Below are 57,671 nucleotides of genomic sequence, written 5' to 3'. Positions count from 1 at the left end.
GCGATCAGGGGTCGATTTTCCTACTCGCTGCTGTTTATAAAAAATTGGCCCCGTAGAGCTTATTTTTATTGCAGCAGCAATCAGAGGAAAGAAAGGTAAAAACGCGACCAAGGCGATGAGTGAAATGATGATGTCAAACGTGCGCTTGGCCAGCCATGGATAAGTAAAAGTCGAAGTAAAATTCATATCAATATCCTTAACGTTGAATACGCTGCCATTTGCCGTTTTCCAGCCCCAATAGGTAGCGTAGGCCGCCGACCAGATTGGCATAGTGACCAGTGATGAGATACATCATCATTTGACAAAGTTTGTGATGAAAAATAGACGGAAATAGATAGCTGAATATACCGATAGCATAGACCGCTAATTGAAGTAATAACGTCGCAGTAAAAAACCAATAATGAGAAAGTAATATGTTGGTGATTAAACATAGGATCATCAGGTATGGCGTTGCTAAGCGCAGGCCTTTCCCTGATAAAAATGCAAACGCGACTTGTTTGTAACGAGGTAAAAAGAGATCCGATAATTGAATCGCTTGTTGCATGTTACCCGCTGAGATACGGAGCCGACGTTTAAAATCGTTTGATGAGTTGGTCGGTTCAAGTTCTATCGCCACCAAGTTTTTATCGTATTCAGCGATATAGCCTTGCCTTACAATGTCCATAGGAATAACAAAATCATCGTTTATGGTGTTGTCGCTCAATGGAGTAAAAAGGTGTGTTCTGAAAAAATAGAGTGCGCCGTGGGCTCCAATTGAAGCGCCAAAGCAGGCCTCGTCAGCTTGTAAAGCATTTTGAAATTGCCAATATTGGGCTTCACCAATATTTTGTTGGTTGAGTAATTGGTAACGACTGTTTAGTACCCCAGTACGAGGGTTCTGAAAATGTTTAGCAGCAATAAGCAGAGCATCAATAGCCAGCAACGCCGAGACATCCGTCATAGCGGTAATATCTGATTTAATCGTTAGCATCTGTTCATTAATAACGGCGACTTTTCCTCGGTTTGTGGAATAATCCCGAATTTCAAAGTGTCTGTCCGCGCAAATCGCCTCTTGTATGGTTTGTTGTGCGATGGCTACAGTATCGTCGGTACAGCCATCACATATGACCAATACCTTGAGACGCTTTCTTGGGTAGTCTAATGCCGCTAAGTTGCGAAGCTTTTCTGCGATCCATTGCTGTTCATTGTAAGCAGGAACCAGAATCGTGATTGACGGATAAGCTCTATCGGCTCGAGATTTTTTGTAGCACCTTGGCTGATGTTCCTTAGCTTGTATTGGATGTTGCCGAGCATACCATTTCAGTAACAGCGGATAACCCACATGATGATAGACAATCAGTGAGCCGCAAATACACAAGATGGCGACTAAGACGATATCATTCAAAATATGCTCCTTTTGCTCAGTCGTTATAAGCTAGGTCGTTACAAGCTAAGCTGTCACAAACTAAATCGTTATAAGCCGAAACCATTTGCTGAATGCTGTTATTTTCTAAGACAAATTGACGGGGTGATGTCATTTTTTTTTGCTCAGTTAAGCGAACGATGTGTTCGGCAAGAGAGTCAGGATCATCCGCTTTCGCACATCCACCAGTGATAGGGCACAAGGTTTCTTTGCTGGCACCCACATTGGTGACAAGTGTTATGACGTCGCAGGATTGAGCTTCCAGCGGGGAAAGTGGGAACCCTTCGTAACGAGATGGTAGGCAAAATAAGTCTAGTGACTGATAAAAGCTGGGCATATCTTCGACTAAGCCGAGGAAAAAGACTCTATCGCTAATATTTAGTTGTTCTGCTTGTTGACGTAGTTTGTCTGCTTGTGAGCCGATACCGGCAATTGCAAGGCAATACGATTTGGGTAGTTTGGCGACGCTTTGTAAAAGTATGTCATGGCCTTTGACGGTTTCTAATCGACCAGCGGCACCAATTAGTATTTTATTGATTGGTAAGTTAAAGCGTGTGCGTGCTGGTTGCGGTTGTTTTGGCGTAAACTTTTGGCAATCAATCCCATTTTTAATCACAATAATGTCAGAATATTGAGTGTGTCGAGAAAGCTGTTCACGAACTAGGTCAGCATCGGCGACGACTTTCGGGCGGATAAAACGAAGCAGATTGGATTGTAGCCATGCATTTTTTCGGTTTTCAAGATGCCACGCATCGTGCTCGGTGTGAATATGAACTGGGACGTGCGAACGTTTAGCCGCGAGTCCACCGTAAAGAAGGGGGCCGATGTGATGGGTATGAACGACATCGGGTTTTAGTTGTGTGAACAGTCTCTGCAATTGAAATAAGGTTCTCGTTGAGATTGAAGCGGGCTTGTTGAGAAAGATGATCTGATTTTTGTTGTTGTTAAGGGTTGGCCATTGCTCTAGAGCATGCTGTTTTTCACCTTCTAAACTTACGATGATGATCTTCTGTTCAGTCAACGCATGGTTAAGCATATTGAGAGCAAGTGTCTCGATGCCGCCAGGACATAGGTGCTGAACAATGTGGATAATCAGTGTTGTTTCTCGTTCTCGTTTCACCATCGTAGAAACCTCAAAATCTTTGGGAATATCACTATTACTTGTGTTTCAGAGAGCATGTTTCATAGGTCGTACTGCATAGCTTGTGCCAATGATAATTGCTCATAATTACAATCGCTTAAATGATTGGTTGGTGCGTGATAAAACAAATTCTTATTTTGAATCTTATTCTGCATTGGACGAATCAAGTTTTGGAATAGTACAAATGATGGGAGCATTAACGAGATCTTCAATTTCTGCTTTGGTGCGCACTCTAGAGTCAAATAACTCAATTAATGTAGCAATACCAATACCTAACGCCGTACCCGCAATAAATCCAGCTACAACAAATAAGATAATAGGGAAGTTAGATGGAATACTCGGCGTAAAAGGAAGATCGATAATCTTCACCCGTTTATTTTGTTCAAATAAACCAAGTGAGCCTGTCAATTGTGCCATTTCATAACGTTCGGTTAATTCATCGTAGAGTTGGCGTTTTATGGTTACATCTCGCACTAACTGCGCCAGTTCTTTACTGTTATCACCAAAGGTTTGGGCCTGAACCTCTAAGTTTTTGATCATGCGGCGTAGACTTTTGGTCTCTTCATTAAGTGATTCATAGCGCCCTCTGACCATTTGTAAACTATGCAACTGCGTGACAAGTAATGGCTGAACTTCGGTGATATCAGAAAGCGTGTTGCTACTTGCAATATCCCATAACTGGTCACTGGTAATTTCTGGTTGCTCATTATTGAGCAATAACGTTCGTTCACTTTCCAATCGACGAAGCTCGCGTTTTTTTGCTTGGACAGAGCTGTGATTATCGGTGTATTTGGCTTGTAACAGTGTTAGTTCACTGCGTATTTCAATGATTTGATCTTCTATTTTACCAATCACGGGGTTAGTTTTTGATAATTGCTCATCTAGGCTACCAAGGCTTTTTTTAACCCCAGATAGTTCGGCTTCTTTTTCTGCAAGTGACTGCTTCAGCGCGGCAAGCCGCGTTAAGCTTTGGCTCTGCATTTCAGGTGTTACTGATGAGTGTTTATTATTGTATTGAGCAAGTGCGATTTCGGAAACTTCCAGCTCTGCTTGTCGTTTTGCAATATGAATGTTGAGAAACTCACTAGAGTCTTTTATTGAAGAACGCTCCGGAGCAAGTACCTGTTCAATAAAATGCTCACTGATCGATTCAAGTAACTCTTTCATACCATCGGGACGGTATGATTTAAGCTCTATTTTTAAGAAATCTTTGCCAGGTTGGGTCACGGTTAGATTGGAAGAAAGTTCTCTGATGATTGCTTCCATTGCTTCTGGATCCATCTCTTTGCTTAAAAGTCCTTGCTCAAAAGCCACTGACTTCAATACATGACGACTTTTGAGCAAGGTGCTTAATGCGTTCAAACGTTCTTTTAACATGGTCGAGACAGCGATATCTTCCAGAAATGGATTCATTTTTGCGGTTTCTTGAATCAGCATACTGGTATGAGCAACGTAAGTGGGAGGAGAGATTTTCCCCACAATATATCCACCTAAAGAGAGCGTCAGCATAGGCAATACAATAATGTATCGCTGACGCCAAGCTGCATTAAGTAGAGCTATGATCCTAACTTTTAAGTTGTTCATAGTGAGTCCAACATCCAACTGACTAATTGACTTCGAGCATTCCAGCTATGTGATCGAACTAAGTCTTTAGGTAGACGAGGCTGGTATGTCGCTAAATTCAGTGCTTCGGCCATTTCTTGTGGTGTTTCGACGACATTGACATGTTTTTCAAATGGTTTTAGAGCGGGAAAGGGCGTTGCAATAATAGGCGTGCCCGAAGCGAGGTATTCCATTAACTTTAGGGGATTACATGCTTCAATTTGTTTATTTGCTTTGAACGGCAATAAGCTAGCGTGCCAGTGTTGGCTGTACTTAGGCAGCTCGTGATGAGGTTTTGGACCAATATAATGAATGTTATTAAGTAGCGGAAGCGGATAATAAGGTAGTTCGTTAGGGCCGATAAAAACAAACTCCCAGTGAGGCATGCGTAAACAAACATGATTGATCATTTGATAATCGATCCAGCTAGATAAACTACCGTAGAAACCAGCTATCGGTTTGCCTCCTTTAGGGAGATCATCGGCACGAGGCGCCGGTTCACTAAAGAGCTCAAAGTCGACACCGTGTGGAAGAAATTGAGTTTTGCTTTTTGGGAATTTGTGACACAAATTTTTGCTCGAACTAAAAATTAAGTTCGATTTTTTGACTAAGTCATTTTCATGTTGGGAAACAACATCATGATCGACCCCCTCAAGTGCAGAAAAGTCATCGCCACAATAGTAGACGACACCCGCTTCATCGAGGCTGCCACACAGGTCAGCGACCGTAGGCAAGGAAGCCCATAAAATAGGCTTTTCAATGTTGTGTTGTTTTAGGATCGGCAATAACTGATGTAACATCATTGATTTCGCGACTTCACGGGCAAAACGAGATTTTGGTGCAGGTATGGTCCGAATATTCACCACGGTGATATTTTCATACGCGGTAGGTTGATTGCTAAGACCTTGCTTGGACTGGCCGAACAATTTAGAAAATGCCCTTTGGATATCATGTTGATTAAGCCTAGGTTGACGCAACCCAATTGAGTTGACCCAAATAACTTTTCTATCTTTAGCTAGGTGCTTAACTAAATGTTGAGTACTCGATGGTAGCCCACCAAAATCTTCTCCAAAAACAATGAGATCACGCATAGTCGCCCCCCTTATTATTGGTTACGTCGTTATGGTTAGTGGATGGTTCAAGATGGCGAATGATTTTTGCTGGGTTTCCTGCGGCGATAACGAAAGGGGGGAGGCTTTTTGTTACAACGCTTGCTGCACCAATAATAGTACCCTCACCGACAGTGACATTGGGACAGATAGTGACATTTGTTCCAACCCACACATTGCGTTCTAGAATGATATCGCCCACGTCTTGCTCATCATCACCAGCACCAATAGCTCTTTGATTCGCATCGATAGAGTGACCGGAGTAGCCGAACATGAAGACAGACCCAGCTAAGCGAACATTATTGCCAATGACAATTTTTCGACCGACCGCTAATGTGTTTTGCCATCCGATATCGACATTATTACCAATAATTAGTTGGGGGTATTCACATTGAGCTCTGCCACTGAATGTGGTTTGTCCCGATATGCGGCAGTCATTGCCGACGGTAATAGATAGCGGGCCAGAAATGAAAGGTAGGCCACCGAATAGATAGAGACCTTTACCGTAATGATTGAGCCGACCTTTAAACGCGGGGGTGAAAATTAGCACGCGGAGTAGGTTGCTCCATAACTGAGTAGTGGCGCGCGTTAGTAGATAGAAAAAGCGATTGTACCAGTGAGGAGTTGGCAAATCACAAGCCCGAATGCGTTTCAAAATGCGAAATAGCTGTTGGGAGCGTGGATTTCGGCTGTTTTTGAGATGAATTTTAAGTTGATTAATGTAATTTTCTATCATCGTACAACCTCAACTGAATATAGTATTACTCATGATCAGTACAGGTTACGTGCCAAAGTATAAATTCTTAAAAATCAATGTGATAGATTATCCCGTGTTAGGTGGCGTATTTTGCTTCTCATTTTGAGAATAGATTTGAACGATACGGGATAACGCAATACATAGTGCAGCGAGGATATATATGGGCCATGTGAACCCTTGAGTCAGAAAAGTTCCAGACACGTTAGTTCCTATTAAGCCAGCAAAAACAGCATTTCCAGCGGCCATAAGATAGGGGGAATAAAATTGAGGATTTTTGTTGAGAGTACGTAGTGTTTTTAGACTAGTGATCAGCAGAGAAACAGTCGCAATGACGAAAATAACTAAGCCAAGGAAACCAGTTTCAGCAAGTACACCAAACCATGTACTGTGTACCGCATGATTGAGCCCATCCCAATGAGGGCTGAAAAAGAAATAGTTTGCAAAAAAGTTGTCTAACCCTACGCCAGTTAATGGATTTTCAACCGCCATATTGAATGCAGCTTCCCATGCATACAATCGTCCCATTGCTGAAGCACCAAGCCCCTCTTCATCGGCCCCCCCTGACTGTCTATCGGCGATACCAGCAGCGTAAAAGAGAACCAAGGAAGCGATAGTGCCGATAAGCAATAGCAAAAATTTGGAACGGATGTACTTTTGTCCAAAAACGGCAAAAATCGCTAATGAACCGAGCAGCCCACCGCGACTTTGTGTCGCGATAACGGCCATCATGGCACACACCAAGCATACTAAGCCGAGTAAACGGGCCATCCCTATATTCTTTGTTAAAAATAAGCTAATCGCAAAAGCCAAAGGAAACATTAGAACCAAAGAAAGGTCGTTGGGATCTCCCAACACCGACTCTAAGTTTCGTCCAATGGTGACACGAGTTCCCTCGACTAAACCGATCCCATTAGCGGAGTTATAAAGAGCTACTGTAGAAATAAGTATTCCGGCTATCACAATCATGAGTGATATGCGTTTAATCGTCAGCTCACTATCAACCAGCCAGGTAATGGCGAATGTCATGATAATGATTTTCCAATAAACAGAGCTGAACTTGGCAATTGCCAGTGACGGGTTAGACGCAAAGAAGATACCAATAAAAACCAAAAACCAGAATAGAGATAGCCAAGTCAAACTTGGGTGCCAAAAGGGTTTTAACTCCTGACTAATCAGCACATGCCAGCTTAGGGCACTTAGCGCCCCCAGAGATAATAAGAATGGAAGCTTGAATGAGTAGATCATCGGAAATGCTTCGTGAATCCGGAAAAATGAGAAAATAACAAACAGGCTGACGAGCCAAAATGTTTGGTTTAGAAGAAAGAGAATTGCTAAAGGGAGCAAGCAAGGTATGAGAATTAAATACGGCTCAGGGAAAATAGTCCAAACCGCAGTTAATATGCCCGATAGAGCAAATAATCCACAAATGGTGAGTGGTCTAGTGGTCAAACTCATCGTGCTTTAATCCGTTGAAGCAGCATTGAAACGGAAATTTTGGGCAATGACACTAGCTGAAGTCTAGTTGCGACGATTGTAAGAATAACCGGTTGAAGCAATAACATGACGAAAAGATGGACAGCAGAGGTGACATTAATACTTGAAAGGACCATTGCGCATGTTAGCAATAAAAATGGTGTAATTTTTGTGTATTGATAAGGCAGGGGTAATAAAGATTGACTTAATCGCAAAATGAAACAGAAACGGATAATTTGAGCGATAAGAAGAATGATAAGAATTGCCCAAATACCACTATCTAAATAGAACCAACAAGCGAGAAAAGTACAGCTGGTTATGAAAATATTAATATAGAAAAGCGATTGTGTTTGTTTCGCATATAAAATCCCAATGTTAGCGAGTTCAACCATCTCTTTAAACAGCATAATTAGGCTTGTTATGATGACTAATTGAGTTGAAAGAAGATAGACAGTGGGGAGGCCTAGGACGATAAATAATTTTGATGCCCACACAATAGTGACCACCAAAACACATAAATAGGCAAACCCATTAATAGTGATTTCTGCGGTCTTAGAATGACCAAGTGATTTAAGCGCTTCAAACCGTTTGGGCATCCACCACATATGAAAAGGTTGGAGTAGCAGCCCGATTGCTAAAGCAAATTTTGCTGCAATGGCGTATTGTCCGAGCGTGGCTAAATCATTACCACTGGCGATAATCCATCGTTCTGCGCCACTGAGGCCAAATGCAACCAACGTAGAAAGCATTAGCGGGCATGAATAACGAACATAGCGGCTAAGCTGTTCTTGAGTACAAAATTGTATGCGAAATCCGTTATAGATATGTAACACTATAAATTGAAACAGTGTTACTGATGCGCCAATGGCAAAGACGATGGTGACATTAGGCGTATAAATGAGAGCAGGTACGATTAAGCCAAGCTGTATTAGCACCGAAACAACACTGATTTTCAAAAAAACCATCGCGTTATCCTGTAATCGTAGCCAAGCTAAGTTTATAGCCAGTGCGCTTTCATAACTAATAATCAGCGCAATGATTAAGAGTTGTTCAACAGAGAGTAACCACGAGTCTTGATGCAGCAGTAAGACGATAACACTAAAAAGAATCGCTAATCCAACAGAGATAAAAAGGGCCGAGCTATAGAGTTGTCCAGTTCGCTGATGTCTTATATTGAGGTCAGTTTCTGTGCCAATGAAACGATATAAGTTTTCGTGCATTGCAAGTCCAACTAACAAGCTGAAAAAGATGGTGGCTGTTGCGAGTAACTCTAATGTGCCCACTTGTTGCGGAGATAAAAAGTGCGCAATTAAAGGTAAAACAAGCAATGCTCCACCTTTCATCAAGAACAGGCTAATCGCATAAATAAACATGTTATTTAATGGTTTTGATCGGCATTTCATTGCGGATCTCTCACCGTCTGTTTTACATCCGTTTTATTCACATCAGCTAAAGTAACTAACAATTGGTTGAACTCCTGATACGTGACGTCGGCGCGATATGTATCAGCTAACTTAATTGCTGCCAACCCGAGTTCCTCAATAACATGAGAATTGGCAAAGACATAAAGAATGGCAGAAGCGAGTGATTGCGGGTCATTTGGCGCGTATTTAATACAATTGACTCCATGTTGAAGCTCACCATCCCAATAGGCACCATCGTTTGGAATGATGACACACATACCAGCGGCTAGTGCTTCTAAAATAGATAAACCAAAAGGTTCATGATGACTAGTGGATACATAAATATTGCTGCGTTGTCTAATTGAGTCCAATTCGGGCGGATCTTGGAACCAAAGTACATTCGCAATATTGATGGGGGCTTGGGACACGGGTAGAGCGGTGTCATCGGGTTGAATATAACAAATATTGGTTACAACCGGCATGAGTTGATTGGCGATACGCAGCGAATCTAGAAACAGGTCGAGCCCTTTCCACTTAAGTAGTGAGGCAGCCCAAAAACAGACTGGAGTTTTGGTTTGTGATCGAGAGGGCCAGGCACTTTGAGGTAGACCATTGACAAAAGAGTGATAGTGGGGGGCTTGTAGGTAGTATTCGCACATCGCTAGACAATCCTCAATACCAACCTTTCTAGTCAGATATCGTTCAAGGGAATATTGAAGACTGGCACGAGTTGATGGAAGATAAAAAACATGATCAGCTCGTGTTAGACACCATCCGATTGATCGCGAAATGGCGACATTTCCATGTATAAATTGGATAATTTTGTAGCCAAACGCTCTTTGGACTAAATATAGTGGCATATCAACACCGGGGCCTGAAGCGCCAATAGCTACTTGAATGGGATATGTTCGTAAGCAAGTTATCATCACCAACAGCGCGAAGTAGCATTGACTAAACCAGTAGTTTAATCCGTATTGTTGCTTGGAGAACCATGCAAAATCTGGAATAACTTTAATGGTGGCATTTTGCTGTTGTACTAAACGACTGGTTTTCCAGTATTCAGGGTTAACTGTCAATATGGTAAATGTGATGTTGTGATGATGACATAAAGAGAGCGCTTCACTTGTGGCGATTTTTGATCCCCCTTTAAATGAGATAGGATCAAATAATAAACCTTGTATTGAGTTCGTAGTGTTGTTCATTATTTTACTCCTAGAGTCCATTTTCGATTAACGAATCCTTTTGCGAGACCAATAAGGCAAGTCATCGAAAAGCGCACACTGGGTTTTCGAGTTAACATCTGTTTATAAATGGATTGGATTTGATCAGCATAGCGTTGAACCGTGAAATGAGATTCAATGTGGTTCCTCGCATTTATTGCTAACCTATGTCCTAGTTCGGGTCGGTCGGCGAGCGCGCGCATCATTTTGAGCATTGGTGCGTAGCCTTGATTTGGATAAAGCAGAGCGTGTTCGCCATGATTGACGATCTCAGGAATACCTCCCTCATAAGGGGCCACTATAGGAATGCTAGCTACGCTTGCTTCTGCAATAACAAGGCCGAATGCTTCTTCTCGGGCTCCACTGACAAAAACGTCACACCCTTTGAGCCAACCAATAACATTGTCTTGTTCTCCGATGAAGTGAACTCGGCTTTGTAAATGGAGGGTTTTGCAGTATTTATTCAGATTGTCTTTTTCCTCCCCGTCGCCAATCACCAATAGATGGCAATCTGGATATTCAAAGGCTAGGTGGCGTAATGCTAGCATGATTCTATCGATACCTTTTCGTGTGATCAGAGACCCTACCGTTGCAAATAGGAAAGAGTCAGGCTTTATGCCGAGTCTGCTTTTTGTATCGATAGCGGGTTGGGACTGCAATCGTTGGGTATCAATACCATTGTGGACAACGGAAAGTTTGTTTTTTTTGTAGCCGTCTTGAAGCAAAGAGCGAGATATGGCTTCACTAGCGGTAATGATATGCGGTGAAAAGTGGAGACCAAGCGTTAATCGATCACGAGCCAGATAGTCGCAATGCAAATGCGTGACGAGTGGAATGCCCGAGATTTTTGCTACCATTGTCATCCACTGATTGGGCGCACCGCTATTAACATGGATAAGGTCAATATTTAGCGTATTAACCAATTTTCTTCCGCGCAGCACTTGTTTAAACCAGTTGAGAATATTGAACCTTGGCTTTTGCCAGCCAAATAAGATGGTGAAAGGACTCAAAATAGATGGTATTTGTTGCAACGATAGTTGGGAATGTAGAGCGGGAGAATTAGTCCATACGTGAGGACGGTACTTTGAGCGATCAAGCTGGTCGATTAAATCCAATAAGCAGCGTTCACTGCCACGAACCCAATCTTTGCCAAAGTGCACAAAAAGAATATTTTGAATATTTTGCATAACTAGCCCCTGATATTTTTGTACTTACAGGGAGTAACGCAAAGTCGATGCCAGAATGAATTTATATTTAAGATGTTGATTTGTAGTTAATTAATCTGTCTATAGCGTATTTTTTTTAAATTGAGAATGATTCTGCGCTCTCATATTGCGATAAATTCGTATCAAATTAGGCATAACTGAATCAGTTGAAAAACGGGCGTTAATGGTTTTGCGAGCATTTTCACGTAACCGAGTTTGGACTGAATGAGACAATGAAAAAAAGTAATTCAACTTGTGAGCAATTTGCTGTGATGACTTAACCAAAAAACCATTGTGACCATTTTGAATTAGGCGCGATAGATCTCCTACATCGGTAGCAATAACAATGATTCCTCGTGCCATCGCTTCTAATGCGGTTAATGGTAATCCCTCATAGCGCGAGCAAATCACTAAAACACCAATGCTATTCCATGTCTCGGCCATGTCGTTTTGGTAACCGTGAAAAAAGAGATTGTTGGGTGACTGGCTAATGATTTTTCGTACCAATGGCCCATCGCCATAAATGTGAAAGTCCAATTTAGGTAAATCAATTGATAGCTGTTTAAATCGATCGGGCGCTTTTTCATGGCTAACTCTCCCAACGAAAGCGATTTGATGACCAAGTGATGGCTCTATATCGCTCGTTTCGATAAAGTTATTAAACCTAAGTGGTACAACCGGTAATTTCTTGCTGATCTTGTCACTAACAGCAATAGAGCGCTTAGATAATAATGCGCTATAGCGATCGAACCAGTCATATAATCGGACTCGCCCTTGAGGCGTTTCGCCTGCGTGATAAGTTGTAATTTGTGGTGTTGAAGTAAACAAGCACACTATTTTGGTTAGTAAGCTCGCTTTGTATCCATGAGCATGAACGGCAAGTGGTTTTTCGTTTATAAGCTGCTGATAGAAATGAGTCGCAGAAGTATTTTTGTCGTTGATATAGTAAACAGGAATAGAGAGAGCTTCGAGACGCTCAGCTAATAGCGAGGGAGTGGGGTAGCGCGTTACTAACCAAACAGAGACCGGTTGGTTAGCATTGCGTAACCCTGAAGCAAGCTGTTCTACATGGGTTTCTATGCCGCCCAGTGTAAAGCTATCAATGACTAGCCATACATCGTTATTGATGAGCTTTCTTTTCATCAACTTCAGCTTCCGTTTCCCAGGCTTGTTTCTTGCGGTAGACGGTTGATGGGCTCAATTCGAGTAGAACAGCGGCATTGAGAACATTTCCATCGCAATAATCGATCGCTTGCTGAATTGCTTCACGTTCAATTAGCCACATAGGTTGGATTTTTGGTTTGTCAGTGTACTCGTGATGTCGATGCTCTTCTTGCGAGTGAGTATGAGTATTGCGTTCTTCAACGACGGAAGCAACGGAGTCAGTTTGTAACGGTGTTGAAGTTTGAACAGGTGTTGAACGTTGAATTGGCACAATGCTGACGGTTTTTTTAGCTGTGGATTGAGTTATTTGTGCCGGTAAGTGTTCAGCATTGAGTTTTGTATCATTATTGAGGACAACAATGTTTCTAATGACATTTTGTAGTTGGCGAACATTACCCGGCCATCGATAGCGTTTCAATAATGACTCGGCATCTTTACTGATCTCTTTGAATTTCTTACCATCTTCTCGCGCATACAGTTTTAAGAAATGTGTTGCAAGAATGACAATATCGTTACCTCGTTCACGCAGTGGTGGCATTTCGATAGGAACGACATGAACACGATAGTAAAGGTCTTCTCTGAAGCGGCCTTCCTCAACCTCCAATAGCGGGTTGCGGTTAGTGGCACAAATAATCCGAACATCAACTTTAAGTTCTTTTGACGCACCTAACGGGGTGTAAGTACCGGTTTGTAAGAAACGCAGTAGTTTCTTCTGCATTTCAAGATCCATTTCACACAGCTCATCGAGGAATAGAGTTCCGCCATTCGCGAGTGTTGCTGCACCTTTTCGGTCATTGGTTGCACCAGTAAACGCCCCTTTTACATGACCAAATATCTCACTCTCCATCAGGTCTTTGGGGATTGCGCCACAATTGATCGCAACAAATGGCATGTTCTGACGGCGACTTTCTTTGTGTATAGCTTCAGCACACACTTCTTTACCCGTCCCACTTTCACCTATAATAAAAACACTAGCACTGGTAGGAGCAACGGAATCGATAATTTTGTATGCTCCCTGCATCGGGAGGCTTGAACCGATAAATCCATGAAAATGATGACGATCAAAACGATTTTCTATGTTCTCAACTAAGTGTTCTAATTTTGCTTGCTGTAGATGTAGGTTGATTGATGTTCGCAAACGGTCTGCGGTAATTGGCTTCTCAACGAAATCTTTGGCGCCTTTTTGTAACAGGTTGACAGCAATATCAACGGAACCGTGAGCCGTCGCTACAATGACAGATGTAGGAATTTGATTTTCTGTGATCCAATCTAGAATCTCTTCGCCATCCATATCTGGCAATTTTAAATCTAATATCACCAATTGGGGCATGTTGCGTTCTATGAACGCAATGGCTTCTCTTCCTGTTTCAACATGAAACATATCGTAAGCCTGATCCTTTACATATTGTTGATACAAGATTGCCAGAGATGTTGAATCTTCGATTAACAATACTTTAGTTCTCATTCGCGACATCCTTGTTATTTTCTAGCGACTGATTTGTTGTTCATTATTGGATTTAAAGGGAAGTAAATCCCTGTGTAAGACGTTGTTGAATCGCAGTTAAAGACGGTTGCGCGATATCAAGTAGCTCTTGTTTTAACTCAATAGTAGCTTGTGCTTGATTCTGTAGACATAAACCCTCAATTTTTCGAGCCAATTGGCCAAGAGGAATATTTCCTAATGCCAGCGCCGTACTCCCAAGAGTGTGGCTTTCAAACTCTAATGTTTTGTAGTCGCCCTCATCCATTGCTTGGTAAATAGCTGCTAAACGAGTGTTGGATTCTTCGAGGTAGTTATCAATTAGCATAGGAAGTATTTCGGGCCCCATATCCTTGAGCATTTGTTGTAATACTTCTTCACTAACTAGTTCGCTATGCATATCAGGTCCTTTTTATACCCTTGAGTCTTGAAATCTTGCTCGCTTCTAGGGTCTTATTGATTCGCTTGTTATAAGAATAGGTTAATTCTTTCAATTAGTTGTTGTTCTTTATGGAATAAATGTATTAATCATTGACGTCGGTCACGCAATAGCCATATTGATCTTAAGTTGAGTATTTTAGAAATAGAGCCCAATCAAGCGAGAGAATTGAGTAACGGGCTATTGAGTAAATAGTGATTGAGTTTTTTTCGCCATCGAGTAGGAACAAAGGGTATGCGTTTTAACTCACGGACCATCTCTTGACCTAAACTAGGTTGTTGATAAGTATTTAAAATAGTCCCTAGTAATTGGATCTGGTCGTTGTCAAGGTAGGCAGAGGCTTGCGCTAGTTGTGAACTGGTGTTGTGCCCAGTTCTAACCACAAGTAATGCCGCGTCACAAGAGAGAGCAACGGTATTTGCAGGAATATTGTCATTTGTCGCGTGCAGAATAGGTGAGGTATCTATCACTATTCGATCATACGTAGCTAACCACTTATTCAGATTATTTTTCAAAAAATCAGGGTCACGGTACGCTATTAAACTGCCGGTCTGGTTAGGGACAGTAACGCCAGTATAAATATGATGAGTCTTATGATGTTCTATCCAGTGAGTTAATTCATCATTAGTTTTATGCACTAAAGCGCTGTTATGAAAAGCGGGATTGTTGAGGTTAAGATCAACTAGCAATGTCGAATATCCCGCGAGTAGGAACCGTTCTGTCAATGCGGTGGCGACAGACGTTACACCGTCACCCGTATCGCATGCAGTAATACAAATAGAACGACACTGCTTCTGCTGTGTTTCCATAAATATCTGTTCTACTGGGAATAGCGTTGCTGGAATCGTCATCATAGCGCTCCAATTAAAACAATTGTCGTCGTGAGTCGGAGAATATCTTCCAAACCAACACGAGCTTTTTCCATGAAACTGTCGCGTCTATCGGGAATAAAAATGGTATCCCCAGCTCGTAACACAGGTAGTTGGTAAATGTTGGCGGTTTTACTGAACTGGATTAGATTGAATGTGCGAGCTTGCCCTTGACAACAAGACATGTTGACGACGGAAATTTTTTCGAGGTAGGCATTGTTACTAGGGCCGCCAGCTTCAGCTAATATGTCGAGAATGGTCATGTTGTCGTCGAATACATAACGGCCTGGTTTATTAATGGCTCCTAATACACGAACAGTTTCTTCTTTTGGATTATCCAGCCAAATCTTGTCTTTTTCAGGAATATAGATGGTATCGCCCATGGTGACACTTGGCAGCAGTTTCTCATCACCTGTTTCAAAATAGAGCGAAAGGTTGAGTTTACTGACGCGTGCGTAACTTTTATCGCGATGAGTGATTCGAATGTTGTGAATATCGGCATCCTTGGTAGGCCCATCAGCCGCTGAAAGTATATCGAGAAAATGCATATCTTCGGTAAAGCGATAGCGACCCGGTGCGTTGACTTGGCCAAAGACGTAGATAGAAGCATCTGAACTTTGACGGACCCATTGCGATTTGTTGTCTGATGGATCTTGAGGTAGATCGTGGATACGAATAATGGAACCAGCAGTCACCACTGGTAACTCCTGAATTGGAGCACCTTTTAGAATAAATTTATCTAAGTCGAAAGTGTGCAACTTGCCTCCGCTGGTCACCACTTCTATTTTGGATGTGTCAGCTCGTAATGTTGGGCCTCCTACATGAGCAAGTAAATCCATCAAATCCATTTCATCAGACCATTCGATACGACCCGGACGAACCACTTCGCCAATCACGCTCACTGCGCGGTCTGGAGATATTTTTAACCATGACTTTTCATTCATATCAGTTTTTTCTGGAATGAATATCGCGTCACCCGCTTGAATTGCCGGTGGGCTTTGTTTATTCAAGCCTTCGGTATATGCCGTAAGGTCAAATTTAACAATATTGCCATTTGCTTTAATTAGACGAATTTGGCGAGATTCTGCATAGCGAGTAGGGCCTCCCGCATTAGCGAGAATATCCATGAAAGAGGCGCCTTTTTTACCCTCATATGCTCCCGGATGGGCGACTTCACCCATGATGTAGACAACGTTGGCACCGGCCTTGATTTCTTCTTCTTGTTTGGGGACGAAAATCGTCGTACCTGCAGACAATTCCGGCAGTAGTTTTTCATTACCGGTATCTAAATAACGCTTAAGGTTAAACAGTGATGGGGTATTGTTACTGATGACCCGAATTTGTTCGACAGAAGCATAACGAGTCACACCACCTGCGCGCATTAACACATCAACGAGGTCAGTATTTTCTTTATAAGTAAATGAGCCCGGTGAGTTGACTTCACCAAAGACCTTAATCGCAGTGCGACTGTCTGCGCTATCACCAGAGTTCGCTTGTTTATTGGCATCAAACTGTTGTTCAACATTACCAACCAGCGGTGATGCGGGTACAAATAGGCTATCCAATGATTCCAATTTGGGTAGCAGTGTTTCGTCACCGCTATCTAAGAATGCTTTGTAGTTAAAAGGAATTCGTTCGCCTTTGCGTTTGAGTAACATGTTATTTAACTGGGCTCCTGAACGTAGGCCGCCAGCTGCATGGATTGCCATTTGAATATCGGCATTTTTTCCTAAGGTATATTCTCCAGGAGATTCGACATAACCTTGAACAGAGATAAGAATTTGCTGCTCAGCAATAAACACGGAGGCGGAGTTGAGATCGCGATATACATCATCAAGAGCATTGATAACAGCTTCTTGTAACTGCGCCTCATCATAACCAGCTACATACAAAGGGCCAACTTCCGGAAGATTGATTCGGCCGCGTTTGTCCACTTGGAATCCACGATTGAGAGATGATTCTCCGGGTAAATTAACTTGGATTAAATCACCGACTTGAACTCGCATATTCTCATCAACCGACGTTGTTTCAGCGAAGAGAGAAAAAGGAGAGAATATTAGAAAGCAAATTAAAAGAAATCTACTGATCATAATAACCTCCAACACTGTTGTTAACGGAGATCTCGTCGGTAGAAACAATTTCTATACTGACGCGTCGGTTGGTTAAACGTACACCGGGAGAATTACCCTCGTATAAAGGTAGTTCGTCACCTACAGATTGGGTCTGGATACGGTTGGTTTCTAAACCAAAAATAGTTAAGTAACGTTTGACTTGTTTTGCTCGGCCCATCGCTAAGTTTTGATTGTATTGATTATCACCTATAGCATCGGCATGACCTGTCACAGAGAGAGTTAGTGTTGGGTGTTCTCGAAGAATGTTAGCTGCCTGTGCAAGGTTCCCCATATATTTAGGGTTGACCTCTATAGAGTCGAATGCAAATTGATTATCAACATTGAGCAAATTGTATAGCTGATCAATGATGGCGAGTTGTTGTTGAAATGAATATTGATCGATAGGGGGGACACAACGTGTTTGAGATGTGACGTAATCTAACTGTAATTCCAATTCAGTTAATCGTCGACGCTGAATAACAAGATCATTGGCGGCATCCAACAGCAGGCCACCTTCCAATTCACGGGCGATACGGTTTTGCTTTTCCAATGCTTGTACCACGGCGGCAGGAAAGCACCAACGAGCCCCTTCTCTGATCAATGAATCAAGATGTAATTTGGTTAACTGCCAGTCGAAGCGTAGCCCATGCTCGGGACCAAGAGGTTCATCAGGCATGACAGGGGAAAAATCAGAATTTGGGTACTGTTCTGCAATTCCACCTGTCCCATAGTCTGGATAGTTAGTGCAAGCCATAAGAGATAGCGCAACAGTGAGCACCATTATCGTGTTTTTATCTACCCTCATGCCAACGTCCTTATTATCATTATCGTTTTAGTGTTTAATTGAATTTATCGGTATCGCTTGATCTATATGTAGAAGAGTCATTATCTCGAGTGGTTGTCCCGTTACGTTCTTAATTTTCATGTTGCGATCACGTTCAAGTAAACGTTTGTATAAGTAAACGATAGCTCCAACCCCTGAACTATCAAGGAATTGCACATGTTTGAAGTCGACTTCAACGTCATTGTGTGATGGATCTGCAATGACTTCATCCAATTGAACCTGAGCTTTTCTGCTTCCATTTGCGTCTAAATTGCCATTAAAGACGAGAACAAGATGAGTCTTTTGGCTGTCAATTCTACGTAGTTCCATCTGTGCTTCCTCAATCTAAGTGATAACTCTCTTAATAGAGCAGATAGCGTGCCAAACTGAATTTTCAAATTAATCAGCTACTTAAGTCAGCGTGGTGTGGCTATTCTCAAAATGAGAATTAGAAAATGTCAAATTGAGAGTAATGTTTTAAATTACTGTGCATGTAACACTGTTGTAACATTTATGTGCTATGCCGCTTCTCGTTTTTCATTATTCGAACCATATGTCCGTTGTTTTATAAAATTAATATAGCAAACTGGGGGAAATTGAAATATTGGGAACGCAAGGATGCAAATACGTCTGACAATTGTCGCCAGCAGTATTTTGTTTTCATTACAAATATCACAACCGGTATTCGCCACGTCGGAAGAGTATATGCCGCTGATGCATGCCAAGAATTATCAGGACGGGATCAATACGGCAGAATATTGGAAAAGTGAAAAACTAGATGGAATCCGCGCAATATGGAATGGGAAGGCATTAAAAACGCGCAGTGGAAAAAGTCTAATAGCACCGGAGTGGTTTACCGAGGCTCTGCCTAACTTTCCTGTCGAGGGAGAGTTATGGGCTGGAAGAGGGAATTTTCACATCGTTCAGCAAACTGTGTTAGATAAGACGCCCCATACTCAATCGTGGAAGAAAATATCTTTTATGTTGTTTGATATGCCTCATGCCGCAGGTGATTTTCGAAAACGTTATTTCAATATTGTGCATACGGTAAATCAAATTGATGTCGACCATATAAAATATGTGGTTCATACCCCTATAGCGTCTGAAGCGGAGTTATTTCATTACTTAGATAACGTGAGTGGTGAATCTGGTGAGGGAGTAATGCTGAGAAAGGTAACCAGTCGCTATCAAGCCGGGCGTAGCACCGATATTTTAAAGTTAAAGAAATTTCATGATGCCGAAGCTCGTGTCATTGGTTATCGAGTTGGGCGAGGGAAGTATCAAGGAATGCTAGGTTCTCTATTGGTAAAGCTAGACAATGGAATAGAGTTTTATATTGGTAGTGGATTTAGTGATGATCAGCGCAAACATCCCCCAGAAATTGGTTCGACCGTGACTTTTCGCCACAATGGGTACACAGATAATGGGGTGCCTAAATTTGCTCGGTATCTGCGTGAACGATCCAACTAGTCGAATCGCTTTATTGTTTACGCAATTGATTTCAAACGGTTAGTTTGATGTGAGTTATTAGATGTAAAAAGGTCAGCAAATGCTGACCTTTTATCACAATTCAATGCTACTTAAGCTACTTAGAACGATAGTTCCAAGTTTTTACTCTCCAATGAGTATCCGTTTATCTTTCTGAAAAACTAAATTGGACGCTTTCTGGCTGGTGGTGCATCCAACGAATGCGCAGGCCGAGCATGATTGCGGCCGCAGAAAGTCCGATGATAAAACCAATCCAGAATCCATAGGCTCCCATCGGTTCTACGACCCAATCGGTCATACCAAGAATATAACCCGATGGTAAACCAAGGATCCAGTAGGCGATAAAGGTTCGATTGAAAATCGCTGACATATCTTTGTAACCACGTAACGCACCTGCTGCGACCACTTGAATCGCATCGGTACATTGATAAACGGCTGCCAACAGTAATAGTTGAAGCGCCATTTTGATCACTTCTGGGTTGTCTGTATAAAGTAAAGCAATCTGCTCACGGAAAATAATGGTCAGTGCAGCCGTAACAAGTGAAAGGCAGAATGCCACACCAAGACCGACACGTGATGCAATCGCTGCTTCTTCGACAGAACCCTCACCCAGTCGGTGTCCAACACGAATGCTGGTGGCTGCACCGATACTCATTGGTAACATGAAAATGAGAGATGAAAAGTTTAGAGCAACTTGGTGCGAAGCCACAATCAATGAACCAAGTGGTGCGATTAATAAAGAGACGACAGCAAATAATGTCACTTCAAAAAATAGCGCAGCAGCAACAGGTAAACCCAGTTTGAATAAGCGTGATAGCGAACGCCATTCTGGCTTGTGGAAAGTACCAAATAGGTTGATATGTGCAACACGTTTTGCCGTTAGTACATAAGCCAACATCATCGCGAGCATAATCCAATATACAATTGCCGTAGCGACACCACAGCCAACACCGCCCATTTCAGGAAGTCCAAATTTGCCGTAAACAAAGATCCAGTTAAGTGGAATGTTACAAAGTAAACCGACAAAGCCGATAACCATCGCAGGTTTAGTTAAGGATAAACCGTCGGTAAAGCAACGCAATGCTTGGAATAGTAAGTATGCTGGTACGGCAAACATAACCGCATTCATATAGCCGATACTCTTATCCGCAAGGGCAGCCTCTACATCCATCCAGCCAAGAATTATCTGTGTTTGGAATAAAACAATAATAATTGGAACAGAAATTATCAGAGCCATGGCAATACCTTGATGAATTTCAAACGGAATTCTATCACGACGACCAGAACCATTAAGCTGAGCGACAATTGGGATTAACGCCATTAGCAAGCCGACGCCAAACAAAATTGAGGGCAACCAAATACTCGCCGCAATAGATACTGCGGCCATGTCGGTTGCACTTACGCCGCCAGCCATGACTGTATCGACAAATCCCATTCCCGTTTGGGCGACAGACGCAATCAACACGGGGGTTGCCAACTTAATTAGCTTGTTGGCTTCTTGTTTATAACGATGCAATTACAACACTCCGAACATAGAGAAGAGCAAATAGAGAGGATACCCAAAATTAGGCAATGTTTTGTTGTGCTGGATAATAAAGAAATGTCACACTAACTGCTATGAAAAAATAACAGAGAATGGACTATGTTTACCGGAATTGTTCAAGGTACTGCTGAAGTTGTCGATATTATAAAAAAAGAATCATTTCAAACACATGTTGTTCGTCTTGAACCTGAATGGTTAGATAACCTCAATATTGGAGCATCAATCGCACACAATGGATGCTGTCTGACGGTGACTAACATTGATAACAACCTTGTGAGCTTTGATTTGATGCAAGCGACATTGAGGCTAACTAATTTAGGACTGCTTCAGTTAGGTCAACGAGTCAACATTGAACGTGCCGCAAAGTTTGGTGATGAAATTGGTGGCCATAGCATGTCAGGCCATATTAGTTTGCAGGCGAAAATTAGCGAAGTTATTGATACACCCAATAATCGAACCATTTGGTTTGCATTACCCAATGAACATATGAAGTACGTATTAAGCAAAGGTTACATTGGCTTAGATGGCTGTTCTTTAACTATTGGCGAGGTTAGCGAAACGGGCTTTTGTGTTCATTTAATCCCAGAAACATTACAACGTACCTTGTTTGGCGAGCGCAAAGTAGGGGATAAAGTGAACGTAGAATTTGACCCTCAGACTCAAGCTATTGTTGATACTGTTGAGCGTATTATGGCGAATCGATACTAATTTAGGTAAATAGATGAGTCAGAAAAAAGAGCACTTTCGTGCTCTTTTTTTTAATATGACTTAGAGTTCGTCGTGTATTTTAAAATATCTGTTCATCATCTGCGTCGATGAAAAGCTCGATAGTCTCTCTTTGTTCATCGATCACCATATTAAGGTGAATGGCATTACAACAAGCAGGGCAGTCATCATAAAAGTTCTGATTCCCGTTCGATGCATCTAAAGTAATACCGATGGAGTGGCCGCAATGTGGACATGAGACCATCTTTTCAGTGAAATTATGCATTTCGTTTCTCCTACTTCTTAGTAAATCCTTTAAAACGACATGATCTCGTCAATGTAGCGTTGTGATTCTTCTAAGTAGTGGCCACCAAATTGATTGTAGTGGTTCAATACATGATAGAGGTTGTAAATAGGTTTACGGGCGTGATAACCGACATCGAGCGGATAAATGCTTTCATACCCTTGGAAGAACTCGGGTGGAAAACCACTGAATAATTCAGCCATGGCAATGTCACATTCTCGATCTCCCCAATAACTTGCCGGGTCATAACAGATCGCACCAAAGGTAGTATTGGCGACGTTGCCATGCCATAAATCACCATGAAGTAGTGATGGTCTAGGTTGATGATTGGCAAGTCTGTTTTGTACAAGCTGAGTAAATTCTTCTATATCAACAAGTTGAGTGCCTTTTTCTTTCAATAATTGTAGCTGCCAGCCAATTCGTTGCTCAGCAAAGAAACGAGACCATTTCCGATTCCATTGATTGGGTTGCAGAGTATTTCCGATGTAGTTGTCTTGATCGAAGCCATACTCGCGTTGTTCGCCCCATTGGTGCAGTTGAGCAAGTTGTTGACCAAACTGAAAGCTTTTCGTGACATCATCAAGCGGTTTAGTTGGGAGATAGTTTAAAATAAGGAAAGCATTGTCTTTTGTTGTGCCGAGCGTGACCAATTCCGGTACAGATACCGTCGAGGTTTCTCTTAAGCGTTTGATGTTCTCAGCTTCCATTTCAAACTGAGCAAAAAAACTGCGACGATTGATTTTTATAAAATAGCGTTGTTCACCATCGCTGATCATATAACAATCACATATTTCCCCGCCGGTAAGTTTCGTTTTTTCAACAATATTGAATGAAAACATTAAGGTTTCTGAAAGCTGTTTCGAGATTGCTTGCCACATAATCTATCCTTAAGCCTATTCACTTATGCTTGTTATTGTAGGTCAAGGTATGCAACGTGTCCGACTACGAGTGCAAAGAAATTAGATAATTCACGTAGAAGCGAAAATTAATCCGAAAATTTGTGAGCACAATCATTATCCTAAAGAGGGTATTAAGTATTTGTGTTTCTTATACACAGGCAAAAGAGTAAAGTCTTAGGCGAAGGATTCGGTGTTACTCGAGTAATCGCGTGATTTAGCTCGGGTCTCATACAATATGTGCTTTTTGTATTGTTATTACTTTTGAACACAAGCATATGAAATCTTTAACTATCACAATTTAATGGAGTCGCAGTGTGGTTGTTGAAACCGATGGTTACCTAGCCTTAATAGAGCATTTGGCATCAAACTTAGCTATTTTCGCTTCTGATGATGGTGACACTGGTGATGAGAGTGTCGAAGACGTTGTCACTGATATGATTGCTAGCAATATTATGGCAATTTTCGAACAAAACCCAGAATTGCATTCTAGTGTACGATTTAAGCTACTGAAAGAGGCTGATTCAGTAGTGGAAGATTTAGGGGAAGTTCTTGCTGGTGTATGGAAGAGAAAGGCAACTAATGAGCAGATTGCCTTTCTAGATGAGTATATCGCTTTGGTAAAAAACCTGTTTGATACTGCAGTCGCTAAATACGATTAGAAACAAACGAGTATTTTCAGTCCTCATAGGCGGGTATTTACCCGCCTAAAATGCCAAAATTTAGAGGCCCAGTAAGGGTTATCTAATCGAGAAATGATAACGCCTTTTGATGTTGATGCATGCATGAACTGGTGGTTTCCAATAAAGACTCCCACGTGGCGCACTTGCCATGATGTTTTAAAAAAAACCAAATCGCCTATCTTAGCCTCATCGTAATCGATCTCAAATCCAACATTAACTTGCTGTTTAGTTGTTCTAGGCAATGGGATATGGAGTGCTTCTTTGACAGCTGTTTGCACAAACGCCGAGCAATCCACGCCATTTAAGGCGGTTCCTCCAAGTCGATAAGGTGTGCCTTGCCATACTTTGAAAACCTGCATTAATGAGTCACGATCGACGAGAGCCTGTTGGTTGTTCTCTGCCGTTTCGTGTGTTGATGGTGAGCTTGAGCATGCGGTTAGTACGACACAGCTAAACAGTATCAAAAGGCGTAAAGCGAAGTTAGTCATGAGAGTAAAAAGCCTCTTAGCGAAAAGGTTGCGTGAGCATTTTATCAATCCATTGCTCTCGTGGTTTTTGAAATAATGGAATACCAATTTTGACACCATCGTGTCCTTCTTTAGGCTGCGCTTGATAAGTTCTAAACCAGCGATCCCAAATAGAGAGGAAAAATCCAAAGTTAGAATGGGTTTCTTTGACGATGATAGAGTGATGGACGCGATGCATATCCGGCGTCACGATGATTTTTCTCAACCATTTGTCGACGGAAATAGGCAGTCTCGCATTACTGTGATTAAACATAGCGCTGACGTTAAGAATGATCTCGAAGATTACGACTGCAATTGGAGAAACGCCAAGAATGATGACTAGTGCGATTTTAATCCACATCGAAAGAATGATTTCAATCGGATGGAATCGACTGCCGGTTGTCACATCGATATCTTGATCGGCATGATGCATTCGATGTAATCGCCATAACCACCTAGAACGGTGAAATAGAACATGCTGAAAGTAGATAGCGGCATCGAGTAGTAATACGGACACGAGAATATTAAAACTTGATGGCATAGCGATTAGATGGAATAAACCCAATTGGTTTTGCGCTGCAAATTGTGCACTTTCAAACGCCAAGACCGGCATGAAAATCATTAGGCATAAAGAATTTAACCCAACTAGGCCGAGGTTGTTCAGCCAGCGATTAAATTTGTTTTGAGTGAGTTTTTTACGTGGAGCCAACCATTCCCAAATGGCACAGAGAATAAGTGCAATGAGAAAAAAACTTAAACGAATCAGATCAGTATTTTCCATACTATTTTCCACGCTATGGCTTCCTTTGAAAATTTCACATGCCTTGTAGAGTGACGCTTACTTGAAACAGTTGCTTGCAACTGTCACGGCGCAGGGTAAAATCTGCCGTCTTTAGTATTATCAACGAATCCTTATGAGAATCCACGCTTTTCATCGCTTATACCAACAACGCTTAGCGTTATCGACAAAACCGTTTAATGCGAGAGGTTGTAAAGTCATTCGTTGCCAATATTGCCAAGTTGCCGAAGCATTTTGTTTATGCCCTCATCAACCGGACATTTCTTCCGATATCGCAGTGATGTTATTGGTTTCAGATAATGAAGTTTTTAAACCAAGTAATACGGGTCGTTTGATTGTCGATACCATTAAAGAAAGCTATGTCTATCAATGGAGTAGAACAGAGCCTGATGCTGAAATGCTTGCTCTGTTAGCCAATCCGACTTACCAACCGATTATTGTTTTTCCTGATGAGTATGTCGATGATGAGAAACGTTTGGTTGGAGAGGATGTTGGCAACATTTTACAGGGCAAAACCCCGTTGATTATTTTATTAGATGGCAGTTGGCGAGAAGCGCGACGCATTTTTAGAAAATCACCATACTTGGACCATCTTCCAGTGCTTTCGGTTAATCCTGAAAGCATCTCTCAATATATGATGCGACAGTCAGATAAAGAACAGCATTTATCAACAGCAGAAGTCGCAACTCTGGTTCTTGAGCAGTTAGGGGAAGATTTAGCAGCTAAGACTCTAAAGCAGTGGTTTGAGGTGTTTCGTGAGAGCTATATGCTAAGTAAAACTCGAATGAAAACAGACAAGTCACGCCCAGTACTACAGCAATATTTAATGATGCATGAAAGCGAAAATTTAGACATTTAGATGCTTATCCGTGACTTCAATGACTTATTCGCAGTGAAATCTATCCTAGGTCACGGATTGTATACGTCACTATATGGATAATGAAATCAATTTATAATTGTAATTAGCGTATTGTTATCTGCCCATTTTTTAAAGGATGAGAGAGTATTTCTATAACAAAAGACGACTTTAGTCTGTTTTTTAGACAAACTTTCTATTTTGTATTGAGATTGTATTTGGTTTTTGCATATTTATTGTGTTCAACAATCTATTTAAATTCATATAACATCTTGAAAATATGGAATAATAACGGGAATTTCTAGGAGAGAATTGATGTACTACGGCTTTGATGTAGGTGGCACTAAAATTGAATTTGGTGCATTTAACCAACAATTAGAACGTATCGCGACGGAACGAGTTGCTACACCAACCGATAATTATGAACTATTGGTCGACACTATCGCTGATCTTATTCGTAAATACGATGCGCAGTTTGGCTGTGAGGGTAAAGTCGGTTTGGGTCTTCCCGGTATGGAAGATGCGGATGATGCGACAGTTTTGACTGTTAACGTACCAGCCGCGAAAGGGAAACCACTACGCGCTGATCTTGAAGCTAAAATCGGCCGAAGCGTTAAAATAGAAAATGATGCTAACTGCTTTGCTCTGTCGGAAGCTTGGGATGATGAATTAAAAGACGCGCCATCAGTAATGGGCTTAATTTTAGGCACTGGATTTGGTGGTGGGCTTATCTATGAGGGCCAAGTTTTCTCTGGTCGTAACCACGTAGCTGGTGAACTGGGTCATATGCGTCTACCCATTGATGCTTGGTTCCATCTAGGTGACAACGCACCTTTATTAGGTTGTGGTTGTGGTAAGCAAGGTTGCATTGATAACTATTTATCAGGTCGCGGTTTTGAGCTTATTTATGAGCATTATTTTGGTGAACACCGCGCAGCTATTGATATCATTAAAGCTCAAGCTGAGGGAGAAGCAAAAGCTGTAGAACACGTAGAACGCTTTATGGAGTTGCTTGCTATTTGTTTTGCGAACATTTTTACCGGTAATGATCCTCATGTGGTCGTACTAGGTGGTGGTTTGTCGAATTTCGATATGATCTACGACGAAATGCCAAAACGCATTCCTAAATATCTACTTTCTGTCGCTAAGTGTCCAAAAATTGTCAAAGCGAAGCACGGTGATTCAGGCGGTGTTCGCGGTGCTGCATTCTTAAATATTAAGTAATGTCTGATACTGCATACTATTGAGTGTTGATAAGGCTTATTTCGGTAAGCCTTTTGCTCTTTATTAGTCCGATCTTAGAATAGTCTTTGAGGATCAATTGCTCTCTTTTACTCCATCAGCGCCAATGCTTGCTCTAATGGTACTGGGCGACTGATGTAATATCCTTGCGCATAACAGCATCCCATCTGACGTAGTATATTCATCTGGCTTTCCGTTTCGACGCCCTCAGCAATCACATTCAAACCCAATTGAGTCGCAAGCATATTCACCGATTCAACCAACACCGCGTTATTCTTATCGGTTTCAATATCTTTGATAAATGAGCGGTCGATTTTCAAAATATCGACAGAGCTTTTCATTAAGTTTGAAAATGAAGCAAAGCCAGTACCAAAGTCATCTAAAGCGACTTTTAATCCTTTTTTACGTAATTTTGCAATGAGGTCTTGTACTGCTGGTTTATCTTCTAAAGGAATCGACTCAGTAATTTCAATCACCAAATCCTCATGGGTTAATCCATACACATTGAGCATGGCTGAAATAGAGTTCTCATTAGGATCTTCTTGAGCGAGTTCTTCTATAGAACGATTGATTGAAATGACAATATCGTTGTGACCTCGTGCTTTGAAAAGCAGGATATCTTGGCAAACTTGTGTGAGGATTAATTTGCCCAACTTAGTAATATAGCCAAACTGTTCCGCAATAGGGATAAACTCAACTGGTGAAATCGGCACACCATCTTCAGTCCAACGAGCGAGTGCTTCAAACTTTACAATCTGGTTATTAGTCAGGTTAACGATTGGCTGATACTCGACATGTAAGCGACCTTGTTCGAGGGCTTTACGTAGTTTTACGCTTAATTCTTGGCGGCGCACCACATTCTCTTCCAAAAATTTAGAATAACGAACGCTGGATTCTAATGGCATCGCTTTTGCTTCATCGAGGGCAAATTTCGCTTGTGTTAAGGGGTGTGTGGTAATTGAGTCTTGTAATGGCGTTGAGTAACCGACGTTAATATTAAGCTTGATTGAATGCCCCTCAATAATGAATGCCGTTTCGATGATCGCTTGAATTCGGTCTACCATAGCTTCAACATAGTGAGGTTCAATGCTATTGACAGAAATAGCAAACTGGTCGGCTCCGTACCGAGACACAACGGCTTCATCTTTAAGGTGTGTTTGTAGGTTTTGAGCAACATAGCGAAGGATTTTGTTACCAAACGCTTCGCCATAAGTATTATTGATGGTAGAGAAATGACTGATATCGAACACGATGACTGAGATTCCAGTGAGGTTGCGTTCAATATGTTGAATGAACTTAGAGCGAGTAATTAGCCCAGTAACACTCTCACTATTTTTGTAGTAAAACAATTCTCGCTCGATATTTTTTTGCGCACTTAAATCATCAAATACTGCAATATAATTCTTAATATCACCGTCGACATTTTTAATCACAGAAATAGATAGACTCTCGGGGTAAAGTGCTCCACTTTTCGTTTGGTTCCAAACTTCACCTTCCCATCGTCCTACTGTGCGTAATGTAGACCACATATCAGCATAAAAACTATGATCGTGAAGATTTGATGAGAATATTGAAGGACATTGTCCAATTAAGTCGTCGTGGGTATATCCGGTAATGTCCGTGACTTGGGAGTTGATGCTCATTATCTTGTTGTTTTTATTGGTGATGATGACGCCTTGTCCAGACAGTTCGATAATTTCATTCGCCATATAATGTTGATTTTCTAGTTCACTTAAATAAGTAATGTTACGAACGGTTCCCTCGATACTTTTCAATTTTTTATCTGAGTCATAATATTTGGTGTAGGCGATTTCAAGTTGTAACCCTTTAATTGAATCTTCCTTATTGATGACTAAGGTTGATACGACATTGGGTGAACTGGTATCCGATATGAGATCTTGAAAGTCTTCAGAATGCCTAAAAACATGTTGGCAAAAAAATTGGCTAAATAGTAAGTCTTGATGTTCATCAATTGAAAAGATTTGAGCTAAGTGTTTGGAGTAACAAAATTGATTGTGTTTTACATCCCAGCGCCAAGAGCCGATATTTGCGATTGCCTCACTACGTTCAAATTGTTTTAGTAGTGTTGTTTTTTCGGTCATCAAGAGCTGTTGAACGATATTCTTGCCAATCAAATAGCCAAGTGTCAGTAGCCAATCACGATCAAATTCTGCTTTAGTAATATAGTGGTCGTACAATAAAGCCAATACGCCTAAAATATTACCGTCTTGATCAAGTAGAGGGATCCCAAGATAGCTTTCAGCATTCAAATCTTGCAGCGCTTTGTCGTATGGGAATTGTTGTTGGATATGCTCAGAGAATAGACAAACATCGAGCTTAGTTTGTACTATATCACATGGTGTACCTGACAAAGGGTATTTAAAATTAGGCTGTAGCTTTCCGCGATGGAGATAGGCGAGTGTGTCGGCGTTGTTTTGATTAAATCTCGCGATCAAGCAATGTTCAGGAAGGTAACGTCGGTAGACTTCTTCCAAGCAGTGTAAATAAAGTTCATCTTCATTTTTTGCGTTGATGATTTCTCTGAGTAGAGATTCCATTACTGACCTTTATGGGATAGTGGACGTTAATACTTTCACTAGCTTATCAAGGAGTAGTTGTCTTTTGTAGAGGTGCTCGTTGCAAAATTGTTGTAATATGTAACTTGAGTGATTGTTTTTCTTGAATTAATCTTAAAAAACGCAGCTTAATAGGGAAACTGGGAGGAAGGAAGCACAGTTTCATACTTCCTTAATTGTGGTAGGCCCGATCAAAATTGCGGCATATTGGCTTTGTTAATCCAATCACCGATTTTATTTAGGCATAGGGAGAATAACCCCTTTTCGCCGACCTACGACTTTAAATTATACGGGTATCGTAAGACTATTGGTCTTTTTTACCAACGCCACGATTTTCTTTTTGTTTTAGCGTGATTTTGTCAAAACCGAGTTTTCTGAAGTGGTTATCACGGTAATTGCGCACCGCTTTAGTATCAGAAATTGCTTCAATTTGTTGTTCCATTGCTAGAAATGCTGAAATATCAATACCTTCTGCTTCCGCAACCGCTTCGTGGATGTTTAAGTGTTTTTGGTACGAAAACGTCAGTTCTTTGTCTTCACCTTTATAGGTGTATAGGATAGTGCGAGCCATGTTCATCTCTGAAGAAAAGGCCAGCTAAACTGGCCTATAAATAACTAGGGTTAGATTCTGCCCTGAAGTGGGATAATTGTCACGTTTTCTCCAACTTTCACCGTATCTACAGATGGAGATATCTCAATAAGGCAATTGGCCTCACTCATTGAACGAAGAATCCCAGAGCCTTGTTTGCCGGTTGTTCTTACCGTCATTCGACCAGTTTCATCAAACTGATAAAAGCCACGGCTGAATTCGGTACGACCTTGTCGAGAGCGTAAGTCTTCTGTAGCGATAGCAGATACTTTCAGTGGCTGCCAATTTAGTTCACCTTGCATTTTACGTAGCGCAGGCTCAACAAAATTGATAAAGGAGACCATAACTGCGACGGGGTTACCCGGCAATCCGAAAAATGGCTTATTATTGATTTGACCAAACGCTAATGGGCGACCAGGGCGCATGTTAATACGCCAGAAATCAATTTGTCCCAATCTATCTAATGCTAATTTAACGTAATCAGCGTCGCCAACGGAAACACCACCAGAGGTAATCACAACATCCGCTTGTAAAGCGGCGGATTGCAGTGCATCAACCATAAGTTGCTCGTCATCTTGTAAGATCCCGAAATCGATAATCTCACAGCCAAGCTTCTCTAATAATCCCATTATGGTGAAACGATTAGAGTCATAAATAGAGTTGCTCTGTTGCGCGGTCCCTGGTGCTTGAACTTCATCACCGGTTGAGAAAATCGCGACTTTCAGTTTGCGAAAAACGGGACATTCACCAAATCCTAGCGAAGCGAGCATTCCCATTTCTGCGGATTCAATACGACATCCTTTAGTGAACACATCACTGCCAATAGCAAGATCTTCTCCGGCTTGGCGTACGTTCTGGCCACGTTTGATGGTTGCATTAGGAAAACGAACAGTGTTCTCTTGGTGCTCCGCTTGCTCACGCATAATGACGGTATCACCATTTAATGGAGTAGGGGCTCCAGTCATGATTTTTACAGCTTGGCCTAGCTCAAGAGCGGGTTCATAGGCATGGCCCGCTAAGACTTCAGCAACAACGTTGTATTGCTCGCGACCTAAATCATCGCCGCGGATAGCGTAGCCATCCATTGCTGAGTTCGTGTATTGCGGAACATTAACGGGAGAAATAATATCGTTTGCGAGCACACGTCCATAGGTTTGTTCAATAGTACAAACTTCGGTATCGCTTACTGTGTCGACTAATGAAAGAATTTTTTCTTGCCCTTGAGTAACCGAAAGAAACGCAGGTGAAAGCGTATCACAGCAAGATGATCCTTTATCGGATTTTGGGCTGGTGATCTCAGTAACGTAGTTCAGCACGAATTGCGCGATAGCATCGAGATCATTGATATCCATTTGTGGCAGGTCGGTATCACTTTGTGAGCTATCTGATGCAATGGCAATAATATTGTCATCACTTGGGTATAACCACGGCTTACCAATCTCAGCACGATGCAGTTCTATCTTAGGAAAAGCAATGTTTTTACAACCTTCAACAAGAATAACGTCTAGCTTTTGATCATCAAAACGGCTTAATAGGTAATCAAATTCAGATTCACTCTCAGGCGTTTCTGTCATCAATGCATAACGGTTGCGAGATGAAATCAACATTTGACTAGCGCCGGCTTTGCGCAAGCGGTAGCTGTCTTTACCTGGTTGGTCTACATCAAAGTTATGATGAGCATGTTTAAGCATGCCAATACGTAAACCTGCTTGTGTCAACTTAGGTAGTAACGCTTCAATTAGAGTTGTTTTACCTGTACCTGAATATGCAGCAAAGCCGAGAACAGGAAGCTGAGTAGTCGTTATCATGATTCTAATGTCCCGAAATTTGCCAACTCTTCTGGCGTATTGAGGTTTACAAAGCACTGAGGTGAGTCGCTAAAATCAACATAACTCGTGTTACATTCATTATAAAGTAGGATGATCTTTCGGTCACCGCGCTCTAAAAATGCCGTTAGTTTAGGTAATACGCGTTTATGGTAAAGAGTAAAAACCGGTTGTTGGTGATCGCCATCATGAGCGACCAAGATATCTGAATCCGGTTGAACCGCTTGACAAAAACGGGCAACTAAGTCGGTGTTGACTTGTGGACTATCACAGGGGACAAATCCAACCCAATCGGTTTCTGCATGGTTTAAACCAGCGTGAATACCACCCATTGGGCCTGGGAAATCTTTAAATTGATCGCTAAAAACAGGGCCAAATTGGCGATATGTTTCTTGGTTGCGATTCGCATTGATTAAAATGCGTGGTGTTTGTGGTGATAGGCGCTCAATAACGTGAGCGATAAGCGGTTTTTGATTCAGTGTAATTAAACCTTTATCTTGGCCGCCCATGCGACTGGCTTGACCGCCAGCCAAAATAACCCAACTAGTTTCCGTTGGAAGTAGCATAAGAATTCTCTTGCTTAACGTCTGAAATTACTTGTAACAAAGGTGACTCTATCAGAGTTGAGTCTTTTATCCACCATTGTTTGTGGCACAAATCGGTCAACGCATTTTTTTGATGACTAGTGATGACGATACTTGACCCTTTTTTGAGCAAGTCTTTGGCCAGTAAAACTAAACGGTCGATTGATTCTTGATCTAACGAAGCGCTTGGCTCATCCATCAACAGGATAGATGGAGTTAGAATCCAGGCTCTTGCCATCGCGACGCGTTGCTTTTCACCACCAGAAAGTACGGAGATGTGTTCATCTGCAAGGGTTTCTAAGCCTACTTTTCGTAGCGCAAATATCACTGCTGCACGCTTGTCTTGCGTTGACATTTTTTGAAAACGAATACCATAAGCGACGTTTTGATAAACCGAACCATCAAAGAGGTAAGGTGCTTGATGTAGATACACCACGTCACGTCGGCCACTCCGGGCTGAAAAACGTTGAAGAAAGCTATCGTGTGGTGCAATTACTTTGCCGGTGGTTGGCTTGAGTAGGCCAGATAAAATTTTCAGTAAAGTGGTTTTACCTACACCGTTATCACCTTTTAAATAAATTGCATCATTCGGACCAATTGATAATTCAGGAATATGGAACAGCACTCGATTCTTAAATCTCATTGAGAGCTGTCGTGCAGTAATTTTTATCGTCATACAGCGCCCTTAGTTTCTTAAATAGCCACGACCACGCATGCTACCTAACATAAAGTTTAGCAGCAGGGCCAGTGAGAGTAATACTATTCCCAATGCGACGCCCTGAGCGAAAGCTCCTTTATGGCTTTCCATCGAAATTGCAGTTGGAATATTACGCGTTACACCCATTATGTTCCCCCCAACCATCATTGAACAACCGACCTCGGTCACGATACGAGAAAAGGCGGTAATGGTTGCCGCGAGAAGTGGAAAGCGAGTTTCCCAAATCATGGTCGCCGCTACACGGTAGGGTGAAGCACCAAGGGTAATGGCTGTTTCTACGGCTCGGCGATCACTCGATTGAAGTGAACCATGCATCATTGCGACCAAAACAGGAAAACAAATCAGCATCTGGCCGAATACCATCGCCTTTTGGGTAAAAAGCATTTGCCAATCACCGAGTGGGCCTGCGCGTGATAGCAACATGTAAAGCAACAAGCCGATAACCACTGTTGGTACGGCTTGAAGGGTATTAATAATTGACAAGAAGAACCATTTACCGCGGAACTCCGTGTAAGCGAGAATGAATGAGAATAGAATCGCTGGCAGCAACACCAGAGATATCGCAGTCAAAGATACATTAAATGAGACCGCAACAATCGCTAACAGATCTGGGTCAAAGGCGACCAAAAGTGCCAACGCGTCTAGTGTCGTTTGCCAGAGACTCATGAATAATTATTTCTCGTTCGCGTTCGCGACAAATAGGTGTTTACCATTGATAGTAAAGTTGTTAATCAACTCTTGGCCTTTCGGATTAACCAACCAGTCACTAAACACTTTTGCACCTTGGTAGTTGATTGTCGGGTAACGCTCTGGGTTAACCAAAATTACTTGGTATGGGTTAAATAGTTGCTTGTCGCCTTGAAAAAGAATTTCAAGATCAACTTTGTTGTTATACGCAAGCCATGTACCACGGTCAGTCATGGTGTAACCTTGCATTTCAGATGCCATGTTCAACGTTGGTCCCATACCTTGTCCAACAGAGCGGTAGCCACCAAAGTTAGGTTCGATTTTTGACTGTTCCCAAATCCCTTTTTCTTTTTTATGTGTACCTGAATCATCGCCACGAGAAATAAACGTTGAGTTGCTTTCTGCGATGTTTTTGAATACGTCAGTTACATCTTTTTGAGTTTCAATTTTTGCTGGATCTGCAGCAGGACCCACAATCACAAAGTCGTTGTACATTAGTTTGCGAGGTAGAACACCGTAACCTTGATCAACGAAATACGCTTCTGCTTTTGGTGCATGAGTCATGACCAAATCAACATCACCATTTTCACCCATCTTCAGAGATTTACCAGTACCAGCGGCAATAACGTCAACTTTATAACCTGTATCTTTTTCAAACTCTGGTAGTAAATAGTCTAGTAGACCTGAATGATACGTGCTGGTTGTTGTAGCAAGACGAACGTGCGGTTGTTCATCAGCAGAAGATGCAGAGTAGCTGACTAGGGCTAATGATGCGGCGGCTAAAGTATAAGTAATCGCTTTCATTTTATATTCCATTTATTTATCGCTCATCAACTGAGCTTATTTATTCACTAACAACGGTACGTGTTCAGTGCGTTGATAAGCAAAGTAAATGCCAAGTTTTAGTAAATAACCAAGAAAACTCATATAAATCGACATAACAGAAATGTTAACCCAGTAATATCAATGGAGTTTACCGCTATTGTGCGCTATTTGATGGTTTATCCGTTGTGCTTGAGATCGCTAATTCGTATCTAACGGATCCAATATAGGTCTAAATAATGACAATAAATCAGTTTGTTAGCGTACATAATGACTGGGTGGGACAAAATGTCGCATATTGACTCGCTACAAGGGGGTGTTTATTGGTACACTCTGTCTCACTGACAATTTTTCTAGCTGAATCAATATGGCTCCAACGTTCGCCCCTAATCAAACATTACAATATCAAGCTTTTTCTGTTCTCGTGGTCGACGATGAAGTGGGAATGCAAGCCATTCTAAAAAAAGCATTGAGTAAATGGTTTTCAAAAGTCGACTCAGCCGGCAGTATCGAAGAAGCGGAGATACTGCGTAGTACTGATCATTACGATTTAATCGTTCTTGATATCAATTTACCAGGACGCTCAGGAATAGAATGGGAAGAAGCATTTAACGATGATGATAAACGAGCCGACGTGATTTTTATGACTGGCTATGCGGATTTAGAGACCGCAATATCAGCGTTAAAACTCGGTGCTTCCGATTTTATTTTGAAACCCTTTAACTTAGAGCAGATGTTGCAGTCTGTTAAGCGCTGTATGGATAAGCGTTTAAATGAACGAATGCAATACGCACTGTCTCATGATTTTAAACGTCATATCACCACCGAAATCGTTGGAAATTCAGAAAGAACCCATTCGCTAAAACAGCTTATTTCCCAATTTGCACCATCACGAGCATCGGTTCTGATTGAGGGAGAATCTGGAACGGGTAAAGAGTTGGTGGCTCGCGGAGTTCATGAAGCCAGTTTGCGTAAAGGGCCATTTGTTCCAGTTAACTGTGGTTCTATTGCGCCAGAATTGCTAGAGAGTGAACTCTTTGGTCACACATCCGGTGCATTTACCGGAGCGAAAAAAAGCAGGGAAGGTTTATTTCGCGTGGCGAGTGGCGGTACGCTATTCCTTGATGAAATCGGTGAAATGCCTCTTTTGATGCAATCCGCGCTTTTAAGAGTCTTGGAGCAACGCACAATTCGACCTGTCGGTAGCGAAAAAGAAATCAGCGTTGATGTTCGAATTGTCGCAGCAACCAACCGTAACTTACAAGAAGAAGTTAATAAAGGAGCGTTTAGAGAAGATTTATTCTACCGCTTAAACGTATTAAAAATTGATGTAAGTCCATTAAGAGAACGTAAGGCTGACTTGCTTGAGTTAGTGCCATTTTTTATCAAGATGTTAACTGCTGAACTCGGTATGCCAGATCCGAAGTGGGCTCATGAAGATATTCTCGCAATGAATAATTACGATTGGCCAGGGAATATCCGTGAATTAAAAAATTTAATAGAACGTTGCATTTTACTAGGAAAACCACCGGCTCATTATTGGCGAGAAAGCGATTTGACTCAGGCGACTAGCAATGTGTCACTCACTGTTTCAGCGAGCTCTGAGTTGATTGATATGGCTGAAACATCTCAATCTCAGGCGGAGGGCTACCCGAATAACTGGACTTTGAAAGAAGTAGAGAAATCCCATATTCAACAGATTGTAAACTTGCATGACGGGAATAAGTCTGCTGCAGCTCGAGATTTAGGTGTCGCACGTAAAACACTCGAGCGTAAATATAAAGATTGGGATATTGAGGATACCGGCTATGACTACTAAGGTCGGGTTATTTGAGAAATGGCGTCATCGTTTCAAGACGATGGTTCGATATCGACTGATGATCTTAACTTCTGCGCCCATTTTTCTAACGTTAATCGCACTGATTGCAATCACAATTTATTGGTCAATCCACTACACTTGGCAAAGTGCTTTATTGGATGTTTCAGAGCGTCTTGCTGTAGCGAATAACAGTATTGCTCTTATTCAACAAAAGCAGGCTAACCATGTAAAGTCTTTCGCTGATTCTTACGATTTTCGCACCCGAATCAATCGAGATGAAGAGGTCACCAAGTGGGTATCACAACAAAAGAACCGGTATAACCTCGATTTTTTGTTGTTTCATCCTATAGAGCAAATAAACAAGACAGAGTTTCAGCAATATAGTCGTGAAGAGTCTTTTTTTGATGTTCTAGACGCGCAAGCATTGGATGCACTCGATCCTAATTTGTCGAAACAAGCGCAAATTCCAATTTTGAAAGGTAATAAGGTCGAATCTAGGGGGCTAATTAGTCGTACAGTTGTCGAAATCTATGGCAATGATAACCAAGTTATTGGTTACTTAGATGGCGGTTTGCTACTGAATAACAGCACGGCTTTAGTTGATCAAATTCGAGACTTAATTTATCCCAACAAACTGGATAGCTTACGCCCTGTAGGTACATTAACGCTCTTTTTAGATGATCTTCGTGTGAGTACTAATGTGCCATTAAATAGTACTGATCGGATTGGTCGCGCTATCGGCACCCGAGTCTCTTCTTCGGTTGATAGAGCGGTATTGGTTGATGGTGAGGAGTGGGTTAACCGGGCATTCGTTTATGATGCGTGGTATATCACGGCGTATCAGCCAATCCGAGATCATGATGGCCAAGTGATTGGCATGCTATACACCGGTTATTTGATGTGGCCATTTGTGAAAGCGTATATGACGAATATTGCTGAAGTAAGTATAACCACATTGCTATTGCTGTTCGTTTCAGGGCTAATGGTATATAGAGGTTCGCGAGACCTGTTTAATCCTATCGAACATATCCACCGCGTGGTGAAGATGATTCAGTTAGGCAAAGATACGAGAATTGGTCCTCTTGATCTTGATGAACAGCATGAGTTGGCGCAACTCGCCAAACAGTTCGATAATATGCTTGATCTGCTTAGACAGAGAAAAAATGAAATCAAACAATCGGCGATGGAACTGGAATGCAAAGTTCATGAACGAACTGCGACGTTGAAAGAAAAAACTAACGAACTTGAATTGCACATTCATTTGTTGAATCAAACTCGAGACAAGTTGGTGGTTCATGAAAAATTGGCAGCATTAGGTGAGTTAACAGCGGGAATCGCCCATGAAATTAATAACCCAACAGCGGTAATTTTGGGGAATGTAGAACTGCTTCAATTCGAATTGGGTGAAGAGGCTGAACGTGTGCGTGAAGAAATTGAAGCCATTCATACTCAAATTGACCGGATACGAAATATCACTCGAAGCTTACTTCAATACAGTCGTAAGGGAGGAGTGCAAGATGAGGTGACTTGGCAACATGTTAATCCAATCATAGATGAAAGCATTACCTTGGTTAAGACTGGTAGCAAAAAGCGCGATATTGAGTTTGTCACCGACCTACACGCACATACTTCGGTTGAGATTAATCGCCATCAATTACTACAAATATTGGTTAACTTGCAGATGAATGCGATTCACTCGATGCAGGGAAAGGGTCGTTTGACTGTGATTAGTGAAGACTGGTGTGAGAATGGTGAAGCGAAAGGCGCATTAATTCATATTGAAGATGAAGGATGCGGTATTAAGCCTGAAAATCTTAAGCGAATTTTCTCTCCATTTTACACCACTAAGCGCGAAGGTACTGGTCTAGGTTTATCTGTGTCGCAGAGTATTTTGAGCCAAACAGGTGGGGAACTTACCGTGACATCAGAGTGGGGACAAGGTAGCCGTTTTACAATTCGCTTGCCAAATAAAGCAGAAACACACTTGCTGGTTTCTACTCGAAATTAAGCTGTGTAGTCATCGTCAATACCATACTAAAAGCACCTTATTTGAGGTGCTTTTTCGTGTTCGATAGTCTCTGAATATAATCCATATCATTTACGAACAAAGAATGATCGACTAATTACCCAGGATATTCAATCTTGTTTTTATATAAATTGCCATAATTATATTTATATTGGTAATAAATCACTTATTCGATCATTGGTCGCAAATCATTTGGAATAGAGATCTAAGTTAATAAAACTGTCATTGGCTTGTCCTTGAATAAACGCTCTAAAATTCTAGTCAAAGGGGCCCCTTTGTATCTGCTTGTGAGTATTGATGCTGACAAGTTCACAATAATTAAAATAGAGACTAGATATGAAAAAGAAACTATTAGGGCTTATGGTCGCATCCGTTTTGACGACTAATGCTTATGCTGCTGAACTAACTTTAGAGCAGGCTAGCGTTAAAATTATGACAAAAATGGAAGAGTTAGCCGTTCTGGTAAATCAACCAGAAAATGTTATCCAAAAAGGTGAATACCAGTACTTGCAATACAAAGGTAAGAATTTACGTATCAACTTTGACGGTAACGTAATGTTCGATCTATTTGATATTGAATCAGAGTTCCAAACTGTATTCGATTTTATACCTAAACACTGGCAATACTGGGGTTACGCTGGTGGTTTTGATTTATTTCCTGAAGGTTACGATGCGCCGAATTGGGAAAAATGTACGTTTGCTCTGTATGCGGCGGGTAGAGGCTCAAAAGACAACAACGGGAATTACATTTGGGAGCGCCCTCTAACCACCAATCTTGATACTTCGGAATGTACTCCTGTTGTTCAAAAACCATCTATCTTCTTTAATAATAATCAGCTTGAAAACATGCTCACCGGTGAATTGAATGGTGCGGTTTTATTTGCTCAAGCACACATAGTTCCGGCAAAACCAGCAAGTGATGAAAAACGCATGCATTTGGTTGGTGAACGAAATACTAAAGTGATGTTCAAACCGCAAGTGGCATTCGAGCCTCGTACCCAAGTTACCGTTACGGCGAAAAACCGTCAGGGTGAAGTTCTTGGCTCACTGGATATGCGAGCCCCAGAACTACTGGCGCGTAACGTGCTCGCGATTCCTGAGATGAGCACAACAGATATTGATTTTAGTTATGATGAAGCGGCTGTTTTTGCAGTTCGCGAGGTTTCTAGCGCTGCAATTTCTAACGCATTAGCTGAGCATGATGTGGTGAAACTCAATACGTGGAATGGTCACTGGATCCGCGATATTGCTTTGGAACAAAATAACCCAGAACTTGATGGTAAAACATTTATCTTCCAATCAAGCGCTGGCTATAACTCAAATGTAAGCTATTACCAAGACCGTACTCGTACGATTGTCAATGGCACGACGACGGTATTTAAGAACGTTAACGGTGCATGGGTACTCGAAGATGATTTGATCTTTAACGAAATTGGCTATGCTGATGGTTATTGGTCTGCTGAGCTGCCAAAAGAGTGGTTAGCACCTGGCCTTAATCTGACGTTTGCTAATGATGGTAAGTCTGGCAGTTTAACCGGCATTAAAGTTGGCGCACCAACAGAGCTACTTCTACATACTATCGATGTGGGTATGCTGGTTGAGCCTCGTGATCGTTTTGACTTCCAAAAAGACAAACTAGCACAGCGTGAATACTTTGAAACAGCGCCATTGAGTAAAATGGTGGTGAGTGAGTATGAACCGGTTCATCTGCTTGAAGTGATGCTACCAGATGGTACGTTACTGACCGATCATGATCCAAGCGAAGGTGGTTGGCATGGCGGCACGATGCGTCAGCGCATTGGTAAAGAGCTATTCTCAATTGGTATCAACAATGCCAACTATGGCATTCATTCTACCGCTGGTGTAGGAGAGGGTGAACATCCCTATTTTGTTGCCCAGCTAACCGCTCATAATACTCGTGGTGTTTATAGTAACGGTGTCCAAACACATGGCGGTTCTGGTGGTGGCGGTATGGTCACGCTTGACAGCTCAATTGGCAATGAATTCAGCCATGAAGTTGGGCATAACTACGGTTTAGGCCATTATCCTGGTGGTTTTGAGGGTTCAATCCATAAGCCGGCCAATATGAGTAATTCGACTTGGGGCTGGGATTCATCTCGTGATGTGTTCATTCCAAACTTTGCACCACAAAGCAACGGTGGCGAAAGTTGTCTAGATGGACAATGTGTTCCAGCGTTCAATGATATGTTCCGTTTTGGTAGCGATTCAATGGCAGGCGGTTGGGCAATGTATAACCAACAGCGCTTTACCATGTACACGCCTTATTCGATGTTCTTTATCCAAAAGAACTTAGAGAGCAAAGCGGTGTTTGATCAAACTTCTTCGACTGGTTTTAAAAAGTGGAATGAAGAGACTGAGAGTATGGAGGAATACACACACCGTGTTGATACTCTGGAAATCACCAGTGTTGCACCATGGGAAGCAAACGCTGAGCGTATTGCCGCTCTATTCGGTAACTTTGACAAAGTTGAGTTGTCAACTTGGAATGGGCATTGGGCGCGTGATATGTCGGTGCCTGAAGCGAGCATGAGCAATAAAGGTAAGATCTTTACCTTTAACTCGGATGCTGGCTATAACTCGAACTTGACCATCAATAGTGAATCGATGGTCGTTCCTTACGGCAGTCGTTTGGTGTTTGTCTCTGATGGTCAAACATGGGTGAAAGATGCAAGCTTTGAACAATATCAAGCGATCAAACCAACTCAATATGGTGTCCCTGTAACGACATTAGTGGGTTACTACGATCCGTCGAAGCAACTAGAAAGCTTTATCTTCCCAGCTCTTCATGGTTCATATGGTTATGTTTACGCAGCTGACAGCGCAAGCCTTATTGCGAACTGTGCACTAGAGGTTGAAATGGCCAACGGCGACGTAGATAAATATGCGCTGAAAAATAATCGTCGTAACGCTGATAACATGAATAAGTTCCACGTTAACGTAGCACGTTCTGACAATCCAAAGGCAGCGAGTGTAGTGTGTGATGGTGAAGTACTTGATACCATGATCATAACAGCTCCAACCCAAGAACCTGTTTACACGGTTCAAGGTGGTGATGAGCAGGCTAGTTCGTTAGCAAAATCTAAAGCATTTGCTATGCCAGCTAATAATGCAACCCAACGCGTATTAGCAACTCGTTATGAGCCAGAGAATTGTGCAAACCCGGAACATAATCATTAATTACTAACTTATTAATGATAATTCCTGACATAGTAAAAAGCGCCTAATTAGGCGCTTTTTTATTCCAATAAATCGAGATTAACTCGCGTTAACCGCAATCTTCGGTGGATTGATGTTGTGTTTTCTGAACTCTTTCATTACGCGAAGGGTAATGTCGGTCTCGAACAATTTTTCATAAGCGGTATCAACAACATAAGCTTTACAAGTCAACTGAATTGCAAGGTAGTTGTCGGTGATGGTTTGTTTCACTAATACGGTCACCGGCTTAGGCAAGTGAATATAACGACTTGAAGAGGCCGCTTCCTGAATCAAATCGCGGGCTAGGGTGATATCTTCATTCATACCGACGTAGAATGGGATCACCACCTGCATATCGAGTGCTCCATAGTTACCGCTCACAACCACTTCATTTAAGAATTTGTTGTTCGGAATAGTGATGATGTCATCGGTTAATGTACGCATGCGTACCGAGCGTAAGCCAATGGTAATGATATCACCGTAGTTTCCCTCGAAAGTGACGCGGTCACCCACCTGGAATGGCCGATCGACCATCACGGTAATACCCGCGATGAACGATGCTGCAAGGTCTTTCAACGCAAAACCGACTGAGACCGCAAGCGTACCACCAATCAATGCGAGAATTTGGTCGTTAATCCGAAAGCTCATCATAAACACCACAATACCAGTGCTCATGTAGATAAAGAACTGAGTAAAAGATTGCAGTTTTTGTAGCAGCATTCGGTATTGAACGAACTGACCACCGAAGCTTTCGACCATAGAGCTCATAAATTTAAGCAATAGCCATGCGCCAGCAATCACGAATAGCGAGAAAAATACGCCACTCCAACGTACTAGGCTGGCAATTTTCGAAATGTTTTCTACGTTGGCGATTTCTTCCGTAGCAAAACACGGTAAGGCAGCAAAGCCAATAAACAGTAGAATTATTAATCTTTTCATACTACTTCACCAAAAGATGTTGACGGTCGAGGACGTTTGTTATGTGACGGAACCAATGATCAGAGATACGGGCTTGATCTTCGCTCCACTCGATATAGCCACGGCTTTGGAAGTAACGCAAAATACCGGTAATCTCAGCAATGCTCAGCTGAGTACAATCAGAGAGAATTTCCGGCGAGGCGATTTCTAACTGCACAATAGAACGTAGAACCGCCAACATTGGTTTTGGCATATTCTCCAGTTCTTGTGACTCAGGGGCATGGAATAGGCGCACTACAGCTTGATCGGTTTCTTTATTGCGGTTGATCGACAAACGGAAGAAGCGCAATGCCACGGTTGGGTTACCATCTGAATAGTGCCAAAGAATGCGGTAGAAACCTTGTTTCGCACGTTCTTCTTCACTCATCTCGTCTTGGTCCCACTGCTTTGGTACAACGAGGCCCTCAAACGACAACGGTTTTTCAAGGTCTTTGTTGATACGGCTATCAAGCAGTTCACCAATTTGTTTCTCATTCCAACGAGGAAGAAAGCAGACCAAATCAAACAGCAGACGCTCGCCACGGGCACGGTCGACAAAGCGCCAACTCGATTTCGCAATTGATAGTACAACACGGTGATTTTTCTTCGAACGACGCAGTAGGTTCGTTACACGGATGAGATCACTCAAACCGCCAACCATTGGTTTTACGAGGCGATGGGCATTATCAATTGCGATTAAGTAAGTGGTTTCACTTTTACGTAAATAAGCCAGAATTTGAATCTCACTAGACTCTTCATCAAGACCAATACTTAACGCTAATTGCGCCAACAAACCGCTATAGCCAGAATAAGGACAGTTCAAGTAAATTGGCTCTGCGTTTGAAACCTTGTTTAGCATACTGTTCAACAAGGTTGTTGAACCAACACCACGTTCGCCAGAGACAACACAAATCGCGGGGTTATCAGACATCAGATAACGCGAGAGCTGTTTGACTTCTTCAGTCGCGTAATTGATCAACTCACTATCCATGCTGCCAGGCAAGACGTATTCAAACACTTGTTCGCCTTTTATACGCACGAGATGGTTTTGGCATTTATCAATGTCGGATTGTTTAGCAACTTCAATACGAAATAGGTAAGCCAGAGCTTGGCTGAACAACGTAGAGCGTGACAGTAGGGACATAAGGCGATGCTTTGCACTTTCAATTGTCAGCCAAACAACACCAATGGCGGTCGCAGCAATATTGATCAAAATAGTATTTTGACGATTTATTGCCCACGTTACCCATACGGGATGCTCGGAGTAGTCACTGAGTGATTCGAGTACTTTCTCACGCCATAAGCGCAGGATTGAGATAGTGACCAGCACAAACCAGAAGAACAAGGCGCTGTAGATCCAGCTATAAATAGTGCCTTTGCCTAAGGTGCGAATAGAAATCTGCATGATCACACCAGCAATGATGATGCTCCAAACGTAACGACGGATGGTTGATAGACGCAGTGCAATCACCGCACGTGATGAAGTGCGGCTGTTACGATAGGCAAATTCTAAAATAAAGCTGATTGCGATAGAACCGCCTAGAACCCACCAAGTGAAGATTTCAAGGAAGATTAAATGCTGTAAGCTTGGTATCTGAGAAAGCACACGCAGTGAGAGTGTAATGGCAATTAACCATGCAATTGCTCGGTGAGCGCGACTAATGTACCAAACAATACGAACCCAAAATGCAGGTTTATTATTGTTTTCTAACTGACTGACGCGGAAGAGATCAATCAATCGCTTACTGTTAGCGAGCCACCAAACTAAGCCAAAATAGATGAACAAGACTTTAAGTGCCGCCCAAATTACGGGAATCGGTGAAATAAAGATATCTTTGATGAGTGCTTTAAAACTTCGGATTTGGAAGTAAACAACATATTCCGCATTGAGTTTGGTCAGTTGCCACTCTTGTTTAAATTGCGTCACACCGTAAGGACCAAAACCGGTGAGACGATCACGATTTGCCGGGTTAGTTAGTGCCAATAGCGCTTCTTTGCTTCGGTTTAAACTGGTTAGCGTGAAGTAACTGTTTTGTATGTCAGACCAGGTTTGTGGTGAACTCTCGTGACGATGCGCGACAAGTTGTGCGTCAAAGGTTGCGATTTGTTCACGTTGAACACGCAAAACTTTGGCCAGTAAGATATTAACTTGGCGTTTATCTTTACTAGACATAAATAGTGGCTCAGGAAGTGAAGCAACTTGCTGTGCAATGTCGTTTGCCACAGGTGAGCTCTGTGGCTGAGATTGAAAGCCGTAATCGTTGTTAGCCAAACTTGGCCAAGCAGCGAATAGACACGTCAATATAAGGACGCGTACATGAAAACGCATAAAATTCTCTTAAAATTATAGTGTTGGAGTTAGTGTAGTAATTTTGGCTGGGTTTGCGAATTTCGTCGCAAACGGGGGGCAGGCACTCTAAAGGTAAAATATTTTGAAATGTCAGACTAATGTCATGTTTGATTCACTCTAAAAGTAGAATCTCGACGACTCAGAGCTCTAACAGGCAGAGCGAAAAGCGGTGATCTATAACTTGGATACGATACGTTGCCTAAGATTAGCAGCTTCTTATATGGTGATGATCTTAAAAGTTAAGAGGAAATTGATAGGCTTCTTTCCTCGATTCAATGAGCTAAGTGCTAAAATGAAGTGAATTAATCAAAACAACACTTGAAGTTCTTAGCCGTAACCAGTAACGTTGCGCGGTTTTTTGACGAATTAGGATACAGGTTTTGATCTCCACAGCAAATATCACCATGCAATTTGGCGCGAAGCCACTTTTTGAAAACATCTCGGTTAAGTTTGGCGAGGGTAACCGTTACGGTCTTATCGGCGCGAACGGCTGTGGTAAATCGACCTTTATGAAAATCCTGAGCGGCGAGCTTGAGCAAAGCGCAGGTAACGTAAGCTACGATCCAAACGAGCGTGTAGCAAAACTAAACCAAGACCAGTTTGCTTATGAAGAATTCACAGTAATTGATACTGTTATCATGGGTTACAAAGAGCTTTGGGATGTTAAGCAAGAGCGTGACCGTATTTACTCTTTGCCAGAAATGAGCGAAGAAGACGGTATGAAAGTCGCTGATCTTGAAGTTGAGTTTGCTGAAATGGACGGCTACATGGCTGAGTCTAAAGCAGGTGAGCTTCTACTAGCAGTAGGTATTCCTCTAGAGCAACACTTTGGCTTAATGAGTGAAGTGGCTCCTGGTTGGAAACTTCGTGTGCTATTAGCACAGGTTCTATTTGCTGACCCGCACATCATGTTACTAGATGAACCTACCAACAACTTGGATATGGATACCATCGGTTGGTTGGAAGATACTCTTAACCAACGTAACTGTACAATGATCATCATTTCGCACGACCGTCACTTCCTAAACTCAGTTTGTACGCATATGGCTGACTTAGATTACGGTGAATTGCGTGTTTACCCAGGTAACTACGATGAGTACATGACAGCGGCTACTCAAGCGCGCGCTCGTCTACTGTCTGATAACGCGAAGAAGAAAGCACAAATTGCTGAACTTCAAACGTTCGTTGCGCGTTTCTCTGCAAACGCATCGAAAGCGAAGCAAGCGACATCTCGTGCAAAACAGATTGATAAAATTCAAATTGATGAAGTTAAAGCATCAAGTCGTCAAACCCCATTCATTCGATTTGAACAGTCTAAAGAGCTTTTCCGTAATGCTCTGATTGTTGAAAACTTGTCTCAAGGTTTTGAAGACGATCTATTCAGCGACTTCAATGCAATTTTTGAGGTGGGTGAACGCGTTGCTATCATCGGTGAGAATGGTGTGGGTAAAACAACCTTAATGAACACGTTAGCAGGCGCACTAGAGCCACGTAACGGTGAGTTCAAATGGTCTGAAAATGCAAACATCGGCTATTATGCACAAGATCATGCACACGATTTTGAAGAAGATCTCAATCTAACTGATTGGATGGGTCAATGGCGCCAAGAAGGCGATGATGAACAAGTTGTTCGCAGCTTCCTTGGTCGTATGCTATTTGGTCAAGACGACATTAAGAAGTCAGTAAAAGTCCTATCTGGTGGTGAACAAGGTCGTATGCTTCTTGGTAAGCTAATGATGCACAAACCAAACATGTTGTTAATGGATGAACCTACTAACCACATGGACATGGAATCTATCGAAGCGCTTAACACCGCATTGGAGGAATATAAAGGTACTTTGTTCTTCGTATCGCACGACCGTATCTTTGTTGACTCTATTGCAACGCGTATCCTAGAAATCCGCGACGGCAAGATTAATGACTTCCGTGGTACTTACGCGGAATACCAAAGACATCGTGGTATTGCAGGTTAATCAACTCTGATTTAACGTTCACCACAAAATAAAAAAAGCCCCGTATTTGGTTTCCATATACGGGGCTTTTGTGTATCTAGCAATTACTATCATAAGTGAATGGGCTTTCTCAATCTTGATTCGTTCTCATTTGTCACTTATGCGATATAACATTTAATCCTTAGCAGGCAAAAGACTAATCTGCGTTTTGGTCACTTCCCTTAACGTCAAACAAGATTTTATCGGCGCCAGTAAAGACTTGGAAACGAAGTCCTTTCGCTCGCGCTATGGTGGTAATACCAAACTGTTTTGCAAGGTCGAGTCCCATCTGAGTCACACCCGAACGTGATAGTAGAACAGGAATTCCCATTTGAGCGACCTTGATTACCATCTCAGATGTTAATCGGCCAGTTGTGTAAAAAATCTTACTATTACCGGTTTCACCATTAAGCCACATCTCACCAGCTAAGGTGTCTACTGCGTTATGACGGCCAACATCTTCAACAAATGATAGTACCTTGTCTCCTTGGCACACAGCACATCCATGAACTGCTCCGGCTTTCTTATAGGTGTCGTTGTAATGTGTGAGAGCTTCAAGAGAGGTGTAAATTTCAGATTGTTTCAGAGATTCTTGAGGTACTTGATAATTTTCAAGTTGCTTCATCACATTACCGAACATTGTTCCTTGACCACAACCTGAAGTAACGGTTTTCTTTTTTAATGCAGTTTCTAAATGGGCTGTATCTTCTTTCGTTACAACAGCAGCTGTATGCGTTTCCCAATCAATAATAACTGATTCAATTGCCGCTGGATCGGTCAGGAACCCTTGATTCTTAAGGTAACCAAGTACTAGGGACTCTGGGCGAGAACCTAATGTCATTAAGGTTACGACTTCTTTCCAGTTAAGCATGACAGTTAAAGGTCGCTCACAAGCAATTTGCTTGGTCAGCTTTTCTCCATACTCGTCAAACACTTCAACCTCGATGGTTTGCAATGGGTTTTCGCTCGTTTTAATGATATTTGGCTTATCCACTAGGCATCCTATTTTTTTAGTCGTATTATTTTTTATACAAAGGACTAGCAATTACTGTTCCCAAATCTTGCTCTGTCCATTCTGCTTGTATGAGACACAATTATTATGCAAGCTCACTGAAAATAGAAGAACTAACGTTTTTAAGGTTATTATTTTAACAGAAGCCGAATATTGAGAAGATAGGTATAATTATTGCTACACCTCAGTATAAAGAAAAAAAGGTGAAACATGTCAAAATTAGAAAGTACTAGCCTAAAGATAGTTAAAACGGAAGAGTGTTGGTCCATAGATTGCGATATCGTCGAACATGAAATTACAACAGGGATATGGGTAACCGTTCAAAAACAACTTGCTGGGTTTAATTTAAAGCCGACTGCAGAAAGTGAACATGTCATGTTGCTTCAGCTGTTTCGCGATGAACGAACAGACTACCGTTTTAATTTGAGCTCCCAAAGCCCTAAACTTTTTTTGGTTTTGGATAACCTTGATGAGAGCAGTCATACTAACCTTGTTAGTTTAACTGCTTCTCAGAGCGTAGCGAGTCGTTATATGGATGGTGACTATCTTGTACTATCACATGATATGCCTTTAGCGGTTCAAGCGTGGATGGAGGCCTATATTGGGCGACATGGTGAGCTGTTAGAAGTTCGCAGAAAAAAACGTAAGGGTGCAGGTCGATCAAATGGCAACTAGTTTTCTCTCACGTTGGTCTAAAAGGAAACTGGACGAAACTAAGCAAGACGATGTTACACAGGAAGAAGTAACAGATCAGTCTAATGATAGCGTTGTATCTAGTGATATTACATCAACTGTGCATGACACAAACGATACGATCATTGATGGCAATAAGCCTCCTTTCGAAGAGGCGAGTATCGTGTCCTCAGAAACAGAGGGAGTTGATACGGATGAAGCAGAAAAACCATCAATAGCAGCGTTACTGGCATCTGAGGCTTCGGCAAGTGTAAAGAAAGCGGCATTACGAAAACTATTTCTTTCTGAAGAGTTTAATATTCGTGATGGTCTTGATGATTATGATGAAGACTATAGTCAATTGAAAACTTTAACGGAAGGGGTCGCGGAGACCTTGCGAGACTGGGTTAAAGAAAAAACAGAAGAAGAGCCAGAAGAGCATGCTCATGACAGCCTCGGTGATGAAGTTGCTCAAAAAGATACCGATATAGCGGAAGATGAAAAAGAACTGGATATAAACACAGTATATGAGAATTCGGAGCAAACTGAACAACAAGTTGAAATACTGAGACAAAATATACCAAATCAAGAATAGGTACATTTTGACTGTATCACCAATGAACCGGTTGGGACAAATTGTCTCAATCGGTTTTTTTATGGTTTTATTCTGACTAAAATTTATCTAATTATATGATTTTTAAAAGTTAAAGAGTTGGTACGACATTTGCTAGGTATCAAGCAGTAACATTTCATTGAAGCTGTGCGTATCTTTAAGGCGCCAAGGTTAGAAAGCTGATTCTAGATAAAACTCATGATACTTACTGAGTTCTTAGTCAGCACTTCTTCCAGCGCTAGCTACAATGAAAGTGGAAAGAATTTTCATGTTCATGAATGGAACTGAGCAATGCTGAAAGAATTATTACAACAAGCAACTTCCAATAACGGTAAAGCAAGGCTTTATGCTTTTGAAAATACCGTCGAGTTAACTAATCTAATTCCGCCAACGGTAAGTTATGAAAGCGGTGGTAACACTTTGATTGTCGGTCCAACGGCGATCATTGAAAGTGCTGCTGCACAATTAACTCAAATGAATAGTGTGACCTTGCTTTCGACAGATGGAGAAAAAGGAGCGCATCAGGCCCTTTATTTCGCAAGTACGGTTCAAGTCTCTGGTTTTCTAGGAACATTTGAAGTGTTAACAGAAAACAATGGCATCACTAGTAACTTAGCAAAAGCAACCATTAATAGTGACTGCTTTGATGTTGTTTTGGACCTATGTCTAAACAGCTGTATGTCTGAAGAGGTTCCAGTTCCTGGTTATTACCCTGTAGGGCGAGGCTATCCAAAACTTGCTGATGCCTTGGAAGAAATCCCAACGTTAATGGGCACTTTCGATAAACCAAAATTTTTCCGTCTGGATACTGACCTATGTGCGCACAGTTCTCGTGGTGTGAAAGGTTGTGAGCGTTGCGTGGATGCTTGTCCCGCTGGCGCATTGAGCAGTCAAGGTGACGATAAAAGCGGTCACCATATCGAGATTAACCCATACCTTTGCCAAGGCGTGGGTACGTGTGCAACGGCTTGTCCGACAGAAGCAATCCATTACGCATTGCCTAATCCAGATGACACGCAAAAATTCATTGAACGTACGTTAGCGAATTATGAGAAAGCGGGTGGTCAAGATCCTATTGTTTTGATTTGTAGTTCTCGTCATGAAAGTTACAACGTCATGGCATTGAAAGCGTTACCAGATAACGTTATTCCAGTTGTCGTGGAAGAACTACCATCAATTGGTATTGATACGTGGTTTGCTGCGCTGGTGAATGGTGCGACTCAAGTACTGTTCGCTGCAAGCCGTTTTATGCCGCCAACGATTATTCGTATTTTGAATAACGAAGTCTCTATGGCTCAAGAGTTACTGAGTCATTTAGGCATTCAAAAAGAGTGTATTGATATTCTCTACCTAGAATCGCTACGCGAAGGTCCTCCTACGTTGTGTATTGATTCATTCGACCTTGCATTAGGTGATTTGGAAGGTAATAAGCGTCAACGTCTATTTACAGCACTTGATGCTTTGGCTATTTCACGTATTCCGGTGGAGAACATCGTTGAGCTATCAGCAAGCGCGCCATACGGTAGCGTTGAATGTGAAAGCAAAGATTGTACGTTATGTATGAGTTGTGTAGCAGTTTGTCCAACACGTGCTCTGCATACTGATGGTCAATCGCCATCACTTCAATTTGTTGAACAAGACTGTATTCAATGTGGTTTGTGTGTAAAAGCATGTCCTGAAAAAGTACTAACGCTGACGCCACGCATTAACTGGGATAAAGAATCTCGCCAAAAAGCGACTATTATTCATCAAGAGAAAGCGGCGGAATGTACACGTTGTCATAAGCCGTTTGCCCCTCAATCTATGATAGATATGTTGCAATCGAAGTTACGTGGTCACTCTCATTTTGATAATGAAGCGGCGATTGGCCGTATTGCTATGTGTGAAGACTGTCGTGTGATCGATATGTTTGAAAGCATGGCGAATAATCCCATTGATCAATTGAAATATTAGGAGCTGTGCGTGGAAAACATGAACGAGCAAGAACAACAGTCACTACGCAGCGATATTTATCTTTTGCTGGCAACATTATTTCGTCAAGCGCCAAATGCTGAGTTAATCGACTTTCTATCGACGTTAGAAGTTGAACAAAGCGAAAGTGCGATGGAAAAAGCTTGGCTTGCTTTACGTGAAGCAGCACAAAACTCGAATCGTGAAACACTAGAAGAAGAATACCAAAATCTATTTATTGGTATTGGTCGAGGTGAAGCAGTTCTATTTGGCTCTTGGCATATGACAGGGTCTCTAATGGAAAAGCCATTAGCGGATATCCGACATGACCTAGAGCTACTTGGTTTTGAACGCCTAGATCAAGTAAAAGAACCAGAAGACCATATTTCAGCACTGTGCGAAGTGATGGCTATGCTAGCAGAAGAGGAGGCCGATCTTCAGCAAGCATTTTTCAACAAGCATATTGCCACTTGGTATGATGCATTCGCTCTACAGGTAGAAACCGCCAAGAGCGGAGATTTCTATCGTTCAGCAGCCGCTTTGTTACGAGCGTTCGGTACGCTAGAACAGGTGCAATTTAGCAAGAACACTAAGAGTAAATCGCATTTGAAAATTGATGTCAAAAACGTAACTGAGTACGAGTAATAACATCGATAAGAGGGACGGTAAGTCCCCAAAAAAAACTACCTGAGGGTAAGGAAGCAATAATGAAAGATAATAATGAAATTAATACGAGCCGTAGGGATCTCCTCAAAGGCTTAACGACTGCTGCCGTAGCTGGTGCAGTTGTCGCTGGTACAGCCAAAGTGGCAACTGCAGCAGAAACGGTAGAAATTAAATCTGACGAAAAGAAGATGGGCTATCGTGAAACTCAGCATGTTCGCGATTATTACGACTCATTGTAATTAGGAGCTTAGCGCATGAAATTAGTAAAACGCTCCAATACGGTGAGCAAAGAGCAAAATCAACTTGGTGTATCACGTCGTTCGTTTATGAAGAATTCTTCATTAGCGGCTGGTGGCGCGGTAGTTGGCGCAAGTTTATTTGCACCAGGTATGATGAAAAAGGCAGAAGCAAAAACTGTCGATCCAGAAGCGAAAGTAGAGCAGAAGCGTACTATCTGTTCACACTGTTCAGTGGGTTGTGGTGTTTACGCTGAAGTTCAAAATGGCGTATGGACTGACCAAGAGCCAGCATTCGATCACCCATTTAACGCTGGTGGTCACTGTGCGAAAGGCGCTGCATTGCGTGAGCATGGTCATGGCGAACGTCGTCTTAAATACCCAATGAAGCTGGAAAACGGTAAGTGGAAAAAGCTTTCTTGGGATCAAGCTCTAGAAGAGATCAGCCAGCAGGCACTTAAGATTCGTCAAGAATCAGGTCCTGACTCTGTTTACTTCTTGGGCAGTGCGAAGCACAACAACGAACAGGCATACCTGTATCGTAAAATGGCGTCGCTTTGGGGTACCAACAACGTTGACCACCAAGCGCGTATTTGTCACTCAACCACAGTAGCCGGTGTTGCAAACACTTGGGGTTACGGTGCGATGACAAACTCATTCAATGATATGCATAACTGTAAATCGATGCTGTTTATTGGCTCGAACCCAGCAGAAGCGCACCCAGTTGCAATGCAGCATATCTTGATCGCGAAAGAGAAGAATAACTGTAAGATTGTTGTTGCTGATCCGCGTCGTACACGTACTGCTGCGAAAGCTGATCACTATGTCTCTCTTCGTCCGGGTACAGACGTAGCATTCATTTGGGGTGTTCTATGGCACGTATTCGCGAACAACTGGGAAGATAAAGAGTTTATCTATCAACGTGTATTCGGTATGGATGAAATCCGTACAGAAGTAGCGAAATGGACTCCTGCAGAAGTTGAGCGCGTAACTGGTGTAGCAGAAGCTCACGTTTACGAAACTGCGAAACTCCTTTCTGAAAACCGTCCAGGTTGTGTGGTTTGGTGTATGGGTGGTACTCAACATACTACCGGTAACAACAACACACGTGCTTACTGTGTGCTTGAACTTGCACTAGGTAACATGGGTAAATCAGGCGGCGGTGCAAACATTTTCCGTGGTCACGATAACGTTCAAGGTGCAACTGACTTAGGTGTACTTTCTGATACTCTACCTGGTTATTATGGTCTATCAGAAGGCGCTTGGCGTCACTGGTCTAAAGTATGGGATCTAGATTACAACTGGGTTAATGGTCGATTCGACGATAACTCTTATTCAGGTCAAAAACCAATGAACAGTGCAGGTATTCCTGTATCTCGTTGGGTAGATGGCGTTCTAGAAAACAAAGACAAGATTCGTCAACGTGACAATATTCGCGCAATGTTCTACTGGGGCCACGCTGTAAACTCTCAGACTCGTGGTCCTGAGATGAAAAAAGCGATGCAGAAATTGGATATGATGGTTGTTGTTGACCCATACCCAACGGTAGCGGCGGTAATGAACGATCGTACTGATGGCGTTTACCTACTTCCAGCGACGACTCAGTTTGAAACCCACGGTAGTGTCACAGCATCAAACCGCTCAATTCAATGGCGCGATCAGGTTATTCAACCGCTATTTGATTCTAAGCCTGACCATGAAATCATGTACTTGCTTTCTCAAAAGTTAGGCATTTCAGAACAGTTGTTCAAGAACATTAAAGTTGAGAACAATCAACCAGTAATTGAAGACATTACCCGCGAATTCAACAAAGGTATGTGGACCATTGGTTACACTGGTCAAAGCCCTGAGCGTTTGAAAGAGCACCAACAAAACTGGCATACATTTGACTTCACGTCACTTGAGGCTGTTGGTGGCCCTGCAAATGGTGAAACCTACGGTCTGCCTTGGCCTTGTTGGGGTACACCTGAAATGAAACACCCTGGTACGCATATTCTTTACGATACGTCGAAGACGGTTGCAGAGGGTGGTGGTAACTTCCGTACTCGTTTTGGTGTTGAATTTGAAGGTCAAAGCTTACTTGCAGTAGACAGTTACTCGAAAGGTTGTGAGATCGAAGATGGTTATCCAGAATTCACTGATAAGCTATTGAAACAGCTTGGTTGGTGGAATGACCTGACGGCAGAAGAAAAAGCCTCTGCTGAGGGTAAAAACTGGAAGACTGATCTATCTGGTGGTATTCAGCGTGTTGCAATTAAACACGGTTGTATTCCATTTGGTAACGCAAAAGCCCGTGCGATTGTATGGACGTTCCCAGACCGTGTACCGCTACACCGTGAGCCTCTATATACACCACGTCGTGATCTTCTTGCTGAATACTCAACGTGGGACGATAAAGAAGCGATTTTCCGTCTACCGACGTTGTACAAATCAATCCAGGAACAAGATAAATCGAAAGAATACCCGATTATTCTAACTTCTGGTCGTTTGGTTGAGTACGAGGGTGGTGGCGAAGAAACACGTTCTAACCCTTGGCTTGCAGAGCTTCAACAAGAAATGTTTGTTGAAATTAACCTTAAAGACGCAAATGACCTTGGCATCAAAGATGGTGATGACGTTTGGGTTGAAGGTGCAGAGAAAGGCCGTATTAAGGTGAAAGCGATGGTTACACCACGTGTTATGCCTGGCCTTGCATTCTTGCCATTCCACTTCGGTGGTAAATTTGAGGGTGAGAGTCTTCTTGATAAATATCCAGAGGGCACTGCACCTTACGTAATTGGCGAAGCTGCCAACACCGCGACCACTTACGGTTATGACCCTGTCACTTTAATGCAAGAAACAAAAGTGACTCTCTGTAATATTCGCAAAGCGTAAGGACTCTGAAAATGGCTAGAATGAAATTTCTTTGTGACACTAAACGCTGTATCGAATGTAACGGTTGTGTCACTGCATGTAAGAATGCAAATACTGAAGCTGTGCCTTGGGGTATCCAACGTCGTCGCGTTGTTACTCTTAATGATGGTGAGCCGGGTGAAAACTCAATCTCTGTAGCATGTATGCACTGTTCTGATGCTCCTTGTATGGCAGTTTGTCCTGCAGATTGTTTTGAACACACAGAAGATGGCATCGTATTACACAATAAAGATCTCTGTATCGGTTGTGGTTACTGCTTGTTTGCTTGCCCATTTGGTGCACCACAATTCCCTAAACAAGAATCGTTTGGTGAACGTGGTAAAATGGACAAATGTACTTTCTGTGCAGGTGGCCCAAACACTGAACCGGGTTCTGAGAAAGAACGTATGCTTTACGGTTCTAACCGTATTGCAGAAGGCAAATTGCCAATGTGTGCATCTATGTGTTCGACTAAATCTCTACTTGCGGGTGATGCTGAAAAAATTTCAGACATCTTCCGTCAACGTGTGGTTGAGCGCGGTGCGAAAAATGCGGGTTGGACAGACGGCGAAGATCTTTCTTACGACGCAACACAAAGTTAACTCTGGAGAGAGATATGACCCATTTATTTAAACGTCTATCTCTTGTTGTGCTGCCAATTTTGGCAGCACTGGTGATGACTCTATCTCTGCCTGCAATGGCAGATGAGTCAGCACCAGTAGCCCAAAAAGAGATGACACAGCTAGCAGGCGCAGATTTTTGGCATGAAGTTCGTGCTGGAGAGGCGGGATTTACGACTTCTAAATCACCAGAGCATGGCGTCCTAATCAGTACACCAGGTTCGACGTGGTATGTATTGAAAGAAAAATGGATGTCCCCAGCAGGGGCTATTGCCATTTTCGGAAGTATTGCCATGGTATTTATGGCCTACGTTTTAGTCGGTCCGTTAATGCTAAGCAAACCTCGCACTGGACGTAAGTTGAAACGTTGGTCTCGTTGGGATCGCGCATTGCACTGGAGCATGGCATTTACTTTCTTAACACTGGCGTTCAGTGGTCTTATGTTAGTTTACGGAAAACATTTCCTTAAACCTTACGTACCGACTGAGTTCTGGGGTTTTGTTGTAATGCTAGCTAAGCAATACCATAACTATGTGGGACCGCTATTCTTTATGTTATTAATCATTGTGTTGCTTAAGTGGTGGCGCAAATCAATTCCAACCATGACTGATATACGTTGGTTTATGAAAATGGGTGGAATGGTTGGTAAGCATAAAGGTACGCATCCGTCAGCTGGTTTCTCAAATGGTGGTGAAAAAGCAATTTACTGGTTATTGATCTTCTTTGGTGCCGCGGCGGCAGTGAGTGGGCTAATTCTCGACTTTCCAATCTTCGGACAAACTCGAAGAGATATGGAATTATCGAATCTACTCCACATGTTCTCAGCATTAATCTTGATCTGTGGCTTCATTTTCCACATCTATATTGGTCTATTCGGTATGGAAGGAGCTCTTGAGGGCATGGTAACGGGTGAGGTTGATGAGACTTGGGCTAAAGAACATCATGATCTTTGGTATGCAGAAGTCAAAGCTAACGAAGCCGCGAACACCGCAGAAACACCGGATGAAAAGGTAAAAGGAGTATCAACAAATGAACAAGCCTCATAATGGTATTTGGGTTGCGTACATTTTAAGTTGTTTAACACCGTTTACATTTTTGATTTCAGGTGTCATTGCTATCATTTATGCGGGGTATCGCTTAGATAAAAATGAAGATGGCGAGATACTTAACTCACATTACTATGGGTTAATTCGTACATTTTTCTTATATCTAACGTTCTTTGTCGTATTGATCGTAACGGTTGCAACATCAAATGGTGTATTAGTGGGCGTCAGTGATTACTGGCTTCACAGCAAGTTACTCGATAGCATTGCTTATTTCATTCCATATGTAGGGATGGTGTTTGCAGCACTGGCTATTATTGTTTGGTTGGCACGTATGTACCAAGGTATGACGCAACTAAAAAATGGTCAGCTTCATCGACCATCAACAGGACCTAACTTGTAAGTTATTGACCTCTTGAACTTAAACCCCAGTATTTACTTAATGCCACTCGCTTAAGAGCGAGTGGCATTTTTATCTCTAAAGCGTGAGGGGTATTTCTGCGCTTTTTTTAGCACAGCTCTGGGGTAAGGCTTTCTTTTTCTCTTTTTAGGAAGTATTAGCCGTTTGCCATTGTCCCTCAACTCT

Annotated in this window: 50 protein-coding genes (1 of these 50 running past the window's edge); 18 read left to right on the top strand and 32 right to left on the bottom strand. The window is 42.1% G+C overall.

Annotated features, from left to right (window positions below; genetic code table 11):
- The 17 genes from DZ860_RS20350 to DZ860_RS20270 form a co-directional block, all read right to left on the bottom strand.
- Positions 1-186, bottom strand: partial view of a sugar transferase gene (locus DZ860_RS20350; protein WP_120034798.1) — the 5' portion only. The gene continues 453 nt to the left of window position 1, outside the view; the window shows 186 of its 639 coding nt (coding positions 1-186); it begins with the start codon at positions 184-186; its stop codon lies beyond the left edge, outside the window.
- Between the two features lie 10 nt (positions 187-196).
- Positions 197-1,384: a glycosyltransferase family 2 protein gene (locus DZ860_RS20345; protein ID WP_120034796.1), complete on the bottom strand. Its 1,188-nt coding sequence runs from the start codon at positions 1,382-1,384 to the stop codon at positions 197-199.
- A 16-nt stretch (positions 1,385-1,400) separates the two neighbouring features.
- On the bottom strand, positions 1,401-2,525 hold the full coding sequence (locus tag DZ860_RS20340) for a glycosyltransferase (RefSeq protein ID WP_120034795.1): 1,125 nt from the start codon (positions 2,523-2,525) through the stop codon (positions 1,401-1,403).
- Positions 2,526-2,687: 162 nt separating this feature from the next.
- A complete protein-coding gene (locus DZ860_RS20335; protein WP_120034793.1) occupies positions 2,688-4,127 on the bottom strand; it encodes a GumC family protein in 1,440 nt (479 codons plus the stop codon).
- Entirely contained in the window at positions 4,124-5,236 is a 1,113-nt protein-coding gene (locus DZ860_RS20330; protein WP_120034791.1) for a glycosyltransferase, read from the bottom strand. Before DZ860_RS20330 ends, DZ860_RS20335 begins: the two co-directional genes overlap by 4 nt.
- On the bottom strand, positions 5,229-5,990 hold the full coding sequence (locus DZ860_RS20325) for an acyltransferase (RefSeq protein WP_120034789.1): 762 nt from the start codon (positions 5,988-5,990) through the stop codon (positions 5,229-5,231). Before DZ860_RS20325 ends, DZ860_RS20330 begins: the two co-directional genes overlap by 8 nt.
- An 87-nt stretch (positions 5,991-6,077) precedes the next feature.
- Positions 6,078-7,466: an O-antigen ligase family protein gene (locus DZ860_RS20320; protein WP_120034787.1), complete on the bottom strand. Its 1,389-nt coding sequence runs from the start codon at positions 7,464-7,466 to the stop codon at positions 6,078-6,080.
- Positions 7,463-8,887 carry a lipopolysaccharide biosynthesis protein gene (locus tag DZ860_RS20315; protein ID WP_120034785.1) on the bottom strand — a complete coding sequence of 475 codons (1,425 nt, stop codon included), beginning with the start codon at positions 8,885-8,887 and terminating at the stop codon, positions 7,463-7,465. The genes DZ860_RS20320 and DZ860_RS20315 overlap by 4 nt, the downstream gene beginning before the upstream one ends.
- Positions 8,884-10,089 carry a glycosyltransferase family 4 protein gene (locus DZ860_RS20310; protein ID WP_120034783.1) on the bottom strand — a complete coding sequence of 402 codons (1,206 nt, stop codon included), beginning with the start codon at positions 10,087-10,089 and terminating at the stop codon, positions 8,884-8,886. Before DZ860_RS20310 ends, DZ860_RS20315 begins: the two co-directional genes overlap by 4 nt.
- Positions 10,089-11,294: a glycosyltransferase gene (locus DZ860_RS20305; RefSeq protein ID WP_120034781.1), complete on the bottom strand. Its 1,206-nt coding sequence runs from the start codon at positions 11,292-11,294 to the stop codon at positions 10,089-10,091. Before DZ860_RS20305 ends, DZ860_RS20310 begins: the two co-directional genes overlap by 1 nt.
- A gap of 99 nt (positions 11,295-11,393) precedes the next feature.
- Positions 11,394-12,455: a glycosyltransferase family 4 protein gene (locus DZ860_RS20300; RefSeq protein WP_120034779.1), complete on the bottom strand. Its 1,062-nt coding sequence runs from the start codon at positions 12,453-12,455 to the stop codon at positions 11,394-11,396.
- The gene (locus DZ860_RS20295) at positions 12,433-13,941 is read right to left on the bottom strand and encodes a sigma-54-dependent transcriptional regulator (protein ID WP_120034777.1); all 1,509 of its coding nucleotides are present in this window, start codon (positions 13,939-13,941) and stop codon (positions 12,433-12,435) included. The genes DZ860_RS20300 and DZ860_RS20295 overlap by 23 nt, the downstream gene beginning before the upstream one ends.
- A gap of 52 nt (positions 13,942-13,993) precedes the next feature.
- Positions 13,994-14,356, bottom strand: coding sequence for an Hpt domain-containing protein (locus tag DZ860_RS20290; protein ID WP_120034775.1), 363 nt, complete (start codon positions 14,354-14,356; stop codon positions 13,994-13,996).
- 194 nt (positions 14,357-14,550) lie between these two features.
- On the bottom strand, positions 14,551-15,249 hold the full coding sequence (locus tag DZ860_RS20285) for an AAA family ATPase (RefSeq protein WP_243641895.1): 699 nt from the start codon (positions 15,247-15,249) through the stop codon (positions 14,551-14,553).
- Entirely contained in the window at positions 15,246-17,354 is a 2,109-nt protein-coding gene (locus DZ860_RS20280) for an SLBB domain-containing protein (RefSeq protein WP_120034771.1), read from the bottom strand. Before DZ860_RS20280 ends, DZ860_RS20285 begins: the two co-directional genes overlap by 4 nt.
- Positions 17,344-18,180, bottom strand: a complete 837-nt coding sequence (locus tag DZ860_RS20275) for an OmpA family protein (protein WP_120034769.1) — start codon at positions 18,178-18,180, stop codon at positions 17,344-17,346. The genes DZ860_RS20280 and DZ860_RS20275 overlap by 11 nt, the downstream gene beginning before the upstream one ends.
- Before the next feature lie 27 nt (positions 18,181-18,207).
- Positions 18,208-18,528, bottom strand: coding sequence for an STAS domain-containing protein (locus DZ860_RS20270; protein WP_120034767.1), 321 nt, complete (start codon positions 18,526-18,528; stop codon positions 18,208-18,210).
- Positions 18,529-18,816: 288 nt separating this feature from the next.
- Between DZ860_RS20270 and DZ860_RS20265 the strand changes: the two genes are divergently transcribed.
- On the top strand, positions 18,817-19,668 hold the full coding sequence (locus tag DZ860_RS20265) for a DNA ligase (RefSeq protein WP_120034765.1): 852 nt from the start codon (positions 18,817-18,819) through the stop codon (positions 19,666-19,668).
- A gap of 163 nt (positions 19,669-19,831) precedes the next feature.
- Here the strand turns inward: DZ860_RS20265 and DZ860_RS20260 are convergent, their stop codons facing one another.
- Complete coding sequence (locus DZ860_RS20260) at positions 19,832-21,202, bottom strand: MATE family efflux transporter (RefSeq protein ID WP_120034764.1); 1,371 nt, start codon at positions 21,200-21,202, stop codon at positions 19,832-19,834.
- A gap of 126 nt (positions 21,203-21,328) precedes the next feature.
- Between DZ860_RS20260 and DZ860_RS20255 the strand changes: the two genes are divergently transcribed.
- Positions 21,329-21,937 carry a riboflavin synthase subunit alpha gene (locus DZ860_RS20255; protein WP_120034762.1) on the top strand — a complete coding sequence of 203 codons (609 nt, stop codon included), beginning with the start codon at positions 21,329-21,331 and terminating at the stop codon, positions 21,935-21,937.
- A 79-nt stretch (positions 21,938-22,016) separates the two neighbouring features.
- Here DZ860_RS20255 and DZ860_RS20250 read toward each other — a convergent pair whose 3' ends face one another.
- Positions 22,017-22,220: a CPXCG motif-containing cysteine-rich protein gene (locus DZ860_RS20250; protein ID WP_120034760.1), complete on the bottom strand. Its 204-nt coding sequence runs from the start codon at positions 22,218-22,220 to the stop codon at positions 22,017-22,019.
- A gap of 29 nt (positions 22,221-22,249) precedes the next feature.
- Entirely contained in the window at positions 22,250-23,116 is an 867-nt protein-coding gene (locus DZ860_RS20245) for a fructosamine kinase family protein (protein ID WP_120034758.1), read from the bottom strand.
- A gap of 335 nt (positions 23,117-23,451) precedes the next feature.
- Here DZ860_RS20245 and DZ860_RS20240 point away from each other — a divergent pair, with 335 nt between their 5' ends.
- Entirely contained in the window at positions 23,452-23,796 is a 345-nt protein-coding gene (locus tag DZ860_RS20240; RefSeq protein WP_120034756.1) for a DUF3802 family protein, read from the top strand.
- A gap of 23 nt (positions 23,797-23,819) precedes the next feature.
- Here DZ860_RS20240 and DZ860_RS20235 read toward each other — a convergent pair whose 3' ends face one another.
- Positions 23,820-24,305, bottom strand: a complete 486-nt coding sequence (locus DZ860_RS20235) for a C40 family peptidase (RefSeq protein WP_120034754.1) — start codon at positions 24,303-24,305, stop codon at positions 23,820-23,822.
- A 16-nt stretch (positions 24,306-24,321) separates the two neighbouring features.
- Complete coding sequence (locus DZ860_RS20230; protein WP_120034752.1) at positions 24,322-25,104, bottom strand: sterol desaturase family protein; 783 nt, start codon at positions 25,102-25,104, stop codon at positions 24,322-24,324.
- 133 nt (positions 25,105-25,237) lie between these two features.
- Here DZ860_RS20230 and DZ860_RS20225 point away from each other — a divergent pair, with 133 nt between their 5' ends.
- A complete protein-coding gene (locus tag DZ860_RS20225; RefSeq protein WP_120034750.1) occupies positions 25,238-25,981 on the top strand; it encodes a tRNA-uridine aminocarboxypropyltransferase in 744 nt (247 codons plus the stop codon).
- Between the two features lie 312 nt (positions 25,982-26,293).
- On the top strand, positions 26,294-27,202 hold the full coding sequence (gene nagK, locus DZ860_RS20220) for an N-acetylglucosamine kinase (RefSeq protein ID WP_120034747.1): 909 nt from the start codon (positions 26,294-26,296) through the stop codon (positions 27,200-27,202).
- 107 nt (positions 27,203-27,309) lie between these two features.
- On the opposite strand, the gene DZ860_RS20215 is transcribed toward nagK, so the two are convergent.
- From DZ860_RS20215 to DZ860_RS20185, 7 genes are all read right to left on the bottom strand, one after another.
- Positions 27,310-29,778 carry a bifunctional diguanylate cyclase/phosphodiesterase gene (locus tag DZ860_RS20215; protein WP_120034746.1) on the bottom strand — a complete coding sequence of 823 codons (2,469 nt, stop codon included), beginning with the start codon at positions 29,776-29,778 and terminating at the stop codon, positions 27,310-27,312.
- A gap of 322 nt (positions 29,779-30,100) precedes the next feature.
- Positions 30,101-30,367, bottom strand: coding sequence for a DUF2960 domain-containing protein (locus tag DZ860_RS20210; RefSeq protein WP_120034744.1), 267 nt, complete (start codon positions 30,365-30,367; stop codon positions 30,101-30,103).
- 50 nt (positions 30,368-30,417) lie between these two features.
- The gene (locus DZ860_RS20205) at positions 30,418-32,193 is read right to left on the bottom strand and encodes a bifunctional molybdopterin-guanine dinucleotide biosynthesis adaptor protein MobB/molybdopterin molybdotransferase MoeA (protein ID WP_120034742.1); all 1,776 of its coding nucleotides are present in this window, start codon (positions 32,191-32,193) and stop codon (positions 30,418-30,420) included.
- Entirely contained in the window at positions 32,190-32,777 is a 588-nt protein-coding gene (gene mobA, locus DZ860_RS20200; protein WP_120034740.1) for a molybdenum cofactor guanylyltransferase MobA, read from the bottom strand. Before mobA ends, DZ860_RS20205 begins: the two co-directional genes overlap by 4 nt.
- On the bottom strand, positions 32,755-33,471 hold the full coding sequence (locus DZ860_RS20195; protein ID WP_120034738.1) for an energy-coupling factor ABC transporter ATP-binding protein: 717 nt from the start codon (positions 33,469-33,471) through the stop codon (positions 32,755-32,757). Before DZ860_RS20195 ends, mobA begins: the two co-directional genes overlap by 23 nt.
- 9 nt (positions 33,472-33,480) lie before the next feature.
- A complete protein-coding gene (locus DZ860_RS20190) occupies positions 33,481-34,179 on the bottom strand; it encodes an ABC transporter permease (protein ID WP_120034736.1) in 699 nt (232 codons plus the stop codon).
- Positions 34,180-34,185: 6 nt separating this feature from the next.
- Positions 34,186-35,004 carry an ABC transporter substrate-binding protein gene (locus DZ860_RS20185; RefSeq protein WP_120034734.1) on the bottom strand — a complete coding sequence of 273 codons (819 nt, stop codon included), beginning with the start codon at positions 35,002-35,004 and terminating at the stop codon, positions 34,186-34,188.
- Positions 35,005-35,389: 385 nt separating this feature from the next.
- On the opposite strand from DZ860_RS20185, the gene DZ860_RS20180 reads away from it, so the two are divergent.
- The 3 genes from DZ860_RS20180 to DZ860_RS20170 all read left to right on the top strand — a co-directional run bounded on the left by DZ860_RS20180 (position 35,390) and on the right by DZ860_RS20170 (position 42,065).
- A complete protein-coding gene (locus DZ860_RS20180; protein ID WP_120034732.1) occupies positions 35,390-36,841 on the top strand; it encodes a sigma-54-dependent transcriptional regulator in 1,452 nt (483 codons plus the stop codon).
- Complete coding sequence (locus DZ860_RS20175; protein ID WP_243641894.1) at positions 36,831-38,849, top strand: sensor histidine kinase; 2,019 nt, start codon at positions 36,831-36,833, stop codon at positions 38,847-38,849. The genes DZ860_RS20180 and DZ860_RS20175 overlap by 11 nt, the downstream gene beginning before the upstream one ends.
- A 354-nt stretch (positions 38,850-39,203) precedes the next feature.
- Entirely contained in the window at positions 39,204-42,065 is a 2,862-nt protein-coding gene (locus DZ860_RS20170; protein WP_120034730.1) for a M66 family metalloprotease, read from the top strand.
- 78 nt (positions 42,066-42,143) lie between these two features.
- Here DZ860_RS20170 and DZ860_RS20165 read toward each other — a convergent pair whose 3' ends face one another.
- Positions 42,144-43,022 carry a mechanosensitive ion channel family protein gene (locus DZ860_RS20165; RefSeq protein ID WP_120034728.1) on the bottom strand — a complete coding sequence of 293 codons (879 nt, stop codon included), beginning with the start codon at positions 43,020-43,022 and terminating at the stop codon, positions 42,144-42,146.
- A 1-nt stretch (position 43,023) separates the two neighbouring features.
- Positions 43,024-45,369, bottom strand: coding sequence for an ATP-binding protein (locus tag DZ860_RS20160; RefSeq protein ID WP_120034727.1), 2,346 nt, complete (start codon positions 45,367-45,369; stop codon positions 43,024-43,026).
- Between the two features lie 401 nt (positions 45,370-45,770).
- Between DZ860_RS20160 and DZ860_RS20155 the strand changes: the two genes are divergently transcribed.
- The gene (locus tag DZ860_RS20155; protein ID WP_120034725.1) at positions 45,771-47,363 is read left to right on the top strand and encodes an ABC-F family ATPase; all 1,593 of its coding nucleotides are present in this window, start codon (positions 45,771-45,773) and stop codon (positions 47,361-47,363) included.
- Between the two features lie 175 nt (positions 47,364-47,538).
- On the opposite strand, the gene fdhD is transcribed toward DZ860_RS20155, so the two are convergent.
- Positions 47,539-48,375: a formate dehydrogenase accessory sulfurtransferase FdhD gene (gene fdhD, locus DZ860_RS20150; protein ID WP_120034723.1), complete on the bottom strand. Its 837-nt coding sequence runs from the start codon at positions 48,373-48,375 to the stop codon at positions 47,539-47,541.
- Between the two features lie 228 nt (positions 48,376-48,603).
- On the opposite strand from fdhD, the gene DZ860_RS20145 reads away from it, so the two are divergent.
- The 9 genes from DZ860_RS20145 (at position 48,604) to DZ860_RS20105 (ending at position 57,488) form a co-directional block, all read left to right on the top strand.
- On the top strand, positions 48,604-49,068 hold the full coding sequence (locus DZ860_RS20145) for a DUF3305 domain-containing protein (protein ID WP_120034721.1): 465 nt from the start codon (positions 48,604-48,606) through the stop codon (positions 49,066-49,068).
- Positions 49,058-49,660, top strand: coding sequence for a DUF3306 domain-containing protein (locus DZ860_RS20140; RefSeq protein WP_120034720.1), 603 nt, complete (start codon positions 49,058-49,060; stop codon positions 49,658-49,660). Before DZ860_RS20145 ends, DZ860_RS20140 begins: the two co-directional genes overlap by 11 nt.
- A 309-nt stretch (positions 49,661-49,969) precedes the next feature.
- Positions 49,970-51,631, top strand: coding sequence for a 4Fe-4S dicluster domain-containing protein (locus tag DZ860_RS20135; protein ID WP_120034718.1), 1,662 nt, complete (start codon positions 49,970-49,972; stop codon positions 51,629-51,631).
- Positions 51,632-51,649: 18 nt separating this feature from the next.
- Complete coding sequence (locus tag DZ860_RS20130) at positions 51,650-52,273, top strand: TorD/DmsD family molecular chaperone (protein ID WP_207890660.1); 624 nt, start codon at positions 51,650-51,652, stop codon at positions 52,271-52,273.
- A 62-nt stretch (positions 52,274-52,335) separates the two neighbouring features.
- Positions 52,336-52,533 carry a twin-arginine translocation signal domain-containing protein gene (locus DZ860_RS20125; RefSeq protein WP_120034714.1) on the top strand — a complete coding sequence of 66 codons (198 nt, stop codon included), beginning with the start codon at positions 52,336-52,338 and terminating at the stop codon, positions 52,531-52,533.
- Between the two features lie 15 nt (positions 52,534-52,548).
- Positions 52,549-55,404, top strand: coding sequence for a formate dehydrogenase subunit alpha (locus tag DZ860_RS20120; protein WP_120034712.1), 2,856 nt, complete (start codon positions 52,549-52,551; stop codon positions 55,402-55,404).
- Between the two features lie 11 nt (positions 55,405-55,415).
- Entirely contained in the window at positions 55,416-56,024 is a 609-nt protein-coding gene (gene fdh3B, locus DZ860_RS20115) for a formate dehydrogenase FDH3 subunit beta (RefSeq protein WP_120034710.1), read from the top strand.
- A gap of 14 nt (positions 56,025-56,038) precedes the next feature.
- Complete coding sequence (locus DZ860_RS20110) at positions 56,039-57,088, top strand: formate dehydrogenase subunit gamma (protein WP_120034708.1); 1,050 nt, start codon at positions 56,039-56,041, stop codon at positions 57,086-57,088.
- Entirely contained in the window at positions 57,072-57,488 is a 417-nt protein-coding gene (locus tag DZ860_RS20105; RefSeq protein WP_120034706.1) for a hypothetical protein, read from the top strand. The genes DZ860_RS20110 and DZ860_RS20105 overlap by 17 nt, the downstream gene beginning before the upstream one ends.
- The last annotated feature ends 183 nt before the right edge of the window (positions 57,489-57,671 follow it).

Origin of the sequence: Vibrio sinensis (assembly GCF_003605645.1) — a bacterium.
In the GTDB taxonomy this organism is placed as follows: Bacteria; Pseudomonadota; Gammaproteobacteria; order Enterobacterales; family Vibrionaceae; genus Vibrio; species Vibrio sinensis.
Note: the sequence above shows the minus strand (reverse complement) of the source record. Positions and strands in the feature narration are given on the sequence as shown.

What these genes read in the sequence shown, in the direction of transcription:
- DZ860_RS20245 (WP_120034758.1), bottom strand. Translation starts at nt 23,116, where the DNA reads ATGTGGCAAGCAATCTCGAAACAGCTTTCAGAAACCTTAATGTTTTCA.
- DZ860_RS20290 (WP_120034775.1), bottom strand. Translation starts at nt 14,356, where the DNA reads ATGCATAGCGAACTAGTTAGTGAAGAAGTATTACAACAAATGCTCAAG.
- DZ860_RS20250 (WP_120034760.1), bottom strand. Translation starts at nt 22,220, where the DNA reads ATGCATAATTTCACTGAAAAGATGGTCTCATGTCCACATTGCGGCCAC.
- DZ860_RS20140 (WP_120034720.1), top strand. Translation starts at nt 49,058, where the DNA reads ATGGCAACTAGTTTTCTCTCACGTTGGTCTAAAAGGAAACTGGACGAA.
- mobA (WP_120034740.1), bottom strand. Translation starts at nt 32,777, where the DNA reads ATGCTACTTCCAACGGAAACTAGTTGGGTTATTTTGGCTGGCGGTCAA.
- DZ860_RS20275 (WP_120034769.1), bottom strand. Translation starts at nt 18,180, where the DNA reads ATGAGGGTAGATAAAAACACGATAATGGTGCTCACTGTTGCGCTATCT.
- DZ860_RS20190 (WP_120034736.1), bottom strand. Translation starts at nt 34,179, where the DNA reads ATGAGTCTCTGGCAAACGACACTAGACGCGTTGGCACTTTTGGTCGCC.
- DZ860_RS20160 (WP_120034727.1), bottom strand. Translation starts at nt 45,369, where the DNA reads ATGCGTTTTCATGTACGCGTCCTTATATTGACGTGTCTATTCGCTGCT.
- DZ860_RS20145 (WP_120034721.1), top strand. Translation starts at nt 48,604, where the DNA reads ATGTCAAAATTAGAAAGTACTAGCCTAAAGATAGTTAAAACGGAAGAG.
- DZ860_RS20175 (WP_243641894.1), top strand. Translation starts at nt 36,831, where the DNA reads ATGACTACTAAGGTCGGGTTATTTGAGAAATGGCGTCATCGTTTCAAG.
- DZ860_RS20255 (WP_120034762.1), top strand. Translation starts at nt 21,329, where the DNA reads ATGTTTACCGGAATTGTTCAAGGTACTGCTGAAGTTGTCGATATTATA.
- DZ860_RS20295 (WP_120034777.1), bottom strand. Translation starts at nt 13,941, where the DNA reads ATGAGAACTAAAGTATTGTTAATCGAAGATTCAACATCTCTGGCAATC.
- DZ860_RS20230 (WP_120034752.1), bottom strand. Translation starts at nt 25,104, where the DNA reads ATGGAAAATACTGATCTGATTCGTTTAAGTTTTTTTCTCATTGCACTT.
- DZ860_RS20210 (WP_120034744.1), bottom strand. Translation starts at nt 30,367, where the DNA reads ATGGCTCGCACTATCCTATACACCTATAAAGGTGAAGACAAAGAACTG.
- DZ860_RS20310 (WP_120034783.1), bottom strand. Translation starts at nt 10,089, where the DNA reads ATGAACAACACTACGAACTCAATACAAGGTTTATTATTTGATCCTATC.
- DZ860_RS20195 (WP_120034738.1), bottom strand. Translation starts at nt 33,471, where the DNA reads ATGACGATAAAAATTACTGCACGACAGCTCTCAATGAGATTTAAGAAT.
- DZ860_RS20205 (WP_120034742.1), bottom strand. Translation starts at nt 32,193, where the DNA reads ATGATAACGACTACTCAGCTTCCTGTTCTCGGCTTTGCTGCATATTCA.
- DZ860_RS20135 (WP_120034718.1), top strand. Translation starts at nt 49,970, where the DNA reads ATGCTGAAAGAATTATTACAACAAGCAACTTCCAATAACGGTAAAGCA.
- DZ860_RS20235 (WP_120034754.1), bottom strand. Translation starts at nt 24,305, where the DNA reads ATGACTAACTTCGCTTTACGCCTTTTGATACTGTTTAGCTGTGTCGTA.
- DZ860_RS20300 (WP_120034779.1), bottom strand. Translation starts at nt 12,455, where the DNA reads ATGAAAAGAAAGCTCATCAATAACGATGTATGGCTAGTCATTGATAGC.
- nagK (WP_120034747.1), top strand. Translation starts at nt 26,294, where the DNA reads ATGTACTACGGCTTTGATGTAGGTGGCACTAAAATTGAATTTGGTGCA.
- DZ860_RS20130 (WP_207890660.1), top strand. Translation starts at nt 51,650, where the DNA reads ATGAACGAGCAAGAACAACAGTCACTACGCAGCGATATTTATCTTTTG.
- DZ860_RS20120 (WP_120034712.1), top strand. Translation starts at nt 52,549, where the DNA reads ATGAAATTAGTAAAACGCTCCAATACGGTGAGCAAAGAGCAAAATCAA.
- DZ860_RS20215 (WP_120034746.1), bottom strand. Translation starts at nt 29,778, where the DNA reads ATGGAATCTCTACTCAGAGAAATCATCAACGCAAAAAATGAAGATGAA.
- DZ860_RS20265 (WP_120034765.1), top strand. Translation starts at nt 18,817, where the DNA reads ATGCAAATACGTCTGACAATTGTCGCCAGCAGTATTTTGTTTTCATTA.
- DZ860_RS20165 (WP_120034728.1), bottom strand. Translation starts at nt 43,022, where the DNA reads ATGAAAAGATTAATAATTCTACTGTTTATTGGCTTTGCTGCCTTACCG.
- DZ860_RS20285 (WP_243641895.1), bottom strand. Translation starts at nt 15,249, where the DNA reads ATGATGACGATTCCAGCAACGCTATTCCCAGTAGAACAGATATTTATG.
- DZ860_RS20315 (WP_120034785.1), bottom strand. Translation starts at nt 8,887, where the DNA reads ATGAAATGCCGATCAAAACCATTAAATAACATGTTTATTTATGCGATT.
- DZ860_RS20340 (WP_120034795.1), bottom strand. Translation starts at nt 2,525, where the DNA reads ATGGTGAAACGAGAACGAGAAACAACACTGATTATCCACATTGTTCAG.
- DZ860_RS20270 (WP_120034767.1), bottom strand. Translation starts at nt 18,528, where the DNA reads ATGGAACTACGTAGAATTGACAGCCAAAAGACTCATCTTGTTCTCGTC.
- DZ860_RS20125 (WP_120034714.1), top strand. Translation starts at nt 52,336, where the DNA reads ATGAAAGATAATAATGAAATTAATACGAGCCGTAGGGATCTCCTCAAA.
- DZ860_RS20185 (WP_120034734.1), bottom strand. Translation starts at nt 35,004, where the DNA reads ATGAAAGCGATTACTTATACTTTAGCCGCCGCATCATTAGCCCTAGTC.
- DZ860_RS20170 (WP_120034730.1), top strand. Translation starts at nt 39,204, where the DNA reads ATGAAAAAGAAACTATTAGGGCTTATGGTCGCATCCGTTTTGACGACT.
- DZ860_RS20105 (WP_120034706.1), top strand. Translation starts at nt 57,072, where the DNA reads ATGAACAAGCCTCATAATGGTATTTGGGTTGCGTACATTTTAAGTTGT.
- DZ860_RS20335 (WP_120034793.1), bottom strand. Translation starts at nt 4,127, where the DNA reads ATGAACAACTTAAAAGTTAGGATCATAGCTCTACTTAATGCAGCTTGG.
- DZ860_RS20180 (WP_120034732.1), top strand. Translation starts at nt 35,390, where the DNA reads ATGGCTCCAACGTTCGCCCCTAATCAAACATTACAATATCAAGCTTTT.
- DZ860_RS20110 (WP_120034708.1), top strand. Translation starts at nt 56,039, where the DNA reads ATGACCCATTTATTTAAACGTCTATCTCTTGTTGTGCTGCCAATTTTG.
- DZ860_RS20325 (WP_120034789.1), bottom strand. Translation starts at nt 5,990, where the DNA reads ATGATAGAAAATTACATTAATCAACTTAAAATTCATCTCAAAAACAGC.
- DZ860_RS20280 (WP_120034771.1), bottom strand. Translation starts at nt 17,354, where the DNA reads ATGATCAGTAGATTTCTTTTAATTTGCTTTCTAATATTCTCTCCTTTT.
- DZ860_RS20330 (WP_120034791.1), bottom strand. Translation starts at nt 5,236, where the DNA reads ATGCGTGATCTCATTGTTTTTGGAGAAGATTTTGGTGGGCTACCATCG.
- DZ860_RS20305 (WP_120034781.1), bottom strand. Translation starts at nt 11,294, where the DNA reads ATGCAAAATATTCAAAATATTCTTTTTGTGCACTTTGGCAAAGATTGG.
- DZ860_RS20320 (WP_120034787.1), bottom strand. Translation starts at nt 7,466, where the DNA reads ATGAGTTTGACCACTAGACCACTCACCATTTGTGGATTATTTGCTCTA.
- DZ860_RS20225 (WP_120034750.1), top strand. Translation starts at nt 25,238, where the DNA reads ATGAGAATCCACGCTTTTCATCGCTTATACCAACAACGCTTAGCGTTA.
- fdh3B (WP_120034710.1), top strand. Translation starts at nt 55,416, where the DNA reads ATGGCTAGAATGAAATTTCTTTGTGACACTAAACGCTGTATCGAATGT.